56 protein-coding genes (2 of these 56 running past the window's edge) are annotated in these 56,910 nt (G+C 48.6%); 24 read left to right on the top strand and 32 right to left on the bottom strand.

Translation table 11 applies throughout. The annotated features are described in order from the left end of the window. On the bottom strand, window positions 1-8 hold the 5' end (the start) of the coding sequence (locus IFO68_RS00200; RefSeq protein ID WP_192013612.1) for a LysR family transcriptional regulator. The gene continues 892 nt to the left of window position 1, outside the view; 8 of the gene's 900 nt are visible here — the first part of the coding sequence; the start codon lies at window positions 6-8; the stop codon falls past the left edge of the window. A gap of 108 nt (window positions 9-116) precedes the next feature. Here IFO68_RS00200 and IFO68_RS00205 point away from each other — a divergent pair, with 108 nt between their 5' ends. Both IFO68_RS00205 and IFO68_RS00210 read left to right on the top strand, forming a co-directional pair. Then, window positions 117-974, top strand: coding sequence for a TauD/TfdA dioxygenase family protein (locus tag IFO68_RS00205; protein ID WP_192013615.1), 858 nt, complete (start codon window positions 117-119; stop codon window positions 972-974). An 88-nt stretch (window positions 975-1,062) separates the two neighbouring features. After that, the gene (locus IFO68_RS00210; protein ID WP_192013617.1) at window positions 1,063-1,872 is read left to right on the top strand and encodes a TSUP family transporter; all 810 of its coding nucleotides are present in this window, start codon (window positions 1,063-1,065) and stop codon (window positions 1,870-1,872) included. A 135-nt stretch (window positions 1,873-2,007) separates the two neighbouring features. Here IFO68_RS00210 and dbpA read toward each other — a convergent pair whose 3' ends face one another. Further along, complete coding sequence (gene dbpA / locus IFO68_RS00215) at window positions 2,008-3,384, bottom strand: ATP-dependent RNA helicase DbpA (protein WP_192014514.1); 1,377 nt, start codon at window positions 3,382-3,384, stop codon at window positions 2,008-2,010. A 267-nt stretch (window positions 3,385-3,651) separates the two neighbouring features. Next, the gene (locus tag IFO68_RS00220; protein WP_192013619.1) at window positions 3,652-4,695 is read right to left on the bottom strand and encodes a hypothetical protein; all 1,044 of its coding nucleotides are present in this window, start codon (window positions 4,693-4,695) and stop codon (window positions 3,652-3,654) included. 324 nt (window positions 4,696-5,019) lie between these two features. Between IFO68_RS00220 and IFO68_RS00225 the strand changes: the two genes are divergently transcribed. Then, window positions 5,020-5,295, top strand: coding sequence for a hypothetical protein (locus tag IFO68_RS00225; protein ID WP_192013621.1), 276 nt, complete (start codon window positions 5,020-5,022; stop codon window positions 5,293-5,295). A gap of 66 nt (window positions 5,296-5,361) precedes the next feature. On the opposite strand, the gene IFO68_RS00230 is transcribed toward IFO68_RS00225, so the two are convergent. From IFO68_RS00230 to IFO68_RS00255, 6 genes are all read right to left on the bottom strand, one after another. Next, window positions 5,362-6,294, bottom strand: coding sequence for a hydroxymethylglutaryl-CoA lyase (locus tag IFO68_RS00230; protein WP_192013623.1), 933 nt, complete (start codon window positions 6,292-6,294; stop codon window positions 5,362-5,364). Between the two features lie 18 nt (window positions 6,295-6,312). Continuing rightward, window positions 6,313-8,508 carry an acetyl/propionyl/methylcrotonyl-CoA carboxylase subunit alpha gene (locus IFO68_RS00235; RefSeq protein ID WP_336510237.1) on the bottom strand — a complete coding sequence of 732 codons (2,196 nt, stop codon included), beginning with the start codon at window positions 8,506-8,508 and terminating at the stop codon, window positions 6,313-6,315. Further along, window positions 8,501-9,430 carry an enoyl-CoA hydratase-related protein gene (locus IFO68_RS00240; RefSeq protein WP_192013625.1) on the bottom strand — a complete coding sequence of 310 codons (930 nt, stop codon included), beginning with the start codon at window positions 9,428-9,430 and terminating at the stop codon, window positions 8,501-8,503. The genes IFO68_RS00235 and IFO68_RS00240 overlap by 8 nt, the downstream gene beginning before the upstream one ends. 25 nt (window positions 9,431-9,455) lie before the next feature. Next, entirely contained in the window at window positions 9,456-11,063 is a 1,608-nt protein-coding gene (locus IFO68_RS00245) for a carboxyl transferase domain-containing protein (RefSeq protein ID WP_192013628.1), read from the bottom strand. Window positions 11,064-11,141: 78 nt separating this feature from the next. Next, window positions 11,142-12,311, bottom strand: coding sequence for an isovaleryl-CoA dehydrogenase (locus IFO68_RS00250; protein WP_192013630.1), 1,170 nt, complete (start codon window positions 12,309-12,311; stop codon window positions 11,142-11,144). Between the two features lie 94 nt (window positions 12,312-12,405). Then, complete coding sequence (locus IFO68_RS00255; RefSeq protein ID WP_192014516.1) at window positions 12,406-12,786, bottom strand: MerR family DNA-binding protein; 381 nt, start codon at window positions 12,784-12,786, stop codon at window positions 12,406-12,408. 212 nt (window positions 12,787-12,998) lie between these two features. Here IFO68_RS00255 and IFO68_RS00260 point away from each other — a divergent pair, with 212 nt between their 5' ends. From IFO68_RS00260 to IFO68_RS00290, 7 genes are all read left to right on the top strand, one after another. Further along, the gene (locus IFO68_RS00260) at window positions 12,999-14,279 is read left to right on the top strand and encodes a thiolase family protein (protein WP_192013632.1); all 1,281 of its coding nucleotides are present in this window, start codon (window positions 12,999-13,001) and stop codon (window positions 14,277-14,279) included. Window positions 14,280-14,338: 59 nt separating this feature from the next. Then, window positions 14,339-15,835 carry a CoA-acylating methylmalonate-semialdehyde dehydrogenase gene (locus IFO68_RS00265; protein ID WP_192013634.1) on the top strand — a complete coding sequence of 499 codons (1,497 nt, stop codon included), beginning with the start codon at window positions 14,339-14,341 and terminating at the stop codon, window positions 15,833-15,835. A gap of 24 nt (window positions 15,836-15,859) precedes the next feature. Next, window positions 15,860-17,014, top strand: a complete 1,155-nt coding sequence (locus tag IFO68_RS00270) for an acyl-CoA dehydrogenase family protein (RefSeq protein WP_192013636.1) — start codon at window positions 15,860-15,862, stop codon at window positions 17,012-17,014. 84 nt (window positions 17,015-17,098) lie between these two features. Then, window positions 17,099-17,893, top strand: coding sequence for an enoyl-CoA hydratase (locus tag IFO68_RS00275; RefSeq protein WP_192014517.1), 795 nt, complete (start codon window positions 17,099-17,101; stop codon window positions 17,891-17,893). Window positions 17,894-17,987: 94 nt separating this feature from the next. Beyond that, a complete protein-coding gene (locus IFO68_RS00280; protein WP_192014518.1) occupies window positions 17,988-19,139 on the top strand; it encodes an enoyl-CoA hydratase/isomerase family protein in 1,152 nt (383 codons plus the stop codon). A gap of 54 nt (window positions 19,140-19,193) precedes the next feature. Beyond that, a complete protein-coding gene (gene mmsB / locus IFO68_RS00285; protein WP_192013638.1) occupies window positions 19,194-20,108 on the top strand; it encodes a 3-hydroxyisobutyrate dehydrogenase in 915 nt (304 codons plus the stop codon). 17 nt (window positions 20,109-20,125) lie between these two features. Beyond that, complete coding sequence (locus IFO68_RS00290) at window positions 20,126-20,884, top strand: SDR family oxidoreductase (protein ID WP_192013640.1); 759 nt, start codon at window positions 20,126-20,128, stop codon at window positions 20,882-20,884. Between the two features lie 86 nt (window positions 20,885-20,970). On the opposite strand, the gene IFO68_RS00295 is transcribed toward IFO68_RS00290, so the two are convergent. From IFO68_RS00295 to IFO68_RS00320, 6 genes are all read right to left on the bottom strand, one after another. Next, window positions 20,971-21,090: a 3-ketoacyl-ACP reductase gene (locus IFO68_RS00295; RefSeq protein WP_225444986.1), complete on the bottom strand. Its 120-nt coding sequence runs from the start codon at window positions 21,088-21,090 to the stop codon at window positions 20,971-20,973. 80 nt (window positions 21,091-21,170) lie between these two features. Next, entirely contained in the window at window positions 21,171-22,094 is a 924-nt protein-coding gene (locus IFO68_RS00300; RefSeq protein WP_192013642.1) for a LysR family transcriptional regulator, read from the bottom strand. Window positions 22,095-22,251: 157 nt separating this feature from the next. Beyond that, window positions 22,252-22,719, bottom strand: a complete 468-nt coding sequence (yiaA, locus tag IFO68_RS00305) for an inner membrane protein YiaA (RefSeq protein WP_192013644.1) — start codon at window positions 22,717-22,719, stop codon at window positions 22,252-22,254. A gap of 133 nt (window positions 22,720-22,852) precedes the next feature. Then, on the bottom strand, window positions 22,853-23,446 hold the full coding sequence (locus tag IFO68_RS00310) for a hypothetical protein (protein ID WP_192013646.1): 594 nt from the start codon (window positions 23,444-23,446) through the stop codon (window positions 22,853-22,855). Continuing rightward, entirely contained in the window at window positions 23,443-24,069 is a 627-nt protein-coding gene (locus IFO68_RS00315; protein WP_192013648.1) for a hypothetical protein, read from the bottom strand. Before IFO68_RS00315 ends, IFO68_RS00310 begins: the two co-directional genes overlap by 4 nt. After that, a complete protein-coding gene (locus IFO68_RS00320) occupies window positions 24,032-26,641 on the bottom strand; it encodes a phospholipase effector Tle1 domain-containing protein (protein WP_192013650.1) in 2,610 nt (869 codons plus the stop codon). Before IFO68_RS00320 ends, IFO68_RS00315 begins: the two co-directional genes overlap by 38 nt. A gap of 368 nt (window positions 26,642-27,009) precedes the next feature. Here IFO68_RS00320 and IFO68_RS00325 point away from each other — a divergent pair, with 368 nt between their 5' ends. Together IFO68_RS00325 and IFO68_RS00330 are read left to right on the top strand one after the other, a co-directional pair. Beyond that, the gene (locus IFO68_RS00325) at window positions 27,010-27,675 is read left to right on the top strand and encodes a glutathione S-transferase family protein (RefSeq protein WP_192013652.1); all 666 of its coding nucleotides are present in this window, start codon (window positions 27,010-27,012) and stop codon (window positions 27,673-27,675) included. A 146-nt stretch (window positions 27,676-27,821) separates the two neighbouring features. Next, the gene (locus IFO68_RS00330) at window positions 27,822-29,015 is read left to right on the top strand and encodes a DEAD/DEAH box helicase (protein ID WP_192013654.1); all 1,194 of its coding nucleotides are present in this window, start codon (window positions 27,822-27,824) and stop codon (window positions 29,013-29,015) included. 89 nt (window positions 29,016-29,104) lie between these two features. Here the strand turns inward: IFO68_RS00330 and IFO68_RS00335 are convergent, their stop codons facing one another. Further along, window positions 29,105-29,974, bottom strand: a complete 870-nt coding sequence (locus tag IFO68_RS00335; RefSeq protein WP_192013656.1) for a lipase secretion chaperone — start codon at window positions 29,972-29,974, stop codon at window positions 29,105-29,107. Window positions 29,975-29,977: 3 nt separating this feature from the next. Further along, window positions 29,978-30,919, bottom strand: a complete 942-nt coding sequence (locus IFO68_RS00340) for a lipase family alpha/beta hydrolase (RefSeq protein WP_192013658.1) — start codon at window positions 30,917-30,919, stop codon at window positions 29,978-29,980. Between the two features lie 213 nt (window positions 30,920-31,132). Between IFO68_RS00340 and IFO68_RS00345 the strand changes: the two genes are divergently transcribed. After that, window positions 31,133-32,476, top strand: a complete 1,344-nt coding sequence (locus IFO68_RS00345; protein WP_192013660.1) for a D-serine ammonia-lyase — start codon at window positions 31,133-31,135, stop codon at window positions 32,474-32,476. On the opposite strand, the gene IFO68_RS00350 is transcribed toward IFO68_RS00345, so the two are convergent. From IFO68_RS00350 to IFO68_RS00385, 8 genes are all read right to left on the bottom strand, one after another. Next, a complete protein-coding gene (locus IFO68_RS00350) occupies window positions 32,473-33,054 on the bottom strand; it encodes a hypothetical protein (protein ID WP_192013662.1) in 582 nt (193 codons plus the stop codon). The genes IFO68_RS00345 and IFO68_RS00350 overlap by 4 nt on opposite strands. 32 nt (window positions 33,055-33,086) lie before the next feature. Further along, entirely contained in the window at window positions 33,087-33,662 is a 576-nt protein-coding gene (locus IFO68_RS00355) for a hypothetical protein (protein ID WP_192013664.1), read from the bottom strand. A 75-nt stretch (window positions 33,663-33,737) separates the two neighbouring features. Further along, window positions 33,738-34,364 (bottom strand): hypothetical protein, encoded by a 627-nt coding sequence (locus tag IFO68_RS00360; RefSeq protein WP_120513075.1) that lies wholly within the window; start codon window positions 34,362-34,364, stop codon window positions 33,738-33,740. A 223-nt stretch (window positions 34,365-34,587) separates the two neighbouring features. After that, window positions 34,588-34,986, bottom strand: coding sequence for a hypothetical protein (locus IFO68_RS00365; RefSeq protein ID WP_192013665.1), 399 nt, complete (start codon window positions 34,984-34,986; stop codon window positions 34,588-34,590). A gap of 171 nt (window positions 34,987-35,157) precedes the next feature. After that, entirely contained in the window at window positions 35,158-35,937 is a 780-nt protein-coding gene (locus IFO68_RS00370; RefSeq protein ID WP_192013667.1) for a helix-turn-helix domain-containing protein, read from the bottom strand. 428 nt (window positions 35,938-36,365) lie between these two features. Beyond that, complete coding sequence (locus IFO68_RS00375; RefSeq protein ID WP_192013669.1) at window positions 36,366-37,577, bottom strand: type II toxin-antitoxin system HipA family toxin; 1,212 nt, start codon at window positions 37,575-37,577, stop codon at window positions 36,366-36,368. 2 nt (window positions 37,578-37,579) lie between these two features. Beyond that, a complete protein-coding gene (locus IFO68_RS00380; protein WP_192013671.1) occupies window positions 37,580-37,834 on the bottom strand; it encodes a helix-turn-helix domain-containing protein in 255 nt (84 codons plus the stop codon). Between the two features lie 140 nt (window positions 37,835-37,974). Then, window positions 37,975-38,490 carry an NUDIX hydrolase gene (locus IFO68_RS00385; RefSeq protein ID WP_192013673.1) on the bottom strand — a complete coding sequence of 172 codons (516 nt, stop codon included), beginning with the start codon at window positions 38,488-38,490 and terminating at the stop codon, window positions 37,975-37,977. A gap of 225 nt (window positions 38,491-38,715) precedes the next feature. On the opposite strand from IFO68_RS00385, the gene galE reads away from it, so the two are divergent. The 3 genes from galE (at window position 38,716) to IFO68_RS00400 (ending at window position 43,463) form a co-directional block, all read left to right on the top strand. After that, on the top strand, window positions 38,716-39,735 hold the full coding sequence (galE, locus tag IFO68_RS00390; protein WP_192013675.1) for a UDP-glucose 4-epimerase GalE: 1,020 nt from the start codon (window positions 38,716-38,718) through the stop codon (window positions 39,733-39,735). Window positions 39,736-39,963: 228 nt separating this feature from the next. After that, entirely contained in the window at window positions 39,964-41,838 is a 1,875-nt protein-coding gene (locus IFO68_RS00395) for a PhoX family protein (RefSeq protein WP_192013677.1), read from the top strand. A 335-nt stretch (window positions 41,839-42,173) separates the two neighbouring features. After that, complete coding sequence (locus IFO68_RS00400; RefSeq protein ID WP_192014519.1) at window positions 42,174-43,463, top strand: DEAD/DEAH box helicase; 1,290 nt, start codon at window positions 42,174-42,176, stop codon at window positions 43,461-43,463. 45 nt (window positions 43,464-43,508) lie between these two features. Here IFO68_RS00400 and IFO68_RS00405 read toward each other — a convergent pair whose 3' ends face one another. From IFO68_RS00405 to pdhA, 3 genes are read right to left on the bottom strand one after another with little or no spacing between them, the layout of a single operon-like run. Then, window positions 43,509-44,666 (bottom strand): dihydrolipoamide acetyltransferase family protein, encoded by a 1,158-nt coding sequence (locus tag IFO68_RS00405; RefSeq protein ID WP_192013679.1) that lies wholly within the window; start codon window positions 44,664-44,666, stop codon window positions 43,509-43,511. Further along, complete coding sequence (locus IFO68_RS00410) at window positions 44,663-45,646, bottom strand: alpha-ketoacid dehydrogenase subunit beta (RefSeq protein WP_192013681.1); 984 nt, start codon at window positions 45,644-45,646, stop codon at window positions 44,663-44,665. Before IFO68_RS00410 ends, IFO68_RS00405 begins: the two co-directional genes overlap by 4 nt. Beyond that, window positions 45,639-46,727: a pyruvate dehydrogenase (acetyl-transferring) E1 component subunit alpha gene (gene pdhA, locus IFO68_RS00415; protein ID WP_192013683.1), complete on the bottom strand. Its 1,089-nt coding sequence runs from the start codon at window positions 46,725-46,727 to the stop codon at window positions 45,639-45,641. Before pdhA ends, IFO68_RS00410 begins: the two co-directional genes overlap by 8 nt. Window positions 46,728-47,028: 301 nt before the next feature. Between pdhA and IFO68_RS00420 the strand changes: the two genes are divergently transcribed. The 5 genes from IFO68_RS00420 (at window position 47,029) to IFO68_RS00440 (ending at window position 51,163) form a co-directional block, all read left to right on the top strand. Continuing rightward, entirely contained in the window at window positions 47,029-47,478 is a 450-nt protein-coding gene (locus tag IFO68_RS00420) for an MOSC domain-containing protein (RefSeq protein ID WP_192013685.1), read from the top strand. 162 nt (window positions 47,479-47,640) lie between these two features. Beyond that, window positions 47,641-48,105: a hypothetical protein gene (locus IFO68_RS00425; RefSeq protein WP_192013687.1), complete on the top strand. Its 465-nt coding sequence runs from the start codon at window positions 47,641-47,643 to the stop codon at window positions 48,103-48,105. A gap of 169 nt (window positions 48,106-48,274) precedes the next feature. Further along, complete coding sequence (gene trxC / locus IFO68_RS00430; RefSeq protein WP_192013688.1) at window positions 48,275-48,703, top strand: thioredoxin TrxC; 429 nt, start codon at window positions 48,275-48,277, stop codon at window positions 48,701-48,703. A 127-nt stretch (window positions 48,704-48,830) separates the two neighbouring features. Next, window positions 48,831-49,745, top strand: coding sequence for a cation diffusion facilitator family transporter (locus tag IFO68_RS00435; protein ID WP_192013690.1), 915 nt, complete (start codon window positions 48,831-48,833; stop codon window positions 49,743-49,745). A gap of 770 nt (window positions 49,746-50,515) precedes the next feature. Further along, complete coding sequence (locus IFO68_RS00440) at window positions 50,516-51,163, top strand: TetR/AcrR family transcriptional regulator (protein ID WP_192013692.1); 648 nt, start codon at window positions 50,516-50,518, stop codon at window positions 51,161-51,163. Here IFO68_RS00440 and IFO68_RS00445 read toward each other — a convergent pair. Beyond that, window positions 51,153-51,314 (bottom strand): hypothetical protein, encoded by a 162-nt coding sequence (locus tag IFO68_RS00445; RefSeq protein WP_192013694.1) that lies wholly within the window; start codon window positions 51,312-51,314, stop codon window positions 51,153-51,155. The two genes, IFO68_RS00440 and IFO68_RS00445, sit on opposite strands and share 11 nt — an antisense overlap. Window positions 51,315-51,645: 331 nt before the next feature. On the opposite strand from IFO68_RS00445, the gene IFO68_RS00450 reads away from it, so the two are divergent. Beyond that, the gene (locus IFO68_RS00450; RefSeq protein ID WP_192013696.1) at window positions 51,646-52,743 is read left to right on the top strand and encodes an outer membrane protein transport protein; all 1,098 of its coding nucleotides are present in this window, start codon (window positions 51,646-51,648) and stop codon (window positions 52,741-52,743) included. Window positions 52,744-52,838: 95 nt separating this feature from the next. Here IFO68_RS00450 and nagZ read toward each other — a convergent pair whose 3' ends face one another. Next, window positions 52,839-53,843: a beta-N-acetylhexosaminidase gene (gene nagZ / locus IFO68_RS00455; protein ID WP_192013698.1), complete on the bottom strand. Its 1,005-nt coding sequence runs from the start codon at window positions 53,841-53,843 to the stop codon at window positions 52,839-52,841. Between the two features lie 273 nt (window positions 53,844-54,116). On the opposite strand from nagZ, the gene IFO68_RS00460 reads away from it, so the two are divergent. Further along, window positions 54,117-54,626, top strand: a complete 510-nt coding sequence (locus IFO68_RS00460; protein ID WP_192013700.1) for a DUF1097 domain-containing protein — start codon at window positions 54,117-54,119, stop codon at window positions 54,624-54,626. 4 nt (window positions 54,627-54,630) lie between these two features. Here the strand turns inward: IFO68_RS00460 and IFO68_RS00465 are convergent, their stop codons facing one another. Beyond that, entirely contained in the window at window positions 54,631-55,569 is a 939-nt protein-coding gene (locus IFO68_RS00465) for a precorrin-2 dehydrogenase/sirohydrochlorin ferrochelatase family protein (protein WP_192013702.1), read from the bottom strand. A 258-nt stretch (window positions 55,570-55,827) separates the two neighbouring features. Here IFO68_RS00465 and sseA point away from each other — a divergent pair, with 258 nt between their 5' ends. Then, complete coding sequence (sseA, locus tag IFO68_RS00470; protein WP_192013704.1) at window positions 55,828-56,682, top strand: 3-mercaptopyruvate sulfurtransferase; 855 nt, start codon at window positions 55,828-55,830, stop codon at window positions 56,680-56,682. A gap of 51 nt (window positions 56,683-56,733) precedes the next feature. On the opposite strand, the gene IFO68_RS00475 is transcribed toward sseA, so the two are convergent. Continuing rightward, window positions 56,734-56,910: the end of a phosphate ABC transporter substrate-binding protein gene (locus IFO68_RS00475; RefSeq protein WP_192013706.1), read on the bottom strand. 642 nt of this gene lie beyond the right edge of the window; 177 of the gene's 819 nt are visible here — the last part of the coding sequence; the start codon falls outside the window, past its right edge — the gene reads right to left on this strand; the stop codon is at window positions 56,734-56,736.

Here is a 56,910-nt window from a genome sequence, read left to right on the forward strand (position 1 = left end):
TTTATCATTAATCTCTATCTTAATATGGCAATAAATAATGATTAATTTAACTTAATATGCAACCTTGTTACAACTATGTCCGCTCCTTCTAACTGATTAAGAGTGGAATAATTACAATGACTCGTCTTGACGCAACAATTGCTTCATTGGCTAGTGAAGCGAAGCCCCTGGCTCCAAGCTTTGGTTTGGAGTTTACCAACAAGCAACTCGCTACTTTAGTATCAGAGCAGTTCGACGAACTGTACTCGACATTGGTCCGGCATAAGTTACTCATTTTTCGCAAGCAGGACACATCGTCTCAGCAGCTGATGCAGATTGCGGAGCAGCTCGGTAACGTGCAACGCTATCCATTTTCGAGCGGCATTGAAGGCTTCCCGGAAATTGTCGAAATCCGTAAAGAGCCGGATCAGAAAAATGTGTTCAGTGGTGTGTGGCATATCGACTCCACTTATCTGGAATCTCCGCCCGATTTCACTCTGCTGGCGGCTAAACAGACACCGGAAGTTGGCGGAGATACGGTATTTTCAGATTCTCAGAAAGCGTTTGCCGCTTTGTCGGAAGGGATGCAGAAATTTCTGCTGTCGGAAAAAGCGGAATTCATTTCAAATAAAATTCAGGAAGCCGGTAATAAAGCCCCGCATCTGGTGAATTTTACAGATATCGCAATGGCTAATACCTTCTTTAGTGCCTCACATTTTGCTGCCAAGCGACATGAAGAATCAGGGATCCCTGGGATCTACGTGAACGCTGAGCACACCAGTCGCTTTACCTCTATGTCAGCAGAAGAGAGTGCGCCTATCCTGGAATATCTCTTTAGCCATATTACCCGTGATGAGTTCACGGCCAGAGTGCGGTGGGAAAACGATACGATTGTATTGTGGGATAACCGTGGCCTTCAGCACCATGCCGTAAACGACTATTACGGCCAGTTGCGTGTGATGCACCGTATTATTGTCCGTTCGGCAATGCGTTAAACAACATACATGTACAGCGCCCGACAATTTGTTGCAGCGCTGTACATGTGGTTGATGAATGAAGTAGTTGAAAAAGAAAGGAAAAAATATGTTGGAATCCATAACCTTTGTTCCCTCAGACAGTGTATTAATTATGCTGTTCTGTGCGGCATTTATTGCCGGTATTGTCGATGCTATTGCTGGTGGTGGCGGTTTAATTACGGTTCCGAGTCTCTTGCTGGCAGGTGTGCCGCCGCTGACGGCTCTCGGTACTAACCGCTTACAGGCCGTTATTGGTGAACTGACGTCTTTTGTGACCTATTTGTGGCACAGAGAAGTGAACCTCTCCGGCCTGTTGCTTGGCATGATAGCGACGGCAATAGGAGCAACGGCGGGTTCTTTTGCCGTCAGCTTGTTCCCGGCTGATATTCTGAGGGCGCTGCTGCCCATACTGATGGTGGCTATCACTGTTTATTCCATTTTGTCTAAACGTCTGAAAAATGTCGTTGCTGAACAGGCGAAGGTGTCTTCCCGAACTTTCATGCTGTCTATGGGGCTGATCATTGGTTTCTATAATGGTTTCTTCGGGCCGGGCACAGGTGCGATCTGGATGATCGCGTTTGCAATCTTGCTGGGATACACGATCAAACAGGCCAGTATTGCCACTAAACCATTAAATCTGATGGGTAATCTGGTTTCGCTGATTTTCTTTATCTCAATCAGCAGCGTGAATTATCAGATCGGACTGGTCATGGGCGTCGCTCAGGTGCTGGGGGCTGTGCTGGGCAGCAAAGTGGTGATTCGCAATGGCGACAGAGTCGTGCGGCCGATATTCATCACGGTCACTTTATTGATGACGGTTAAACTGATTTACGAAACAGGTACAGGGCCAGTGCTTGCTTTCGTTGCCGGACACTGAGCGTCTAACGGCAATATGTCCTGAAAAAAACGGACCGTCATAGTTAATGACGGTCCGTTTTTCTTGTCTACGGTCTGATGGCTAAGCCAACAGCCAACAGCCAACAGCCAACAGCCAACAGTCAGCAATCAACAATCAGCGTAAAGCTCTGGCCCGGTAAGAGCGGCTTTTGATTTTATCGCTGGTGATTTTAGCGAGCGCTTTTTTCATGACTTTTCTGTCAACGGCAACATAAGCACGAAAATCGGTAATGTGAATTTTTCCGACTTGCGTACCTTCAATACCGTTATTGCTTGTGAGTGCGCCCAGAATGTCACCAGGACGCAGTTTTTGCTTCTTGCCGCCATCAATCTGGATAGTGACCATGGCAGGCGCCGTAGGTGTATTATTCAGTAACGTCGTTGGCGGCAAGGGATCGCTGGTGATCTCGCGCTCGAAATGATCAGCAAGCAATGCCATTTTGTAGCCATCTTTTTCGCCATAGAAGGTATACGCGTTACCCTGGCTGCCGGCACGGCCTGTTCGGCCGATACGGTGAATATACACTTCGGTATCGTGGGCCATGTGGTAGTTAAAGACAGCGTCCAGAGCATCAATATCCAGTCCGCGGGCGGCAACGTCTGTAGCAACCAAAATACAGGCACTTTTGTTGGCAAATTGCAGCAGCGTCTGATCTCTGTCTCTTTGTTCCAGATCGCCGTGCAGCGCTAACACACTGAAGCCTGAATCGGCCAGCTCATCTGCGACTTGCTGTGTTTCGCGCTTGGTATTACAGAACACCACGGCACTTTCCGGTTGTTTATCCAGCAGCAGCAGACGCAGCGCCTGCATGCGTTCTTTGTTGTCTTCCAGACGGAAAAAGGACTGGGCAATGGTGCTTTTTTCATGCGTCGAGGCGACTTTCACCATCACAGGTTTGTGAAGGATTTGTTCCGCGACAGACTGGATCTGTTTGGGAAACGTTGCACTGAACAGCAGGGTTTGTCGCTGTTGCGGGGCCTGTTCAATGATGGCATCCAGTGCGGGCTGGAAACCCATTTCCAGCATGCGATCGGCTTCATCAAGCACCAGCATATTCAGATGGCTTAAGCTTAAACGGCCGCGCTCTAAGTGATCGAGCACGCGGCCAGGCGTGCCGACGATAATATGGGCACCGTGTTCAAGAGAGCCGATTTGACGGCCCATAGGCACACCGCCGCACAATGTCAGCACCTTGATATTGTGAATACCACGAGCCAGAGTACGGATGTCCTGCGCGACCTGATCGGCCAGTTCGCGGGTAGGGCACAGCACCAGCGACTGCACTCGAAAACGTTTTACATCCAGTTTGTTCAGCAGACCCAATCCAAAAGCGGCGGTCTTACCTGAACCGGTTTTACCCTGGCCGATAACATCGCTACCGTTCAGAATTGACGGCAGGCTTTGTGCCTGAATCGGCGTCATAGAAGTAAAACCTATAGTGGCGAGGTTTTCCAACAGTTCAGGCTTCAATGACAGTGCTGAAAAAAGCAGCGGGTTATCGTTCGACGGAGTCGAAGCAATGTCGGCATGGCTCAAGGTATGTGTCCTGTAATAGGTGGTTAATATGACTAACCACGAAGAAATAGGGGGTTAGCACGATCTGCCATTAAAGTTAGCTGTGTTCATGATAAACGCCGAACCGTGCTTATAGGCATAATGGCCGCTATTGTACCAACCCAGACTGTGCTTCGCCTTAACTATTCGTTCTGGTACTGATTTGTTACACACTGGCTTTGTGTGGTTTACCCTGCCGTAACATCAGGGTCGGGGAATGCTGCGGTAAAGCTGATTAAATTGCCGGTTTTTGGTGAAATACAGTTCTATTTCGGCCAGAAGGCCAGGGTTGGCTTTATAGTCGAACTCTTCCTGGAAGTTGATAGTTGGTGTTAATTTCATATACAGCCAGTTTTTATGCAGCCGTCGTTGCCAGCTGAAAGCAAGCCAGGCGTTTTCAACCGCGAGATCAGGCCGGCTGTTGGCACTTACGCCTATGGTGTAAGTGAACAGATTACGGCTGCTGACTCTGTCATAAATCTCTGCAAGGTTAACGAATTGCCAGTTATTGTCATCATCGAGAAATTGTGCGCTGGTGCCGGCTCTGAGAATGGTCAGCTCTGTGGGATCGACAGTGTAATAGAAGTCAGCAGAAGTGACGCTGCCGGGGCCTCGGCTGTGGAAATAAAAAAACTCCTGCTGCAGTAAGGCTGTCCAGCCTTCGCCCAGTTTGTCTACGCGCCGGAAATGTGCCCGGGTAAAAGGATCTAACGGTAAACGCAGTTTCAGACCGATATCAAAATCGGCATACCACTCGCCAATCTGACGGCTTTCAAGCCGCACGCCGCCAATGGCACCCCGATTGCCGGTTCGGGTTGTTTCCACCAGTCCCCGCTCTTTGTCTTCGAGACTTTCGAAGTCTTCAGGATCCGTTTCAAAGATCAGTTTCCAGTTTTTTTCGGTGTGGGGAAGATCCATCCGCAGCGATATGCTTGAATCAAATTCAAAGTATTCCCTGTGCGAGTAGTTAGGCTGAATGCGAATCCGCAGGTAGCTTTCATTGATCATAGGCTCTTCATCGTCTTCCAGACTGAGGAAGTGGTCAATATTTGAGCTCATGTCGATAATGGTTTCTGACAGCGATGTTTGAGTTTCTTCCAGCCAGCCTGAAAAAATAATGTCTTCCGGACCGTCTTCAGGAAGCAGCCGGGGATCTGTCTCTGGCGGATCATCTGCCAGGCATACCACAGGCAATGCAAGCCAGATGGCAGGTATCAGTAGGGTGCTGAAAAGTAGCAGACATCTCATGTAAGCCCTCGAAACCGAATGCTAACAAATTGAAACTCAAGCCAATTGAGTATAGCTATCAGGGATAGGGTGTAGCCATTTAATATTGAGAATAAAAAATTCGAAGGTGATCTAAGTTTTGTAAGCAACAAATGAAATTAACTAGTGGGCACGTAATCAGGATGTGCGGAAAACGCTTTTGCCGCGGTGAGTTATCGCAAATAGGAATGATTTACGAATATTTTGCCCTTCAATCGGCAACTTTATTGTCACAGAACTGGGCTACACTAATCTGGATTAGAAAATCTATACATGCCTGTATGGGTTATTGTGGTGAGGTGTAAGATGGATATGTCAGATTTTGATGGAATCAAACGTGATATCTCACTAAAAGTAGAACATATTTTCGAAGTCTACGAAAAAGAACATTATTGCATGCCGACAATGGAAGAATTTCGGACCATGTTTAATGAACATATTGATCAGTATGTCGGGCCTGATGATTCGCTGAAAGGCGCCGGGTTGAACATATCATCTGATACCAAGCAACGACGTGAGCAGAAGGTATGGCGAGTGGTGAATGAGCTGGAAGCAGAACAGCGATTTTTGCGTTCTGACTGACGTTTTCACCGGAGTAGAAAACATGACCAGTAATAAGGCTGGTCATGTTTTTTTATAAGCTATCTGTTATCTGTCTGAGTCGCCTGTTAAAAGTGCCAATGCTGTATTTGAAGCAGGGGGTTTGCCCAATTGCTTGCAAATGAACTCACCCGCCTGAGCCAGCTTCATGAGATCGATCCCCGTCGATATTCCGGATTGCTCACAAAGGTAAACCACATCTTCGGTGGCTACATTACCGCTTGCGCCCGGAGCATAAGGGCAACCACCGAGACCGGCGACACTGGCATCCACAGTGCTGATCCCCATCAAAAGCGCCTGATAAATATTCGTCAATGCCTGTCCCCAGGTGTTATGACAATGCACCGCCAGTGCATCGGCAGGGATATGGGAGAGGCAGGCGTCCAGCATACGTGCAAAGCGCAGCGGCGTGGCTTTGCCGACCGTATCACCCAGTGACACTTCATAACAGCCCATCTGGTACAGCAGTCTGGCGACATTGGCAACTTGCTCAGGCGTTGTCTGCCCGTCGTAAGGGCAATCGGTGACGCAGGACAGATAACCACGTACACGAAGTTGATGCTCTCTGGCTCTCAGTAACACAGGCTCGAACCGAACCAGGCTTTGGGCAATACTGCAGTTGATATTCTTCTGGCTGAAGCCTTCCGACGCTGAAGCAAAAATGGCAATTTCGTCAGCGCCGGCCGCAATGGCGAGATCAACACCTCTGGCATTGGGGGTCAGGGCTGAATAAACAATTCCCGGCGCTCTGTGAATGCGCTGGAACACTTCGCTTGAGTCGGCCATCTGTGGCACCCATTTCGGTGAGACGAAAGAGCCGGACTCAATGTGCGTCAGCCCAGTTGCTGACAGCATATCAATTAGCTGAATTTTATCGCTGAGGCTGACATTGGCTTCATTCTGAAGGCCGTCTCGCGGGCCGACCTCGACGATTTTTACCCGACTCGGCAGATCGCTGGTGGCAGGAAAAAAAGCTGTCATTATTTACACACTCTGGTTTCAATCGGCTGAATCGGTGGCCGGGCTGAGCTGAACCAGCTCCTGGCCATGCTGTACCTGATCACCTGTGCTCGCCAATACGGACAACACCTGGCCTTGATGGGGGGCGCGCACTGTGTATTCCATCTTCATGGCTTCAATCACAATCAGTCCCTGATCTTTGTTTACCTTGTCTCCCGGCTGGCACAGCACGTCAACCACTATGCCATTTAACGGCGCCGTCGGACTGTCTTTAGCGCCGGACTCATGCGGGCCAAAGGTCGGCCGAAGCTGATAAGCGTACTGTTCCTGTCCGGTGAAGGTCAATACAGTCTGTGCAGCACTATCGAATACCAGACGGACATGTTCGCGCTTTCCATCGATCTCAAGCGTGACGTCCGTGACATGCTGAACGGATCTTGTCGACAGCAAACGCAGGGACAGCGGGGATAACACCAGTTCTTCACTGTCAGTATGCTGCGTTCGGGCCACTGAACAGCGGGTAAGTAATACATGATGGTGATCGTCTTTGTCTGTGACGAAGCTGAAAGTGTTGGCCGCCATTTCTGTATCATACAGAGTGATCAGCTGTTGTGCTGCTTGGTTTAGCCGCCAGCCGGACTGGTGGTCCGTATCGTTCTGAATCACGCACAGACTGGCGGCACTGAGCACCAGATTCCGGGGTAACTGATATTCAGCGCCGTCCGGTGTTTGTACATTGATAACGCTGGCAGCCGCTGTCTGCAGGGAATCCTGATAATGCTCGATGAAATGTGTGGTCAGTTGGCCCTGAGTGAAAGAAGGGTGGGCCAGAATCCGCTGCAGATACTGGATATTGGTGGCAACACCGCCAATCTGGTACTGAGACAAGACCGACTGTAACTGATGGATAGCAGAAGCCCTGTCTTCACCCCAGGCGATGACTTTTGCCAGCATAGGATCGTAATAGGTAGTGACGGTGTCACCTTGCGCGATACCACTGTCGATACGTGAGCGGATCGCTTGCGCTTTACCGACAGAAAACGCGCCTGATTCCGGCTCGCTGAGAAAGTGAACCTGACCTGAGGCCGGCAGAAAGTCTTGCTGCGTGTCTTCAGCATACAGCCTGGCTTCCACGGCATGACCCTGATGACGGATCTCAGACTGGGTAAGCGGCAAAGGCCTGCCTTCGGCTACCCGGATCTGCCATTGCACCAAATCCTGCCCTGTGATCATCTCAGTAACCGGATGCTCAACCTGCAGCCGGGTGTTCATCTCCATGAAGAAATAGGTTTGCTGTCGGGCGTCATACAGAAATTCGACAGTACCGGCTCCGACATAGTCGATGGCTTGTGCGGCCTGAACCGCTGCTTCGCCCATCTGCTGGCGCAGTGAGTCGCTGAGGCCGGGTGCTGGGGCTTCCTCAATAATTTTCTGGTGGCGTCGCTGGACAGAGCAGTCACGATCTGAGAGATAAACACAGTGGCCATGCTGATCGGCAAAAATCTGGACTTCGATATGACGGGGCTCGGTCAGGTATTTTTCTAACAGTAATCTGTCATCGCCAAAAGCGGATTTTGCCTCCCGTTGCGCTGACAGCACAGCCTCGGCGAGATCGCTCTGCTGGCGCACGATTTTCATCCCTTTACCACCACCGCCCAGCGCCGGTTTGAGGATGACAGGAAAACCTATGCGTGCTGCCTCGGTGGTTAAATTTTCAAGGCTGTCGTCATCGCCATGGTATCCGGGTAACAGGGGGACGCCAGCCGTTTCCATGATGGCTTTAGCATCTGATTTTGAGCTCATGGCCGCCATAGCATCCGGGCCTGGCCCGACAAAGATAATGCCATGCTGCTGGCAGGCCTTGGCAAACGCCACATTTTCCGAGAGAAAGCCGTAGCCCGGATGAACAGCGTCAGCCTGAGTGGCTGAAGCGGCTTTGATCAGTTTATCAATGGCCAGATAGGAATCCAGCGCAGGGGATGGGCCGAGATATATCGCCTCGTCCGCCATATTGACATGTTTGGCATGGCGATCGGCATCAGAATATACCGCGATAGTGGTTATCCCCATTAACTTGGCGGAGTGAATTACCCGACAGGCAATTTCTCCCCGATTGGCAATCAGCAAGCGACGAATGGGGGTCTGCGCGCTGTCCATTTCGCTTACAGCAGTGTGCTGGGCGTGTAGAGCCGGATGCTCGGAAACGGGGTGCAGCAAATCGCCTAGTTTACTCATTGTGCTCTCCTTGCCCTGAGGTGTTGTGTTTCACCCAGGCTGGGCGACGTTTATCAAAAAAAGCGTTCAGTCCTTCCTGTCCCTGAGAGGAAACGCGAATATCGGCGATCATTTCGCTGGTTTGCCGGATAAGGGCTGCATCAATTGGTCGCTGTTCGCAAAGCTTGCACAGGGTCTTGACCTGAGTCATCGCCGCCGGACTGTTTGCCAGCAAGCGGTTGAGGGTCAGTTGCAGCAGGTTTTCCAAGGTTCCAGAGCCGGTAGAGTTATCCGTGTCTGCGCCACTGTCATTGGCACTGACATTACGACTGACCTCATGAAGTATGCCAAGCTGATGCGCCATGTCAGCATTCATGGTTTCAGCGGTCAGCATCAGCCGTCTGGCATGCCGTTGTCCTATGGTGCGGCAGACATAGGGAGCAATGGTTGCCGGGATGAGTCCGAGTTTTACTTCGCTGAGGGAAAAGCGCGCATCCTGACTGCCCAGGGCAATGTCGCAACAGCAGATCAGGCCCAGAGCGCCGCCAAACGCTGAGCCCTGCACCAGAGCAATGGTCGGATGGGGAAAGGTATCCAGCTCATGCATCAAAAAGGCCAGTGCCTGCGCGTCGTTCAGGTTGTCATGGCGTTTTTTCCGGGCCATGGCTTTCATCCAGCGCAAATCAGCACCGGCCGAGAAATGTTTGCCCGCTGCGCGCAACACCAGCACGGAGACCTCTGAATGACTCGCCAATTGCTGAATATAATGCCGGATTGCCGCAATCAGCTGATCATCAAAGGCGTTCGCTTTATCCGGGCGATTCAGTGTGAGTGTGGCAATCCCCTGACGGCTGATAGTACAGAGCACAGGGTCACTGGCTGTCGCATGGAGAATTTCTGCGGTATCGCTGTATTGAAATACCGGGGTAATTTTAGAGGTCATGATCCATCCTCACAGTCGTCGGCTGTTACATTCGGAATATGCCAAATTTCGTGCTTTCAACAGGCGCATTGGCTGCCGCTTGCAATGCCATACCGAGTACATCCCGGGTTTGCGCGGGATCGATAATGCCGTCATCCCACAGGCGTGCACTGGCAAAATACGGTGATCCTTCTGTTTCATACCGTGCTTTAATCGGGGCTTTGAAGGCTTCTTCCTCTTCAGCCGACCATGTCTCGCCATGACGCTGTTTGCTGTCCCGCGTGACCTGAGCCAGTACACCGGCTGCCTGCTCACCGCCCATCACGGATATCCGGGCGTTTGGCCACATCCAAATCATAGTGGGATCATAAGCACGGCCGCACATGCCATAGTTACCTGCGCCGTATGACCCTCCGATGATGACAGTGAATTTCGGCACATTGGCACAGGCAACCGCCATCACCATTTTGGCACCATGCTTGGCGATTCCCTCAGCTTCATATTTTTTTCCGACCATAAATCCAGTGATGTTTTGCAGAAATAACAAAGGGATGTTGCGCTGGCTACAAAGCTGAATGAAGTGCGCCCCTTTTTGCGCGGATTCAGAAAACAGAATGCCGTTGTTGGCAACAATGCCGATGGGGTATCCGTGTAATCGTGCAAAACCGCAGACCAGTGTTTCGCCGTACAGGGCTTTGAACTCATCAAAATCTGACCCATCAACCAGTCGGGCGATGACTTCTCGGACATCAATTTGTTTGCGCAGATCGGTGCCGACAATGCCGTAGAGTTCGCTGGCAGGATATCGGGGAGGCAGAACAGAGGTTGGTTGCTCAGCCACTGACGCAGGGCGGTGACAACTGGCGACAGCCTGTCTGGCTAATGCCAGAGCGTGGCGCTCATCATCGGCGTAATAATCAGCAACGCCGGATGTTTTACAGTGAACATCGGCCCCACCCAGTTCTTCCGCGCTGACATCTTCACCGGTGGCTGCTTTTACCAATGGCGGACCTGCCAGAAAAATGGTGCCCTGATTTTTTACCATAATGGCGACATCGGCCATGGCAGGCACATAAGCACCGCCTGCGGTACATAAGCCAAGGACGATGGCAATCTGGGGAATTCCTTTGGCCGACATTCTGGCCTGATTAAAGAAGATCCGCCCGAAGTGTTCTTTGTCCGGAAAGACCTCAGCCTGATGGGGAAGGTTAGCGCCGCCCGAGTCCACCAGATATAGACAGGGCAAGTGGCAGCGTTCGGCAATTTCCTGTGCCCGTAAATGCTTTTTCACGGTAATCGGGTAATAGGTGCCCCCTTTAACGCTCGGGTCGTTGGCAATGATCATCACATCTGCGCCGGACACGCGACCAATACCAGCGACAACGCCCGCGCAGGGTATGGCCTCATCATAGACTTCCCAGGCCGCAAACTGGCCGATTTCAAGAAAGGGGCTGCCTGAATCCAGCAAATTGTCGATACGTTCTCTGACGGGGAGTTTGCCTTTTTTGCGTTGTCTGGCCTGCGCGTTCTGGCCGCCGCCCTGCAACTGAAGAGCAAGGCGAGTGTGAAGCTCATCAACCAGCTCAGCCATGGCTTGCTGGTTGTTCTGGAATTGTGAGTCATGTGTCTGGATATGACTGTCTATGATTGCCATGATGCCGTGTCCCTGTTAACTGTCTTATGGTGACTGTGTTCTGGCGGCTGTCTTCTGCAATAGTCGTTAAAATCCTGTTTAACGGCTTTGCTCAAATAACTCCCGGCCGATCAGCATGCGACGAATTTCCGATGTACCTGCACCAATTTCATACAGCTTGGCGTCCCGCAGCAGGCGACCAGCAGGAAACTCGTTGATATAGCCGTTTCCGCCCAGCAGTTGTATCGCATCCAGCGCCATCTGAGTGGCCAGTTCAGCGCAGTAAAGAATGACGCCCGCGGCATCCTGGCGAGTGGTTTCTCCGCGATCACAGGCCGCAGCCACAGTGTAAACATAGGCACGGGCTGCGTTCATACGCGTGTACATATCCGCGATTTTGGCTTGTACCAGCTGGAATTCCCCGATGGATTTTCCGAATTGTTTTCTGTCGTGGATATAGGGCAGGCAGACATCCAGACAGGCTCGCATAATACCCAGCGGCCCGGCAGCCAGCACCACGCGTTCGTAGTCCAGGCCGCTCATCAGCACTTCGACGCCTTTATTGAGCGGGCCCAGCAGGTTCTCCGCCGGTACTTCGCAGTCGGTAAACACCAGCTCACAGGTGTTGGAGCCGCGCATGCCTAATTTGTCGAGCTTCTGGGCGCGGGTGAAACCGGGAAAGTCACGTTCAATGATAAAGGCGCTGATACCTTTCGACCCTGCCTTGGGATCGGTTTTTGCGTACACGACAAAGGTATGGGCATCCGGTCCATTGGTGATCCACATTTTGTTGCCGTTCAGAATGTAGCGATCGTCTTTTTGGTCTGCCCTGAGCTGCATGCTGACCACATCGGAACCCGCGTTGGCTTCACTCATAGCCAGCGCGCCGACCTGCTCACCACTGATGAGGCCAGGCAGATATTTTTCTTTCTGCGTCTGGGTGCCATTGCGGAAAATCTGATTCACACACAGGTTGGAATGTGCGCCGTAACTGAGCCCGACCGAGGCCGAAGCCCGGCTGATTTCCTCCATGGCGACCACATGCGCCAGATAGCCCATACCAGCCCCGCCAAATTCTTCACTGACAGTCACCCCCAGCAAACCCATTTCACCCAGCGCAGCCCATAAGTGGGAGGGAAACTGGTTGTCTTTGTCAATTTGTCCGGCAATGGGAGCAATGGCATCGGCGGCGAAGTGGTTGACGTGATCGCGTAGCATATCCAGTGTTTCACCGAGGCCAAAGTTGAGCGGGGTAAACAGGTCTTTCATAGGATCTCCTTTATCCGGTAACCGGACTGGTCCTGAGAAACGGCTGTATTCTCAACAAGATGTCGTGATACTCAGTTGGCGATTAGCCAACGGGCTATTTTTCTTTCGCTTTACCGTTCAGTGCCAGTTTACATCGGCTTTTGGCGGCGTTCAGTTCTTCCATGACAACCCTAATGTCGTCTAACTGGCGTTGAAGTTTGTGCTGTTTTTCGTCGATCATTGTGATCATTTGCCGCAATTGCCCGTCACTTTGGTTGGTATCGTACAGGTCAAACAGCTCGCGGATTTCGGCCAGCGAAAAACCCAGTCGCTTTCCGCGTAGAATTAATTTCAGCCGTGTTTTGTCCCGCCGCTGATAGATGCGTATGGCACCTTCTCTGTCTGGCTGGAGCAGCCCCACATCTTCATAAAAACGAATGCTGCGGGTGGTGATACCAAACTCTTTGGCAAGTTCACTGATCTTAAAGGTGTTCACCACGCTGCTGTCCTCTCGTTGCGGATTAAGCGGGACTGAATAACCGACTGTCACAGAGTGGAGTCAGAACGCTGGCCAGGCCGGCATCATGGCAACAATTCTGTACGCCTATCAACCAAATAGAAGTGATACTGTTGTTGTTTTGTTTCTTAACGTTTACGTAAATGTTAGTGCTATGCTTACGTAAACGTCAAGAAAAGTGGAGCCGGGTAATGGAAACCACCACCAAGACAGCCGCACCCCAACGCGGCGAGTCTCAGCAACCGGAAAAGGAAGTCTGGATAGTGTCTGCCAAGCGAACTCCTCTGGGCAGTTTTCAGGGGCAGTTTTCTTCTTTGTCGGCAACAACACTGGGGGCGTATGCGATAAAAGGCGCACTGGAAAGCATTGGTATTTTCGCCGATGAATTAGCCCCCGATCAGCCCGATGGTCTGAACATTGACGAAGTGCTGATGGGCTGTGTACTGCCGGCCGGCTGTGGTCAGGCGCCGGCCCGTCAGGCGGCACTGAATGCCGGTTTACCCATTTCTACAGGCTGCGTGACAGTAAATAAAGTGTGCGGATCCGGGATGAAAACCGTGATGCTGGCTGCGGATATGATCCGTGCCGGCAGTATTCACACTGCGGTGGCCGGAGGCATGGAAAGCATGACCAATGCACCGTATCTTCTTCGGCAGGCAAGGGGCGGTTTTCGCCTCGGGCATCAGACAACGGAAGACCACATTTTTCTGGATGGTTTACAGGATGCTTACGAAGGCGAACTGATGGGCGTGTATGCACAGCAGATTGCCGATGCGATGCAATTCAGCCGCGAAGACATGGATGACTGGGCTGCAATGTCAGTAGAGCGGGCGCGTCTGGCGATAGAGCATGGCTGGTTTGATCAGGAAACCTGCCCGGTGGTGGTGGCGGATCGTCGCGGGGAGCATCTGGTGAAAACCGATGAGCACCCCAATGAAGTCGATCCGGCAAAGATCCCGCAGCTTAAGCCGGTATTTGCCAAAGACGGCACAGTGACTGCCGCTAATTCCAGCTCCATTGCCGATGGCGCAGCCGCGTTGCTGATGATGGACAGTGAAACTGCCCGCCATCATGGTTTATCGCCCATAGCGATCATTCGCGGTCAGACAACCCATGCACGCCTGCCGTCTGAATTTACCCTGGCACCGGTAGACGCCATCCGTCAGTTGCTGGATCGTCTGAACTGGTCAGTCGATGAGGTGGATCTGTGGGAAATCAATGAAGCGTTTGCGGTCGTTACGCAAATTGCGGTGCGTGAACTGCATTTAAATGCCGACAAGGTCAATATTCATGGTGGCGCCTGCGCCCTGGGGCATCCGATAGGGGCCAGTGGCGCACGAATCATCGTCAGCCTGATACATGCCCTTCGTCGACAACAGCAGGAAGACGGCGCCGTCTGCAAAGGTATTGCCTCGTTATGTATTGGTGGCGGGGAAGCCACAGCAATCGCTATCGAATTACCGGCTCAGTAATTATTCGTGCCTGGCAGCGGTGACGCCAGCTATGGAAAGACAGGTGAGAGGACGTGAAAATGATTGAGAAAGTACCTCTGTTTATTGAAGGAAAATTTTGCCAGTCGCAGTCAGATGAATGGATTGATGTGACTAACCCCGCGACCAACGAGGTCATCGCCCATCTGCCTTGCGCGCTGACATCCGAGATCGATAAAGCCATCGCCAGTGCCAAAGCCACCTTTGAGAAATGGAAAACTGTGCCCGTGCCTGAACGGGCCAGACTGATGCTGAGTTACCAGCAACTGCTCAAAGCACACCATGATGAATTGGCCTGTTTGCTCTCCAGTGAAACCGGCAAAATTCTGGCCGACGCCAAAGGGGATGTCTGGCGCGGAATTGAAGTGGTTGAACAGGCGGCAAACATTGCCAGCCTGATGATGGGTGAAACCACTGAAAATGTCGCCACTAACATCGATACTTACTCGCTGATTCAGCCACTGGGTGTTTGCAGCGGTATTACGCCGTTCAACTTCCCGGCCATGATCCCGCTTTGGATGTTCCCTTTGGCTATCGCTGCCGGTAATACCTTCATACTTAAACCTTCCGATCAGGTGCCTCTGACATCAGTCAGGCTGGCTGAATTGTTCGAACAAGCCGGTGCGCCTCCCGGTGTGCTGCAGGTCGTACATGGCCGCAAAGCCCAGGTTGATCATCTGCTGGAACATCCGGATATCCGTACTGTGTCTTTTGTCGGCTCAGTGCCGGTCGCACGCTATATCTATCAAACCGGTACACACAATCTGAAACGTGTTCAGGCGTTCGCGGGTGCGAAGAACCATCTGGTTGTCATGCCTGATGCGAACAAAGAACAGGTGATCAACAATCTGGTGGGGGCGTCCGTCGGGGCGGCTGGTCAACGTTGTATGGCAATTTCGGTTGCCGTGTTTGTTGACGGTGCAAAAGCCTGGATTCCCGAACTGAAAGAAGCCATGGCAGCCATGAAGCCCGGCGGCTGGGATGAGGAAGATGCCGCTTACGGTCCTCTGATCAGCGCGGAGGCCAAAACGCGGGTACTGCGACTGATTCAGGAAGGCAAAGCGCAAGGGGCGGTGTGCGAGCTGGATGGTACTGAATGCACAGTGAAAGATTACCCGAATGGTAACTGGGTCGGGCCGACGTTATTCAGTGGCGTCACCCCGGAAATGAGCATTTACCGCGAGGAAATTTTTGGTCCTGTGCTGGTCTGTGTCGAAGCGGCTTCGCTTGAAGAAGCGATTGCACTCATCAATAACAACCCTTACGGAAACGGGACGTCTATTTTCACCGCCAACGGCGCGGCGGCGCGCAAGTTTCAGCATGAGATTCAGGTTGGTCAGGTGGGTATCAATGTGCCGATTCCTGTGCCATTGCCTTTCTTTTCATTCACGGGCTGGCGCGGCAGTTTCTATGGTGACTTACATGCTTATGGCAAGCAGGCCGTCCGTTTTTACACCGAGACCAAAACGGTGACAGCGCGGTGGTTTGATGACGACATCCCGAAAGGCCCTAACCTGACCATAAATATGGATCATTGATGATTACCTGTGCCGGAGTAAGCGATGGATTTTGAACTCAATGAAGATCAGCGTGCCTTTGAAGAAGCAGCACGTCAGTTTGCCAGGGAGCAGTTATTACCTATGGCTGCCAGCTGGGACGAAACCTCTACTTTCCCCAAGGATGTGTTGCGTCAGGCCGGTGAAATGGGATTTCTCAGCCTGTATACACCGCCGGAGCAAGGTGGCATGGGGCTGAATCGGCTGGATGCCTCCGTCATCTTTGAACAATTGGCGATGGGCTGCACCTCAACCACAGCGTTTATGACGATACACAATATGGTGAGCTGGATGGTTGCCAGTTTCGCGACCGATCAGGCCAGAACTGAATGCTGCCCGAAACTGAGCTGCGGTGAATGGCTCGGATCTTATTGTCTGACTGAAGCTAACGCAGGTTCTGATGCGGCATCGCTGACGACCAAGGCGGTGCGTATAGGGGATCATTATGAGATCTCTGGCGCTAAAGCCTTTATTTCCGGTGCCGGAGATACGGACTTGCTGATTGTGATGGCCCGAACCGGTGAAGCCGGGCCTGACGGCATCTCGGCGTTCATAGTGCCGGCCGGTGCTGAGGGCATCAGCTATGGCCGCAAAGAGCCTAAGCTGGGCTGGCACAGCCAGCCAACACGCGCGGTGACATTCGATAAAGTCCGGATTCCGGCTTATTACCTGTTAGGTGAAGAAGGCCAGGGATTCAGATTCGCCATGAAAGGCCTGGATGGCGGCCGGATCAACATAGCAACCTGCTCCGTGGGTACCGCGCAGCAGGCGCTGAATCTGGCCCGCCAGTACATGACAGAGCGCAAACAGTTTGGCAAACCGCTGGCTCACTTTCAGGCCCTGCAATTCAAACTGGCCGATATGGCGACTGAACTGGTGGCGGCCCGTCAGTTGGTGCGATATGCCGCCAGCAAGCTGGATCGCGGCGATCCGGAAGCGACGGCGTATTGCGCTATGGCAAAACGCTTTGCAACCGATGTGGGTTTTGCGGTCTGTGATCAGGCGTTGCAGCTCTATGGCGGCTATGGCTATATCCAGGAATATCCGATTGAACGCCATTTCCGCGATGTGCGGGTACATCAGATTCTGGAAGGAACCAATGAAATCATGCGCTTGATCATCGCGCGCCGGTTATTGAACGACGATACTGCACTGCTTTGAATCGTTGTGCTCAGTCCACAGGCAAGAAGTTACCCAAACTACGTAATCACAGAGTACGCAATTAAAGATAAAGAGGGCGGGATGATGCACCCACTGACACAAACAAACGGCCCGATTGAAGTGACGATTGATGGCCATGTTGCAGTACTGACCATGAATAATCCGCCAGCTAACACCTGGACGGCAGACAGTCTTCATCAGCTGAAATCTCTGGTCGAAGCACTGAATGCAGACAAATCCATTTATGCCTTGGTGCTGACGGGAAAAGGTGAGAAATTCTTTTCTGCCGGTGCCGATCTCAAACTCTTTGCCAGCGGCGATAAAGGCGTGGCAACTGACATGGCGTATTGCTTCGGTCAGGCCTTTGAAACATTGTCGTCGTACCGGGGTGTCTCGATTGCTGCGATTAACGGTTATGCAATGGGCGGTGGCCTTGAAGTGGCGTTAGCCTGCGACATCCGCATTGCTGAGGCCCATGCGGTGATGGCATTGCCGGAAGCCAGTGTTGGCCTGCTTCCTTGCGCTGGTGGTACGCAGAATCTGGCCTGGCTGGTGGGTGAAGGCTGGGCAAAACGTATGATTTTGTGTGGTGAGCGGGTGGGCGCCTCGCAGGCGCTGGACATCCGTCTGGTTGAAGAAGTGGTGGCGTCAGGGCAAGGGCTGGAGACGGCAATGAAACTGGCGGCGGAAGTGGCTAACCAGTCCCCGACAGCGGTCACAGCCTGTAAGGCATTGATACAGCAAGCAAGGTTTGCGCCTTTACATCAGGGGCTCATTCAGGAAAGGGAGCGTTTTGTCCGCCTGTTTGATACAGCCGATCAACAAGAAGGCGTGAATGCGTTTCTGGAGAAACGTGCACCTGTCTGGAAAAACGAATAATACAGAAAGACTGGATGTCGTGTCCGCCACAATGGTTCTGGCAGACACGCAGGATGGAAAGATCATGAATGGAGAATTCATGAATGGAGAGATCATGACAGGAACAATGAAATTTAACGAGCTGGAATGTGCAGACGGCTCCCGTATTGGTGTCGCGGCACTGGAAAACCCCGCAGCACTGAATGCACTGACACTGCCAATGCTCAAGCAGTTAAGCACTCAACTGGCTGACTGGGAAAATGACAGCAATATCGCGTGTGTTTTTCTTCACAGCGAGCACAGCAAAGCCTTTTGCGCCGGCGGTGACGTGCGCGCCATGTACCATGCCATGATTGAAGCCGATGCCCACAAGCAGGCCGGCGAAAGCGGCGCATCGCCTGAAGCTTTTCTGACTGAGTATTTCAGTGTTGAGTATCGCTGTGATTATCAGATTCATCAGTACAAAAAACCGCTCATCGTATGGGGTGAAGGCATTGTGATGGGCGGCGGAATCGGCCTGTATATGGGGGCGAGCCACAGGGTAGTGACGCCGACCAGCCTACTGGCGATGCCGGAAGTCACGATTGGCTTGTATCCGGATGTTGGTGGCACCTGGTTTCTGAATCAGTTACCTCCCGGCATTGGCCTGTTTTTGGGGCTGACGGGGGCACGTGTGAATGCCAGCGATGCCCTCGATCTGAAAATGGCGGATTACATTTTATTGTCTGAGCACAAACAGGCCGTGCTTTCCGGTTTGCAGGCGATTGACTGGCAGCAGGCTGGGGAATCAGACCTGGCGGTCACAGCGTGTTTGGGCCAATTAGCGGAAGCCGCGAAACCAGCATGGCCGCCCAGCCAGATGATCCCGTACTTTCCTCAGATTCAGGCTGCCAGCGTAGGGCGAGACCTGAACGAAATCTGTCAGCAAATTCAGGCCATTGACGGCTTAGGTACCTGGCTGGAAACCGCGAAATCAACCCTGAAACAGGGCAGTCCGGTTACGGCGCATATTTGCTACCGGCAAATGACGGACTACAAAGCCCTTTCTCTGGCTGATTGTTTCCGCCTTGAGCTTGGTTTATCTGTTCGCTGCGGCATGCTGGGCGAGTTTCAGGAAGGCGTCCGGGCACGATTGATTGATAAGTGCGGCGAACCGAAATGGATTTTCTCCAATGTGTCGGCAGTAGATAGCAGCGTGATTGATGATCTCTTTGCACCCATGTGGAGTGATGATGATCACCCGCTGCGCAACTTAGGCGCAGAGTAATACCTGCACCCAACGCATAGAGCCGTGCTTACAGAGTCTGAACAGGAGTGTGTTATGGCAGCAATAGCATTTATTGGATTAGGCAACATGGGCAGCCCGATGGCGAGGAATTTACTCAGCGCGGGTTATCACGTCAATGTTTACGATATCAATACTGATGCGGCTCGTAAGCTGGAAAAAGAGGGGGCTAAGGTGGCGTCCTCTTTAAAAGAAGCAGTGGCCGGAGCGGATACCGTGATCACCATGCTGCCGGCAGGTCAGCATGTCCATGATGTCTATCTGGGGCCAAAAGGACAGCCTGAAGCCGGCCTGTTCAATCTGGTTTCATCCGGCACTTTTCTGATTGACTCTTCCACTATTGATCCCGCAACGGCAAAAGAAGTGGCCAGCCATGCCCAGCAGCATCAGCTGGAGTTTGTTGATGCTCCTGTCTCTGGCGGTGTTGCCGGTGCAGAAGCCGGTACGCTGACATTCATCGTCGGTGGAACGGATTCAGCTTTTCATCGCGCCGAAGCGGTTCTGCAGCATGTGGGAAAAAATATTTTCCATGCGGGACCGGCCGGTGCCGGGCAGATGGCAAAAATCTGTAATAACCTGATGCTGGCCGTTCAAATGGCGGGTGCCTGTGAAGCGATTAATCTGGGCATGGAAAACGGATTGGATCCCAAGGTGCTGTCGGACATCATGCTGCAAAGCTCCGGCCGTAACTGGGTACTGGAGCTTTACAACCCTTGTCCTGGGGTGATGGACAAGGCACCTGCCAGTAAAGGTTATCAGCCTGGGTTTATGAGTAAACTGATGCTCAAAGATTTGGGATTAGGCATGGATGCTGCACTGCAAAGTCAGACGTCGGTGCCAATGGGAGCACTGGCTCGCAATCTGTATGCGTTTCATAATGCGAACGGCAATGAACAGCGCGATTTTTCCAGCCTGTTTGAGTTTTATCACGGTGAAGTAAAACAACATTAAAGTGAAAGGAGATCAGTATGGATCTACGAAATGCTGTGATTGCAATCACCGGTGCTGGTCAGGGATTAGGGCAAATGATGGCCGTGACGCTGGCTCAGGCCGGTGCTGACCTGGCCTTGATAGATCTCAATCAGGAAGGCCTCGCGCAGACGCGAACTCAATGCCAGATGTTAAGCAGCAAAGCGTTGACCTATGCAGCGGATGTCACTCAGGAAAGCCAGGTTGAGCGGGCATTCGATCAGATCATTGACGATTTTGGTCAGTTGGACGGCTTAGTGAACAATGCCGGTATTCTGCGTGACGGCTTGCTGGTAAAAGTGAAAGAGGGCGAAGTAACAAAAATGTCCCTTGAGCAGTTCAATGCCGTGATGACAGTCAACAGTACAGGGACTTTTCTCTGTGGGCGTGAAGCTGCTGCCCGTATGATCCAGACGCAACGGCCTGGGGTGATTATTAATATTTCCAGTGTCGCCAGAGCCGGAAATTTTGGTCAGTCCAACTATGCTGCTTCCAAAGCCGCAGTAGCTACTATGGCTGTTTGCTGGGCAAAAGAGTTGGGACGTTATGGCATTCGCGCCGCGGCTATCGCGCCGGGAGTCGTCAGAACGGCAATGGCTGATCAAATGCCGCAGGAAGCGATAGACAGGCTTGAGAAAATGATCCCGTTAAAGCGTGTTGGTCAGGCCAAAGAAATTGCTCATGCGGTGAAATTTATTCTGGAAAATGACTATTTTACCGGGCGGGTGCTGGAAGTGGATGGCGGCATGAGAATGTAGTCAGCGTTGCTCTGTTTGATCAGAATTCAGGTAATACGGGCCAGTTATGGCCCGTCAATTATTGGTCCGTAAAGTATGTCGATAAACTAGGGGCCGTACACGATGGCGTACAAGGCGAGCCCGCCACCAATGACCAGCATCAGCAGCGACAGGTAGACAGTGATTTTAGTCAGTAGTGACATCCATTTAGGCTGGGTATCGGGCATAGTTTTAATATCTTCGGGTTAGTGCGTATGACATTTTTCTGTCGCGGGACAATGCCACAAAATAAACCGGCAGGCGAGTGCTATTCACATTTGATTGCAGTTTTCATCATTGTGATTCCGTGAGGTTTGTCCATCGGCTGTGAATCACATGGAATCACGGGCGGATTGCGTTGAAACGCATGGCTGATCGACTTTGCATACTGGGCCGTCAGCCGGGACTGTGACCGGGATGCCAGTGCCAGCACGATATCAATATTCGGCAGCGATGGCAGCCAATCGGCATGCAGAACCCGTAAATCTGGCGACATACTGCTTCGTGCCATTGCCCCGATGGCCAGTCCGGCCCGCACCATACCGCGTTGTGCTGTTGCACTGCTGCTGCAACTGATCAGATCAAAGCTGATTTCCTGTTTCATCAAACCATCCAGCGCCGCCGCATGAAATTTACAATCTGCCTGGAAAAGAGCAATGGGCAGTGGACGACGATGAAGTAAATCGGTTTGCGATGTGCCGTACCACACTCCCTGATCATGCATCAGAAAGTGGCCTTCTTCCGAGTCTGGATGGCGTGTCAGCATGGCGGCATCTAATTCGCCTTTATCCATCAGTTGCCTTAAACGCACGCTGGATGCACAGGTGACATGTATCTGAACCGGACCAAGTTGTTCGCGAATCAGGAAAACAAGGTGCGGCAGCAAGGTTTCAGCATAATCATCCGGGCAACCGATCAGCAAAGGTTGGGTGTCTGTATTCGATTTCAGGCTGGATACTGCCTCGTCATGCAGGCTTAACAAGCGGCGGGCATAGCTTGCTAATTGTTGCCCCTCGTGAGTCAGCACCAATTGACGACCTTCACGCTGAAACAGGCATTTATCTAGTTCCTGTTCCAGTTTTTTCATCTGCATACTGATAGCAGACTGTGTTCTGAAAGTCTGTTTTGCTGCCCGGGTGAAGCTCCCAGTATCGATAAAAGCGAGAAAGCTGCGCAGCGCATCAATATCCATAAGCGTCCCTGACGAAAATCCATCTACATGTAAGAGTCAGGCAAGCATACAGCGAGTGTGGCCAGAATGTCACTAAGCCAAAAGCAGCAAAAACACAGGCAGCCATGAGGGCTGCCTGTGATCGTGACAGGGAGGGATAGAGTTGAGAGACAGACTATTACAGCTTTTCGGATGCAGTATCGGCAGTTTCCGTTGAAGGTGAACTTGCAATGTTATGAGGCGTTTCTTGTTCAAAATAAGAGAGATCACGGACATTTTTCTGAGTCACAATTGCACTGAACAGCGCGAGAACAAATGCAATGGCAAAAAAGCCTTTTTCATTCAGGGCCAGTGTATCGGCGTTCCACAGACCAATGACCATTAACGCACAGGCGATAGCCACACAGGCAATCACCAGCATTTTATATGCGCTGGTGACTTTAATGCCTTCCATTTCATCCCGTACCGTCTTTTGTAAAGTGATCACACTGAACAGGCCAAAGAGCATGACAACAAGATAGTAGCCTTTTTCATTGAGCTGAAGACCGGCATTCAGTAATCCGATGGCATAGGCACATAGTGCAATCGCGAGTGCCGCCCACGATGTGAACACGAACGCTTTGGTTGGCTTTAAAGATGAGTTCATTTTGTACCTTTAAGTAAGAAAACAAGATCGTGACGAAACGGTTAATACTGTAATCAGCTCTTTCAGATAGGCGACTGCATAATGGATGAATGTTTAATGGAATTTTTATCTATTATAAGCGCTATGTAAGCTTTTATTTGTCATACGGCGAACCAGGAAACGGAGTATCGGAGGCTTCGCCAGTGCCGTCGAAGAGTAATACGATCTGAGTGGCATCATTTGACTGATGAATAACCCATCCATTGGGGTCAGCATTTTCTTTCGGGCTGCAGTCCATACGATAAGAAAAGCAATTCATAGTGTAATACAGTCTAACGCGTGGGCCGTCTACAATTAAGTGTAGTGTTGTATTAAATGTCTTATGGTTTTTGTAGTAATTACGCAGTGCTTCAATTTTTTGCTTGGCCAGATTGCTGTCAATGGGTGAAGAGATGCGATAAAAATTAATCAATTCATCTTCGTCAGCATGATATTTGGCCCAATACCCGTCAATGTATTTAGGAATTCCAATACTGCCGATATCTGCACTAGCTCCCGAATAGCTACTTACTGCACCATGAGCAAAACTGGCTCCCCCACCTTGTGTATCTTTTATGTACATCCTTTTGATGCTGTGATCGCCGGATGTACTGCCTGCCGTGCCAATCGAGGCAATTGGTGCTGAGGTATTTGAACAGCCTGTAAACAGGCTGCAAATAATGGGTATGATGAAGCGTTTGCTATTCATTTATCGTAAGGTGAGCCAGGAAACGGAGTATCGGAGGCTTCGCCAGTGCCGTCGAAGAGTAATACGAGCTGAGTGGCATCATTTGACTGATGAATAACCCAGCCATTGGGGTCAGCATTTTCTTTCGGGCTGCAGTCCATACGATAAGAAAAGCAATTCATTGTGTAATACAGTCTAACACGTGGACCATCAACAATCAGATGCATACTGGTGTTAAAAGTTTTATGGTTTTTGTAGTAATTACGCAGTGTTTCAATTTTTTGCTTTGCCAGATTACTGTCAATAGTTTTACTAATACGATAAAAAGCCGCAAAACCATCTTTATCCGCATTATATTTAGCCCAATAACCGTCTACATACATAGGTATACCAATGCTTCCGATATCTGCACTTTTACCTGGATAACTGCTTACTGCACCATATCCAAAGCCAGCATTTGCACCTGTCGTATCTTTTACATTCATTACTCTAATACTGTGGTAACCAGTGGTGCTGCCTGCATTACCAATTTTGGCTATTGTTGTCGTTGCTTCAGAATATGAGCAACCGAATAAAGTAGCTACAAAGGTATATGTAATCAAGAGTTTAAGCATTGTCAAAAACCTGTCTTTCAATTTCGTCATCGTCATTCCTGCTGGGTCGATTCACCAGCCATTCATAGCTTGAATTCCAGCCCGGGTTGATCATCGTATCGTGTGGACGATGGATTAAAACATGTCCATTTTGTTCAATTTCATGTAGCCAATCAGCAGGTTGAATTGTACCTAAAGGTTTTAGCCGTAATTTATTCCAAAGCTTCTTCACATTGTTATCAGTTTGAAAATCAGCAGGCTGAATATAATCAAGCTCTTCCCATTGAATTCCGGAAAGTGCTGCTTGCTGTTTCATTCTTTCTTGAGTCAAACCAGACAGTGCATTGTTTACTGGTTGTAGCCGATAGTAATACAGTACGGCCTTATCTCTTTTAATAGCTCCATACTGTCCATATTTCGTCATACAATGTGTTTTCCAGTCCTTTTCCCTTTGTGTTCTGACATATTCAATGTGAGCGACCATGCTGGCATCAGGATGTTTTCGGATCTCGGTATAACCCTTATTGGTATGAATATATTTTCCTTCAAATGATTCTGATTTTACAAGCTCACGATTAAATGTGGTATCGACAGGCAGACCATAGCGTTCATGTAACCCTTGCTTTCCATACTGTTCAATCGATGAGTAGCCTCCGCCAACATCAGAATGCGCACCAGGGAAGACTTCCTCATAAAAGTTATCTGGTAGTGTACCGCTGGTTTTCAGTGTCGTTAATGGAAAATTCACTCTGTATTCATGATGTGCGCACAACTGCACAACCCGCTGTGCAGAGTCAAGTGTTAGCCGGAGTTGAAATTCGCCTTCATCTTCATTACCTGGCCAGTAAAAGGAGCCGACGGTGTCAAACAGTCCAAGAAAACGAACGCTTACACTACGTGAAAGATCGATTTCATATCCTGTGTTTTCGTCGAATTTTTCTGCTTTTTCTGTTCCTAACAAATTAGGGGTGATGGTAACTGGATTACCGTTAACTCTTTTACGTGAGTAGTCTGGGAAGCCTGCTTTTAATGCATTAACGAAATGACGTGATAAAGCGGCCCCTCTACTGAAACCAAAGACGTCAAACTCTAAGTGTGTAATATCAACATAGATGTTTTTAGTGTTTAACTGGTCAACTATAGATGCTAATTGAGATATCATGCTTTGCCACTTGCTTAGTGCGCCTGTTTTATGCCAGACCCCTAATCCCATGCCGATACCTGATTCGTCGTCACCAGTATCAATTAGAGTTGGATCTTGATGCGCACCATCGACCGTTCCCACACCTGAGACATAAATAGCATAAGATTTACCTTCTTCTTGCGGATAAGCCTCATACAACCGCCCAATATTCGAACGGGACTTGTTGCCATAGGTCTCTTTATACAAGTCATTGTCTTTGTTCTGGCCGGTGCCGTCGAAGAATACGCCGATTCGCAGGATGCGCTGTTTTACCTGCGTAGTATTGACGACAGGTGTATGGGCGAGAATTTTACTGTTCGCCTGAATATGCAGCAGGTCCGGCATCATGTAGCGCTGGTTGTAGGTGCCCCACACATTACCAAAAGGATAAGCTTTTCCTGTTTCTATGTCGGTGAGTGGAGAGGGGGCATCGGGTTGTTTGGGCTGCGTGTTACTGCTCAGCTCGGTGATTTGTAAAGTATCGCCGATTTGTAATTTAAGGGGATCATCGTTGTACTGAGGGTTCAGATCCAGTAATTGCTTGGCAGTAAGACCGTATTGTTCTGCAATATCCGGCCAGCTTTCACGTTGTCGGGTATCAGACCGCATTTTGACTGTGTGATGTGTTTTCGCGGCGGCGTTTTCTGACGGTGCGGTTTCCTGAGTGCTGCGCTCAAGTAGTGGCTGCGTGCGGCTGGCGACAATACTCTGCATATCCAGCGCAACGGCATGCTCTTGCAGCCAGGCCGGTGAGAGTTTGGCAAACTCGTCGTCAGAGAGCTTTTGTTTGCGAAACAGTATGTACTGGTCTGAGACGGGCTGCCCTTCGATTTTATAAGGCAGCAGCAGGCTGCTGTAATGATGATCAGACAATAATTCGTCGGTCAGTGTTGTGGCGTCAGAGCGGGTAAATTGAAAGCTCCACCTGTCATCACCGGTCAGTTTACATTCTTTAGCCAGCTTGCTGTCGCAAAAATAATAGAAGTAGCCAAGGGTGGGCCAACCAAGCCATTTTTCCAATTGCACGGCTAACTTTACCGGTACAAATTCTGCGTTAATGTGGCCGGTGTTTATTGGCTGAGGCTGAATGGTATAAGAGGAGGCTAAGCCCGCCTGCTGGAAAACCTCGTGCAAAAGGTGTTTTTCTTCCTGTTCAATACAGTAAGCAGTCAGTACGCTGTGTCCACTCTTTCCCGGTGACTTTTCCCAGCTCGTCACCGCCTTTTCTGTGGCGGTACGTTTCAGGAGCCAGCAGCCAACCTGCAAGCTGCTGAGTTCATCGAGAGAACAATAAATCAGCAGGTTACATGCGTACTCAGCGACAGGTTGCTGAGTCTTATTAGATGCAGTGACTGATGGTTTGTTCGACGAGCTATAATCTTCCAGTGGTTTATAACCCGCTTTTACAAACCTTTTGGGTTTATTGTTAATAAGCGACATAGTGTTTTTATCGAAGAGACCAAAGAATGTCTGGCGATTGTACAGGTGTAACTTATTGATGTGAATGGCTTATTTTTAGGTTAAGTGTCGTTTTCCCCTGTCATTTTCACTCTTTTTGCAGGTATTTTTTAAACTGCAGAGCGGTTCGCAAAAAGATTAAATGTTAAGTGTGAAAATGCGCTCAAGGTCATAAACATTCTGGTATACGAGGTATGAGTTGAGTGTATGCGTTCATAACGGCATAAAAATGGATGAATATACATTCTGAATCCTGATATGTGCTATCAGAATTATGCGTTAGTCACTATGCCAAGAAAGGCGTAGGGTGTACTGAAATGTTTAGACGCTATTCAGTATGAGGGCAAGATATGCAATTGATTATCGGCAATAAAAACTATTCAAGCTGGTCTTTTCGTGGCTGGCTGATGCTGGTTCAGAATGGTATACCTTTTAATGAAAATAAGCTCACGCTGTTTACCGACAATTTTTACCGAACGCTGGAAGTTTACTCGCCGGCCGCGAAAGTACCTGTGCTAATTGATGGTGATGTCACGGTTTGGGATTCGCTGGCGATATGTGAATACGTAAATGAAACTTATTGTCAGGGACGTGCCTGGCCGCAGGGTAACGCAGAACGAGCGAAAGCGCGGGCAATCAGTTGTGAGATGCACTCAGGCTTTACTGCACTGCGCAATGAAATGCCGATGAACTGCCGTGCCCGACGGCATGTTGAGTTGTCTGAGGCGGCGCAGAATGATGTCGCCCGGATTGATCAGATCTGGCGTGAACAGATGCTGAAATACAGTGACAATGGTGGCTGGCTGTTTGGTGAGTGGAGTATCGCTGATTGTATGTTTGCGCCTGTCGTACTTCGCTTTAAAACCTATGGCATTGAAGTGTCCGATCTCAGCAAGCTCTATATGGATAAAGTGTTGCAGTCGGCATCGGTGAAAGCCTGGCTGAAAGAAGCATTGCTGGAAACCGATATTGTGCCGGAAGATGAAGCGGGTACAGACGTTGCACAGAGGGTTTGATTTAGCCTCGGTTTCCCTCTCAATGTTTAGAGAGGGAGATCGGAAGATAATTCTTCTCACTGGTAAGCAGACTCCGTGGTAAACTCCCGCGCTTGATGTAGGGGCAGCTCTACTTTTACCGCGTTCAGATCAACCAGGGGCGATACATGCCATTTTCTACTCTCGGACTTAGTGCACCACTGAATAAAGCAGTGGCCGAACTGGGTTACACAAAACCGACAACGATTCAGGCGAAAGCCATTCCTGTGATACTGGAAGGGCAGAATCTTATTGCTGCCGCCCAGACAGGTACAGGTAAAACAGCCAGTTTTGTGTTGCCAATACTGGAAAGACTGAGTCAAGGTCAGACCCAGCGTAAAAAGCGCGTTCGTGCCCTAATTCTGGTGCCAACCCGCGAGCTGGCGATGCAGGTGGAAGAAAAGGTCACCCATTACGGTAAGCACCTTGGTTTAACGTCGCTGGCGATGTACGGCGGTGTCGATGAGCAGCAGCAAAAGCAACGTCTGATCGACGGTGTGGATGTGCTGGTAGCCACTCCGGGCCGTTTAATTGATATGTATGGTCAGCGTGCCGTGTATTTCGAAGAAATCGAGATGGTGGTGCTGGATGAAGCGGACCGGATGCTGGATATGGGCTTTATTGAAGCCATCAACAAGATCCTGGATCGTCTGCCAGACAATAGTCAGTTTTTGCTGTTTTCTGCCACCTTGTCGAACAAGGTGCGGGATCTGGCAAAATCGGTTGTCAATAACCCGTATGAAATAAGCATCGCGGCCAATCAGGCATCAAAAGCGAATATTTCACAATGGTTAATAACGGTTGATAAAGACAAAAAATCTGCGCTCCTGAGTCATTTGATTCAGGAGAATCAGTGGGATCAGGCATTGATCTTCATAGAAACCAAGCACGGCGCAGCGAAACTGGCCTCTCAACTGGAAAAGCGCGGTATTGAAGCCGAAGCGTTTCACAGTGGCCGCAGCCAGGCTATACGTGCTCAATTGCTGGCGGATTTTAAAGCAGGCAAGATCAAATACCTGATAGCGACTGGCGTCGGCGCCCGTGGTATCGACATTGAAGAATTATCACGTGTGGTCAATTACGATTTGCCATTCCCGGCAGATGAGTATGTACACCGTATTGGCCGAACCGGCCGTGTAGATGCGACAGGTGAAGCGATCTCTTTTGTGTCAAAAGATAACTTCAAAAACCTGTGCATGATCGAAAGTCGTCTTGGACATTTGATTGAGCGTCGGGAAGTCGAAGGTTTTGCGCCGAAAAAACCTGTGCCGGTGACTGTGCTCAATTACGTCCCGAAAAACAAACGCCCCCAAAAAGACTGATGCAAGGCTGATATTGTTGTCACTTCTTATTTATTAGCGATACGCCCTGGCCGGACAGTCAGGGCGTATTGCTATTCACTCTCGCTGGGTTACTGAACTGGCGTGACTGATTGAGTCTCCCGGATAGATTCCAGAGCTTGAACACGGCGGATCTGGCTGGCAGTAAATGTGGTCTGCCTGAGGTCATTCAGCGCCTGCTGCTCTTCCTCCTTCGCCAGGTTGTTATCCGCTAAAATTGCATCCCGCTGCTGAAAATAGTGCTCCAGCTTGGTTTGAAATGCTTCCCGTGCTTTGCGCAAAGTTACCAGTCTGTCAGCGGCTTCAGGCCCCACTAATGCTTGCTGTTTCAGGTATCTGTCCTGTTCCTCTAGCGAGTTTGTAGCTTGCAGCTGCGACAACACGGCGGCATTTCGGTAGCTCTGCTGCATGACAGGTGGAAGGGTATTGATTTCCTGCTCCCAGGCATTGTAGTAATCGTCCTGATTGATTATGTGATCTTTTAATTCAAGCTGCCGTAAGGCGAGTTGGCGCTGCATATTTTCTTCGCCAAACAGCCTTTGCTGTTCTTCGATACTGAAAAATGCAGACTGGATTTGCATCACCTGCTCGTTCAATCGCTGCAGGCTTTCAGTATTTAATGGATGCCTGTTGTCAGGGTTAAGATTGCTCAGTGCCGCCCGATATTGAATGAATCGCTCGAACAAGTCGTTGTCCAGCTGATAAGCCTCCGGCTGTCCGGTATTGTAAGTGTTGAAATGTGTCTTTAGTGTTTCTAGATCTGCCTCGCCAAGTCCCGACAGAAAATAATCAAAAGTATCGCGAGATGAATAAGTGTCTACCTTTGTGTCTTGCTGGGAAGGCACTTGCATAACGGGTGTATCGGAGGTCGTTGGGTAGTAGAAACAGACCGCACTCGCTGCTGCAACTACACCTATGAGTGAAAGTACGGTCTTTTTCATTATTTATAAGCCTTGTAGCTGTAAACGGTTCGCATGCTGGCGGTAAAGTGTGGTGGGCGCGGTTTCGAACAAATGCGTAATGCCCAGCAAACCGTTGATTTCATCGAGATGATTCATCTTATAATCATCACGTATCACTTTGCCCAGGTGCGAACTGCAACGGCCTACCAGACCATCATTCGGTTCGTCAAATGCCAGACCTAATACAGCCATTGCGGCATCGGTCGGGTCCAGCGCATTGGTGAAGTTACCTGTACCGCTCCACGAGAAGTAATACACGCCATTGTCAGCGATATAGTCTCCTTCACCGCATCGGGTGGTGGGGATACCTTCCGGATACTTCTGGTTAAATGCCAGCGAGCCTTCAGTGGTGAGAGCAGCCAGTGATTCAAGCGGATCTTGCGGTAATTCACTGCCGCCGGATAGAAGGTTGATCAAGGTGACCAGTCCCTGTGCCAGTTTAACGGCGATGCCTTCCGGCAGGGAGTTTTCCGGTATCGTGCCCCGGACAATATCAGCAATGCGCGAACCTTTATTCACACCGCCGATACTGGTTACAGAAGCAACCAGTTCAGGTGCAACTGAAGCGACGTAGCGGGCGGTCGGGCCCCCGTGGCTGTGTCCGATCAGGTTCACTTTTTCAGCGCCGCTGATGGCCAGCACGTCTTCCACTTGCGCCAATAGCTGCTCACCGCGTAATTCGCTACTGTTTGTGGCAGAGACCTGGGCAACATAGACGGTCGCGCCGTCTTTATTGAGCGCATGTGGAATACCGTAGAAATAATCAATTCCAGCCAGGGAATCAAAACCAAACAAACCATGAACCAGTACGATGGGGTATTGGGTTTCTGTGTAGCCTTTTTCTGACACACCAGCAGTACTGGTACCTGCCTGACTGGTAAAGGTTGCGATACAGCAGATGAATAAGCTGATTAACTGTTTCATTGTCACACTCCTTGTTAGACCTCCGATGAGTTGGAATCATAGTGGCAAATTTCAGCCCCGCCTCATGGGTGTTTCTCATTTGTGATCATTGTTTTATTTTTGTTGCATATTTGTGTCTTTGTAAGAGGCTGCTTTTCATCTGTCATCACTCCACTTAGAATCACTTTGCTCAGTAAACTCTTCGTTGTCTTTAGTTACCAAAAGGAAGCCGCAATGACTCCCAATGATGTGGAAAAGCTTAAGGCTGATTACCCATTGCTTAATCAATTGATCGCTTTGGAGGAAGTGTGCTGGTTTAATCCGGCTGTCACCAGTGTGAGTGAAGCCTTACCTTACGTAGGCTTAGATGCTCAGGATATTCAGGATGCCAGTGACAGGTTGGCGAGATTTGCGCCATTTCTGGCAACTGTATTTCCTGAAACGGCAAAGACAAACGGTTTGATTGAGTCTGAGTTGGTTGATATTCCTGCGATGAAGCAGTGTCTTGAGGCTTGTTACGGCACTGAGATTACGGGTCGTTTGATGCTGAAAAAAGACAGCCATCTGCCTATTTCCGGCTCGATCAAAGCGCGGGGCGGTATTTATGAAGTCCTGACACACGCTGAAAAACTGGCGACACAAGCCGGGCTGCTGTCTGTGTCGGATGATTACAGTAAATTGCATTCGGATGCTTTCAGGGATTTTTTCAGCCAGTACAGTATTGCGGTCGGCTCGACAGGTAATCTGGGGATGTCGATTGGCATTATGAGTGCCAAACTGGGCTTCTCTGTGTCGGTTCACATGTCAGCGGATGCCAGGGAGTGGAAAAAGCAGAAGCTCAGAGACCATGGCGTGAATGTGGTGGAGTATGAACAGGATTATGGCGTTGCGGTAGAAAAAGGGCGCAAAGAATCAGAGAAAGATCCGCGCTGCTTTTTTATTGATGATGAAAATTCCCGTACCTTGTTTCTTGGTTATTCAGTGGCCGGTGAACGTCTGAAAAAGCAATTCGAAGAGCAGGGGATTGTTGTTGATCATGCACACCCGCTGTTTGTTTATCTGCCATGCGGCGTCGGGGGCGGGCCGGGTGGCGTTGCCTTTGGATTAAAAATGGCGTTTGGCGATCACGTTCACTGTATTTTTGCTGAACCCACTCATTCACCCTGCATGTTACTGGGGGTGCATACAGGTTTGCATGATGCGATCTCTGTACAGGATATTGGCCTGGATAATTTAACGGCAGCCGATGGGCTTGCAGTGGGCCGGGCGTCTGGTTTTGTCGGTCGGGCTATGGAGAGAATGCTGGACGGGTATTTCACGCTGTCGGATGAGCACATGTACCGTTTGTTGGGGCAGTTAGCCCAAAGCGAGGGCATTGAACTGGAGCCGTCTGCCTTGGCGGGTATGCCCGGTCCCGTGCATGTCAGCCGGGATCATGACTATGTCGCTAGCATGCTGTTAGATCACCAGAAAATGAAAAATGCGACTCATCTTGTCTGGGCAACGGGCGGTGGCATGGTACCACCGGAAGAAATGGCGTCATACTTAGCTAAATCTGGTGTTGATACTGTGTCTTAAGTGGATGAAATCTGAAACGTCAGGGGGCTGGACTCAGCCCCCGGTTGACCACCCGTCATAGTAATATCAATGCTGGTCTTATCGTGAATATCGAAGCTTGTCAGACTCACGTTCATATTGATGGGGTGTATGAGGTTACCTTGTGATGTCCGCAGATCTGCTGCGATAAAAAACTTGTCACTCAGCAGAAACGAAGTCTGAAAGCCATTACTCAATGCGTTATTCGCAATGACGCGATTGTTCTTCAGTAACTGAATACCTGTATATTTATTATCAGTGGTTTTCATCGCACTGAGAATATTACTGTCTTGAGTAATGAGCAGGCCATGTTCATCGTGGTGGGGGAGTTTCTCCAGGGATACATTTCTGGCAACACTGTAATTACCATGGTTATCACAGAGCCGGTAACTGTAACTTGTCTCTACTCTGAACGGGTGACGCCATCGGAATTGGCAATACGGAATGACTTTCCATGCGATGCATCTTGTTTCTTCATCCAGATGATTGTGCTGAAAGATGGTGACACTCGGTAAATGAGTGTTCAATGATAAATTGCGAAAGCAGATATCCGTTTGCATACTTCCCCCACTTAATTGAACGATTGAATATCTCAGTCGGCACTTTGTAATAAAGCACTGAAGCCCATAATGTAACCGAGTTCTTCTTTCTGAAAGGGGTCGAGACCGTACATAAAATGCACCCTCAGAAAAATATCCATGGTATTACTTTCCAGAGCAATCCATCCTTTAACGGTAAAATCGTTGCGTTTGTTACCACTTGAATCCAATTGTACATCCTGGCTATTTTCCGGCTCAGCGCTGGTTTGGTCTGACGTGGCCTCTACCGTTGTTGTATTGCTGCTATCAGGCGCAGTAGCTGATTCTGGATCTGAATGTGTCGTTTCATTGCTTTTGCCAGAGTCAGCGGAATCTGTCGGAGCTTCAGGTACAGGAATGTCCATTTGTCCTTGAGCGATCGTTAATGCCTGAATGTCACTGCTGATGCCAGCCGGATCATTCGTATAATCTGTAATGGTAATGGCCGCTGAAATAAATGTGCCATTATCACTATATTGCGGATTGCCGGTGATCTGAATGCCATTGTACGGAGCCTGAATGTTGGCTTTTTCTTTCCAGTCGCCAGACTGCCAGGTATGTGGAGCCGGGCTTGTTTGATTATCAGTCATAATAGTGTCTCTTCGCAGAAAAATGGATTGAAGCAGGTGTTACAGGCACAGCTGTAACACCTGGGTTATTCAGTCTTATTTGTTGATGTTTTCCAGATGGAATTCAAAAGGTGAGGCGGTTGGCCCTGAACCACCACCGGTCATAACAAGATCGGCACTTTGAATACCGAACAGGTTAATTTCAGTGTTGACTTGCTGGATAATCGCTGAATTCATCACTTCGCCTTCAACCACCTGTGAAACAACCCCGACGAAAATGCTTGGATGGAATTGGAAGACCCCTTTCTGACCCGGTGAAACATTGGTTTTAGCAGCCAGTAGCTTTCCGTCACGATAGATATTGGCATTAATCGAACCACTGCTCAGGTTATTACGTACTTCAACTTCTTGTTGAGATACGGCGGGTGTACTGGCAAGCCGCAGTACATCACCGGATGTATCTTTTACCATTTCATAGGCCTGCCCGTCGTAAGCTGTCATCTGTGGTGTGTAGTTACCGAAGGAATCACTTGCACAGACTTCGAATTTCAAAGGATAAACGAAAGGATGGTTATCATTACGCCCGCAGTTTTGGATAACACGCCAGGCAATGGCTATTTCGTCAAAACTCTCGGCGACATTTTTCTGGAAAATAACCACTTCGCTGTTGTTGACATCATTAGAGCGGTTAATGAAGTTTAAGTTGATTTGTGACTGTGACATGTTCTTTTCCTCATAGATTAACTGACGTTTGTGTTCGTTGATTTTGGTGCTTGAGTTGTTCAGGCACAGGTTAAAGATAACGGTATTTTCTACTATTAACCTTTGTTTAATACCTTAATTTCTTTCCGATATCATTATTTTTGATTTTTAATGTGATGAACTTTATTTTTAAAATAAGAAAGCCCATAAAATGGGCTTTCTGTTTGTGCGGGAGACGGATTGATTATGGCGCTGTACCTGTAACCTGATAGCTTGCAGCATTATCAAAGCTTTGATTCAGTGCTGATTGCACTTTTCTTAATACCCCCTGCTGGTTGGGCTGATCGTTAGTCATTGTTTCTTCAGAAACATTGACGTGAGCAACAGTGCTGTTACCATTCACACCATTGACCTGAACCTGAAGGTTATGAAAACGATAGTTACCTTGCATAAAGGTTCCCTGCATATCCAGACGCATGGTTTGGTTTTGGACAATCGTTCCTGCGTTGTTACGGTAGATATCTGCATAGGTCAGTTGTCCTATAACATTATAAACTGCTTCTTTCTGATTGTTATTAAACACATTAGGTGAGCCAGGGTATATATTGTTGATAGCTCCTGTTTGTTGTACGTTAACTGTCATGATAAAGCTCCTTCTCTGACGTTGTAGTAGATAGTTCTATATATTGTTCTTTGGTCCGGCCTTTACTTGGTCAAGAACAACTTAATGTTATGTCATGCTGATTTATTTTCCTTTCATGAAATCATCTATAACTTTGAGTTAAGCATGATTCATGGCCGTTTGAGCCAGAATTTAACTTTGCATAGAGGATTTAAATTGTTTTCTAAACTGGCTAGGGCAGTTATGGTAAATACGCTTAAATGCCGTTGAAAAATTATTTGAGTCCATGTATCCCACTTTTTCTGCGATCTGAACAATGTTGAGAGAGGATGTTTCCAGTAATTCTGCTGCTTTATGCATTCTCTGTTTTCTTAACCATTCAAAGACAGTCATACCTAAGTGATCCTTAAATACTTGATTGAGCTTGTTTCTGTTTGTTCCAAGTATCCGGCAAAGCGTTTCTAGCCTGACATCTTCTGATATCGCACCATTGAGGTGTTTTATGCATTTCTCAATTAAAATAAGTTGTGAATCCATGGAATCCCGGTTGTTGTTTATTTGTTCAGGTAGGGATTCATTACTTTGGTGTGTGTTGTTTGTTTTTTCATTGGAATGCAGTATATGCATTATTCTGTAGTTAATTTCTTTGCTAATGAATGGGCAGCTAATGTAATCAGTGATACCTATGTCAAATAATTGCTTCTTGTGATTGTATTCACTGTTAATGATTGCAATGAAGTCAGGTGGTGTTGTTTGTTGCAGTAGAAAGCGAATTGTTAGCGCATTTTTTGTGATCTTTATGAGTTCGAAATCATTGTTGATAGCATCAATGATGATCAAGTCAGGTGTGTCTCTAAATTGTAACTGTGATATGTTTTTTATGTTTTTATGAGAGAAAATAATATTTCCTTTAAATAAGTTCTCTTGCAATTCTATGGAGTAAGTTGGTTTTACACTCAGTACCCATGCCAATGAAAAGTATTTTTTTTACAGTTTGTTATATTCATTTTGATATTCCTTTATTAACTTTCTTATATTGGCGTACTGTTAAGTAACGCTCTGACGTTGTATGTGTTAGTAATTTAATTACTGTCACAGTCGTAACTGTAAGAGAGTTCTCTCTATATTGCCTTTGAAAAAATCACTAACAGCTTTGTATTATGCACTAGGATTCTGTTGTCTATAAGTTTGAGAGATTTATAAACATTGCGATTGGTATTTTCTTGTCTAATGATGGCTTATGGCAAGGCTGAGATAGATTTAATTGATGGCTGCTAACACCGATTAACGTGTCTGCTATAGAGGTAAGTAGGAGTTTATTTAACATTTTAAATTGAAATATACAGCGTGATATCCTGCTTAAAAATGGTATGTTAACACATGTTATTGTTTCAGGTGAATTACTCGAACTTACGTTTTTTTTCGTGCCGATACGACTTTGCACTATAGCTGGATACCATGGTTTCAGAAACTGACTTACCTATGGAGGTTTTTAGCCCTTCCATTAACAATATTTCATCTGATCGATCTAAATAGTCTGTGATGCCTTGTGCCAGCTCTTCAATGATCTTATCGGCCTGCCGAATTCTGAAACTTGTGGACTCTGCCAGTTTTAACAGATGGTGTTTATCCGGGAAGACTTTGCTGTTCGCCATTTTGAGTGCCATTTTATTGTCAATGGTGTCGTAAATCAGAGTGTGGGTGATATCAAAAGGCGGGGAGACAAATATGTGTTGCATGTCTTGTGTGTATTGCAATGCGAAGTTTTTCAGATGTGCATCACCGTTGCCGATCAGGCAGTTAAAGACAATGTACTTATACATTTTCTCCACCTCAGCCAAATTATTGGTGTACAGGTGGGTTGCTTTGAGCAGAGTTTCGTAGCTGCCGGTATATTTGGCGTCCGGGTTGTTGGGTTTTTTCAATAAGGTGGTGAAGTCCTCATATCCCAGTAACTGGTCATCTGGTTTGTCAAAACGTTCGACAATAAAGGTTTCCATATTGCCGGACAGATAGGTGGCTGGCGGCGCTAAGCCGCAATGGCGTGCCGCTTCCATACAGACATATTCATTGACCGTCAGTAACGGAAACTCCGTATCGAAAGATTTAACGATCAGATCTTTTTGTTCAACCGTTCGGTCTGTTTTGGGAATGCTGACCTTAGGCTGCACACCGGCCAGCGCATTGTGCAGGTAATATTTCTCGAGCAGTTGCGGAAACAAAGGCGTGCTACCCTGATAAGTCAGAATGTCAGTCAGGGATACCGAGTCGGCTTCCGGAAGCTGCAATTCGCTCTGGTAGCTGAGCATACCTATGCTGTGTTTGCCCTGCAGTGCGAGCAGATACATGTCATTGACTCGGGCATATCTTGCCAGTTTTTCAGCAATGAACCGGCGATTGAAGCCTTCGGGCAGATTCTGCGCGAAAATAGGGTGTAATGCACCGGAGGAATAGCCATCCAGATTAGGCTTTGTCATGGTAAGAGAGACATGGCGCGGAGTTTGTATCGGCTGATAATGATGAACGAAACCATGTGTTAACACGCCTAATTCGTCTTCATCCAGGCACACCGTTATCTTTTCTATTTTGGCGGGCAGGTGATCAAGAGCCATGCTCAGCCCTCATCAAACAGTGTGTCGATATCATCCCAGTCTGGCAACTGATGTTGCTTGGGTGATACTTGCAATTGCAAGTCAACGGCATCCAGGTAGCGCTCGAAAATGTCCAGGGAACCGGTAAAGCGACCGTTTTCAATTTCTGACAAGGTGGTTTTGTTAATGCCTGTCTGTTCTGCCATGGCTTTCTGTGTCGCACCTCTGGCTTTTCTTGCTGCGGCTATTGCTTTACCTATGCTCTCTCTGTTGGCCATGTTGAAATCCTATTAGCTATATAGCAAACAGTGTAGTTGATTGTTTGTAAGTTATCTATATAGCTAACTTACAGGTGAATTGTAAAGTTAGCTATATGGCTAATATTGATGATGTGAAATACAAAAATTGTGGCTTGTTGTCAGATCAGGCCCATGACCTGTAATTTCAGAAAGACCGCCAGTGTTTTGGCATCCTGAATCTCATTGCTGGCCACCTTTTGGATGAAAGTATCAACAGTCATAGTCACGACCTCGAGGATTTCATCTGCATCAAGATCACCTTCAGCCGGTGAAAGTTCTTTAGCCAGAAATACATGCTGAACCTCATCACAAAAACCGGGAACCGGCAGGAGTTCACCCAGAGCCAGCCACTCACTGGCGGCGAGTTGTGTTTCCTCCGCCAGCTCTCGCTTCGCGCAATATGCTATCTCTTCACCTTTTTCCAGAGTGCCTGCGGGGAATTCCAGAATCCAGCGTCCGATTGCTGGACGGTATTGTCGTAACAGAACCAGTTCCCCATGCGTCGTGACAGGCACAATGACCACCGCGCCCGGATGGCGGACTGTGGTAAAAGTGATGTCGCGTCCATCCGGCAATTGGTGTGTCCCTTGTTCTACGGAAAAGCCTTTCCATTGACACAGGGTCTGTGATTTCATATTGCCTCTATGTGTTTTCATAACTTAATGTGTCAGCCAGTGTAACACTGAAGGCTGGGCAGAGTGTTTATCGCTGCAATAATGCCGGGTATGGATTATAAAGAAATTCTCGATTTGTGGGCCACGAGCGAAGCGCCACAAGCCATGCGTCAGATGACGGTTGAAGATTCTCTGATATACTCAGCATCTGCAGCATAATGAAGAACTAAAAAACAAGGAGATTGTATGCGCGTACTGGTCACGGGCGGTATGGGGTATATTGGCAGTCATACCTGCGTACAAATGATAGAAGCGGGAATGACTCCAATCATTGTCGACAACCTGTATAACAGCAAGAAGACTGTGTTGGAGCGAATTGAAAAACTGACCGGCGTCAGACCGGCGTTTTTTGAAGGTGATATTCGTGATCGCGTATTTCTGGATAAAGTATTTCGTGAGAATGATGTTGAATCAGTGATTCACTTTGCAGGTCTGAAAGCTGTGGGTGAATCGGTTGCCAAGCCACTGGAATACTATGACAACAATGTTCACGGAACGCTTGTGTTGGTTGAAGCAATGCGTGAAGCCGGTGTGAACAGCATCATCTTCAGCTCTTCGGCCACAGTATACGGCGATCCGGCGAGTGTGCCTATTCTTGAATCCTTCCCGACCAGCGCGACCAACCCTTACGGCCGCAGTAAGCTGATGGTAGAAGAGTGCCTGACGGATATTCAGCATGCTCATCCTCAAATGAGCATCACACTGCTGCGATACTTTAACCCGGTAGGGGCGCATGAGTCTGGAGAAATGGGAGAAGATCCTCAGGGGATTCCCAACAACCTCATGCCTTTCATTGCTCAGGTCGCTGTGGGTCGTCGAGAGTTTTTGTCTGTGTTCGGCGATGATTACCCAACGGTTGATGGTACGGGTGTACGCGATTATATCCATGTTGTCGATCTGGCGGATGGCCATGTGGCAGCACTGACGCACAAAGGGAAAGAAGCCGGTCTGCATATTTATAATCTGGGGACTGGCAATGGTCTGAGCGTCTTACAAATGGTTGAAGCCTTTGCAAAAGCCTCAGAGAAAGCGGTGCCTTACCAGATTGCACCACGACGTCCCGGTGATATAGCAGAATGCTGGGCAGATCCAGGCAAAGCAAAGAAAGAATTGCATTGGGCAGCATCCCGTACTGTCGATCAAATGACGCAGGACACCTGGCGCTGGCAGTCGCAGAACCCGCAAGGCTACCCGGACAGCCACTGACAGTAGCGATATGTATTGCAAAAGCGGCCCGACACAGGCCGTTTTTTTATTGTCACCCCTAAACCACCGCCGAAGGCGGCTTTTGACTTGCGCAATACGATTAACTCACTGCTTTTCAATGCCTTTTCATCGTTAAGACACATAATCTTCATGAGTTTGTAAGATTTAGTGCATATGCTCCGCTCGTTAAACCTATTTGGATATGCGAAGAATAATAAGGAGCATACAATGTGGAAGCGTGATGAGCAGGACTCGCAACTAACTAACATGATTGAGGCGAGATTATCGCGCCGTCATTTCCTGACTGGAACCGCTGCTGCAGGTGCAGGGGCATTTCTGGCATTAAACCCGGTAGCCAACGCAGTGGCTGCTTCACCTACATCCTCCCTGCTGAATTTTGAAGCCGTACCCGCTTCTACCGCAGATACCGTAGTGGTACCAAAAGGTTACAAGGCAAGCCCGCTGATGTCATGGGGCGATCCTATCTTTCCCGGTGCGCCTGAATTTGACCAAAGCGGAAAACAGGATTCACATGCACAAGAGCGTCAGTTCGGTGATAACACAGATGGCATGAGCTTTTTTGCAATCAGTGAAGATCGCGGCGTTCTGGCTATCAATAATGAATACACCAACTACGAGTATTTATTTGATCACCAGGGCGACAACATGACGGCGGATGATGTGCGTAAGGCACAGGCAGCCATCGGTGTGACTATCGTTGAAGTCGTGCGCAAAAACGGACAGTGGGTTGTTGATCAGAGCGGTAAACGAAATCGCCGTATTACTGCGAATACGCCTATGATGCTCACAGGGCCGGCCGCGGGTCATGAACTGATGAAAACCAAGGCGGATCCGGCAGGAATTAAACCATTGGGTACATTCAATAACTGTGCAAACGGCCTAACGCCCTGGGGAACGTATCTGACTTGTGAAGAAAACTTTGACGACTTCTTCGGCAGTGATGCAAAGGGGGATGTTAACGCGAATCAGGCCCGTTATGGCATTTCAGCGTCACCCAGTGATTACAAATGGCATCAGCATGATGAACGTTTTGATGTACTGAAAAATCCGAATGAAGCCAACCGCTTTGGTTGGATCGTCGAGATCGATCCAAATGATCCACAGTCAACGCCAATGAAGCGTACGGCATTAGGCCGTTTTAAACACGAAAATGCCGAATTGACGCTGAATAAAGATGGTCATGTTGTGGTGTATCTGGGCGATGATGAACGCGGTGAGCACCTGTACAAATTTGTTTCTAAGCACCGTTTTCAGCAAGGTAACGATGCCGCTAACCGCAAATTGCTGGAAGAAGGCACTTTGTATGTTGCCCAGTTCGGTATGAATGACGATCAGCTGAAAGGTCAGGGGAAGTGGCTCGAACTGACGTTCGGTAAGCATGGTTTAACACCGGAAAATGGGTTTAATGATCAGGCTGAAGTGCTGATTTTTGCTCGTCGGGCTGCCACTCAGGTAGGTGCAACAACTATGGATCGTCCTGAGTGGGTGGCTGTGCATCCGGACAATAAGCATGTGTTTTGTACACTGACAAATAATAAGAACCGTGGAAAAGAAGGGCAGCCCGTTGGTGGGCCGAATCCACGGGCTAAGAACAACTATGGTCAGATTTTGCGCTGGATGCCATTAAATGGCGATCACACCAGTGAAGGTTTTGTCTGGGATTTGTATCTGATTGCGGGCAATCCTTCGATTCATAATGGTGACTTGTACGCCGGCAGCGACAATATCAATGCCGGTAACATGTTTAACAGCCCGGATGGCATCGGGTTCGACAGCGCAGGCCGCTTGTGGATTCAGACTGACGGTAACTATTCGAACAAAGGCGATTTTGCCGGGCAGGGCAATAATCAGATGCTGTGCGGTGACCCTATGACGGGTGAAGTGCGCCGTTTCATGACCGGGCCGGTCGCTTGTGAAATTACGGGGCTGGCATTCTCGCCGGATAACAAAACCATGTTCGTGGGCGTTCAGCACCCAGGCGAAGAAGACGCGCCATCGCATTTCCCTTACGGTGGTAACACCAAACCGCGTTCGACTATCATGATGATTACCCGGGAGGACGGGGGCGTGATTGGTGCATGATGGCGCGTGATAGCGAAACATTAACAGCGTACTACTAACCAAAACGAAAATGGCCTCAGTGATGACTGGGGCCATTTTGTTTCAGGCTTTACTGTCTCTGATTACGGTTTAACACAGTAGCGATGATCAGAATATGTTGTACGGTGCTCTGTTATCTTGTCGTGGTTAATCAGGATAACTATGGTATAATCCGCCGCTAAATTTTCTTCCGGCTGTGAGCCAGGTCACAAGCAATCAGCGGGAAATTTTCTTGTTTTAGAGCGTTTTACCGGAGCAATACTTTGCACTTTAAAGATCTTGGTCTTGATCAGCGACTGTTGAAAAAATTGAATCATATGGCCTTCTCGCAGGCGACAGAAATCCAGCAGCAAGCCATTCCTGTTGCTATTGCTGGAAAAGATTTGCTGGCTTCCTCGAAAACCGGTTCCGGTAAAACTCTGGCATTTTTGCTGCCGGCCATGCAGCGCATGTACCGCGGTAAACCTTTTACCAAACGTGACCCGCGAGTGGTCATTCTGACACCGACCCGTGAGCTGGCAAAGCAGGTTTATGCACAGCTACGCACCCTGAATGCCGGTACACCTTATGACAGCACGCTGATCGTAGGTGGTGAAAACTTTAATGATCAGGTAAAAGCGCTGCGCAATGACCCAATGTTTGTGGTGGCAACACCTGGCCGCTTAGCGGACCATCTGGAGCACCGCAGCACGCATCTGAACGGTCTGGAAATGCTGATCATGGATGAAGCGGATCGCATGCTGGATCTGGGGTTTGCGCCGGAGTTGCGTAAAATTCACCAGGCCGCTGATCACAGACGCCGTCAGACCCTGATGTTTTCCGCCACGCTAGATGATCCGGAAGTCATTGATATCGCATCTGAAATGCTGAATGAACCTAAGCGTATTGCTGTTGGTCATGCGGCACAGGATCATGGTGATATTGAGCAACGTTTTATCTTGTGCGATCACCTGGATCATAAGCAGGCTATTTTGGATCGCTTGCTGGAGCAGGAAAATTATGACCAGGTCATTATTTTTACCGCGACACGAGAAGACACGAACCGCCTGACTGAATTGCTCAATGAACGCAAACTCAAAGCGGTGGCCCTGAGTGGTAATCTGAATCAAACGCAACGTAATAACATCATGAGCCAGTTTGAGCGTAATGTTCACAAGATTCTGGTGACGACGGATATTGCATCGCGTGGTTTGGATATCAGTAAAGTCTCACACGTTATTAACTTTGACATGCCCAAGCACGCTGAAGAATATGTTCACCGTATCGGACGAACTGGCCGGGCCGGTAACAAAGGTGATGCAGTGTCGCTGGTGGGGCCGAAAGACTGGAAAAGCTTTAAGAATGTGGAAGTTTTCCTGCAGAAACAAATCAGTTTCACCGCTCTGGAAGGGCTGGAAGGCAAGTTTAAAGGGCTGAAACCTGCACCTAAGAAAACCTATCAACCGAAGAAAAATACCAAGGCGAAACCTCAACAGGATAAAGCCAAAACGGCGTCTAAACCGAAGAAGAAGCTGGATAAACGCTTCTACGACAACATGGCCGTTGGGGATAATGTCTTTATGCCGAAGAAGAGAAAACCGGCAGAGCCGTCAGCAGATGACGAATAACTGAAGAAAAACAGGCCAGCTTTGCACTGGCCTGTTTTTTATGCGTTAACCATGCGGTTTTGACAGGTGTTGAACAAGGGCTCTCACAAACCGAGCGGCTTCGCCCCCTGTACAGGCCCTGTGATCAAAGGTCACTGACAATGGCATGGCTTTTACAGAAAGCGGTTTGTTATCTTTCATCACGAGTTTATCAATGAGCCGGCCAGCTCCCACTATGGCCACCTGTGGCGGAGTGACTACCGGCGTTGCATAAATGCCCGCAATCGCACCGAAGTTAGACAGTGTGATAGTGGCATGCTGAAATTCTTCCCGGCCAATTTTTCTGGCCCTGATACCTTCTGCTGTTTCGTTTATCCAGCGTCGGATGGCTTTGGGATTCAGACTGCCCGCATCCCTGAGTACCGGAACATACAGACCATGCGGACTGTCTACCGCGATACCGATGTTGACTTTATGGTGTACGCAGCGCGTCATGGTTTCGGCATCAAACCAGGCATTCAAAGCTGATTCCTGTTCACAGGCAGAGACAATGGCCTGAATAATACGGGTGGTGATGTCTTCGTCTTTCGGCCATTTGTCCAACAGTGCTTCTTCTGTGATGGTAACAGCGGCGACCTGCTGATGGGCTTCTGTCATGCTGCCGACCATAGTGCGGCGAGCACCTTTTAGCACTTCAGTGCCCGGCAGTTGCTGATCGCAGGCCCGGTAGACATCGGCTTCGACAATGACGCCATTGGGCCCGCTTCCGTTGATCTGCTTAAGGTTAACCCCCAGTTTCTGAGCCAACAGCCGGGCGGCAGGTAAGGCGCTGATATGTTCAGAGGATGGTTTTACCTGACTACCAACCCAGAACTCATCAACGCTGACGCTCTGTGCATGGTGGGAGACGTTGCCTACCACTGTGGCTGCATCGGCACGTTGTTTTTTTTCCGATTGGCTGGCTTCTTTGACATCGGTATCGGTAGAATTTGTTTCGTCGATCTCCAGCAGCAGACTGCCGATAGAGATGACATCACCTTCACTTCCGTGACGGCTTACAATGGTGCCACTGTATGGCGCAGGCACTTCAACAGTGGCTTTTGCAGTTTCAACGGTTAGCACGACCTGGTCAACTTCCACGGTATCACCGACACTGACATGCCATTCAATAATTTCAGATTCGGCGAGTCCTTCGCCCAGATCCGGCAAGGAAAACGTCTTCATTTCCACCCCTCCACAAGTTGTTTGGCCGCAATGACAATGTCGTCTTTATTAATCATGAAATACTCTTCATTGCGGTAATAAGGCATGACAGTATCCATACCTGTTACCCGAATTGGTGGCGCTTTTAACAGGCACATTGCTTTCTCAGAGACTTGCGCCAGTAATTCGGCACCGACACCGCAGGTTTTACTGGCTTCATGTACCACCAGTAATCGGCCGGTTTTTTCCAGCGAGGCAATAATGGTGTTGATGTCGATGGGTTTTATTGAGGCCAGATCAATGACTTCTGCTTCAATGCCCATTTTGGATAATTCGTTCACAGCGTCCAGGCTTTCGACAACGCAGGCTCCCCAGGTAACTAATGTCAAATCTCGTCCTTTTCGCAGTGTGAAGCAGGTATCCAGCGGAAGGGCTTCACCGTTGTCGATGACATCAGATTTCACCGTCCGGTAGATGCGTTTGGGTTCGAAGAACATAACAGGGTCATTGCTGCGGATAGCCGCGAGCAACAGGCCATAGGCACGTTTCGGCGATGAAGGGATAACCACTTTCAAACCCGGAGTATGGGCAAAGATCGCTTCAACACTTTCGGAGTGGTGCTCCGGGGCATGAATTCCCCCTCCGAAGGGAGCGCGGAAAACGGCAGGGCAGGTGAGTCGCCCCCGGGTGCGGTTACGCCAGCGAGCCGCATGACAGATCAGATGCTCAAGTGCAGGGAAGACAAAACCCTGAAATTGAAATTCAGCGACCGGGCGAAGCCCCTGGCTTGCCATTCCTATGGTGACACCGCCAATCAGAGATTCAGCTAACGGTGTGTCTATCACACGCTTCAAACCGAATTCTTGCTTCAGGCCAACAGTGGCACGAAATACACCGCCGTTATCACCCACATCTTCACCCAGTATGACCACATTAGGATCTCTGGCCATTTCGTGATGCAGAGCGAGGTTGACGGCTTCCAGCATGGTAATCTCAGCCATGGCGGCCTCCCTGCATGCGCATTGCTTTATTGATAATGGCATCCCGTTGGGGATGCATGTCATCAGTTGGTTGTTCATACAGATAATCGAAAGCTGCCTCTGGGGGCTGAGGAGCAATGGCAAGATAGCGCTCTACTGCTTCTTCCACGACTTTACGGCAGTGAGCCAGCCAGTGTTTTTCATCGTCTTCAGACCAGGCGCTTTGCGACATGAGAAACGCTTTCAGGCGTTTTACTGGTTCATACTGCCAGGCTTGCTGCAGCTCATCTTCACTCCGGTAACGGCTGGCATCATCAGCAGTTGTGTGATCACCTAAGCGATAACTGACGGCTTCAATTAAGGTGGCACCTTTGCCTTTTCGCGCTCGGTCCAGACTTTTCATAATGATGTCATACATGGCAATGATGTCATTACCGTCGACGGTTATGCCGGGCATGCCTGCGCCTTTGGCTTTATCGGACAAAAATTCGGCGCCGCACTGCAACTTGCGGGGCACAGAGATCGCCCACTGGTTATTGTTAATGACAAAAACTAACGGGATGTTCCAGGCGCCCGCGCAATTGATGGATTCCAAGAAATCACCTTTAGAGGTTGCGCCATCACCACAGGTGACGAGCGCAGCATGATGGCCTCCCTGGATTTTCAGTGCAGCTGCAACGCCAACGGCATGCGTGCATTGCGTGGCAATCGGCACACAAAAAGGAAGATCACGACAGGGTTGATCGTTAAACGCAAAATCGCTGCCTCGCTCGTCACCGCCCCAGTATTGGAGATTTTTTTCCATTGCTATTCCGCGCGCCCACATTGCAGGCATGTCGCGGTAGTAAGGCACAAAGACATCGTCTTGCCTGAGGGCGCGACCAACAGCAATACCTATGGCCTCGGATCCTAAATGGGATGGGTAGGTCCCAAGTTTACCTGTACGCTGAAGCGCGACAGCTTTGTTGTCATAAACTCTGGTTAGCACCATGTCACGGTAAAAGCCTTGCAGCGTTTGGATATCCGCCCATGCTGGCAGAGGCGAGAGTAACTGCCCCTGATAATCCAAGTAGCGGTGCATGCTTGTGGCTTGAACATTCATATCAAGCTCCTTCTGTCACTGCCCGAAACCATTAGGGCAGAAAAGTCACTATTGTTAATTGTGTATTGCTAACCCTGGCTATCCCCTTCATCCTTGGTGTTGCAATTAGTTTCGCTTCAACCTGGCATTTTTGGGTATAGTAGGTGCTTTACATACATGGAGTGGTGAACACTTCTAATTGTAATCAAAGTGTTAAAAAATGCGCTGGTAGCACATTGCTAACTTAGTAAAGAATTCGGTACAGCAGGTGATTTACCAGTGTTAAATGCTGTATTTTGATGAGTGTTAGGGAGATGTTTGGATGAAGTTGATTGGAATTGCCAGACGCAAAGCGTCACGTGCTGTTATGGAAGAATTAAATCAAGTCAATGTAACCTGTGAAAGCGGTGTAGAAGATGACTTTCGTGGTAAACCCGGTAAGCGACAGGTGACAGTATTGTCCCTTGATTCCTGGCAAGATGCCTGTGATGAAGTGGGGGAGACATTGCCCTGGACCATTCGTCGAGCCAATCTGCTGGTGGAAGGGGTACGTTTTTCTGAGCGCAATGTCGGCGACATCATCGCGATTGGCAGCTTGCAGCTTCAGATTACAAGAGAAACCGATCCCTGCCCCCGTATGGATGAGCAATTTCAGGGAATGACTCAGGCACTCAGGTCGGAATGGCGTGGCGGAGTATGCTGCCGTGTGTTGTCTGACGGAGATATTCAACTGGGAAACAGTGTTCAGCTTGTCACACAGGTTGAGTCCTAAGTTTCTCAGTCCAGTTTTCTCAATAGATAACCAGGTGTCTCAGTGCTAAGAAATCGCGGTCTTTGCACATGTTGAAAAAGGTATTTCACGCATACTTTTCTATATATTGAAGGGCAGCATTCTGCTGACGCTGCCCGGATTCAGGAACGGGAAGTGTGTAAAATGAAGTTGTATTTTATTGTCTTTATTGCCTGCTTTACTGCATCTGCCTGCTCTTCTCAACGTGGCAGCGATAATGTCTATGCCCAGCAAGAGAGATATGTGCAGCAGGCATGTTACAGCCATTCAGCAATAGACAGCTATGCTGAGAACTTCAACATATTTCTGACTGAGCGCAAAAAGGAATTGAAAGTTCTTCGCCCAGAGTTGAGTTCGGAGAATTATCAGCAGTTGGATACAGCGTTGAATCATTTTGCCGACTATTGGAAAACGCTGAACGATGAGAGGGATCTTGCGTGTGAAGAGCAGGCTGCCTGCGAGTTCATGCAGCTGAAATCGCCCCAGATAAAAATAGTCGATTCTGAAATGTGTGATGGTTCAGAGTTCATGTACAGTGTCAGCCGGGCCAAGATCATCTCATTTTTTAGTGATATTGAACGGCTCCAGTTACAGCGCACTGATTTTTGAATTTGACGGCAGAAGCAGCGACTTGTCCCACTCTGTGATATCGAGTTAAGTTAACGGGGCTGGGACTTGCCGTTATCCTGGTTTTTTATAAGTTGTGGTATACTGGCGAAAATTTGTATCAGACGGCCTGTCTGAATAACAAAGAACAGGCTGGGGAAATAGGGAAAACATGCCAAGTTTTACTGTGAGCTGTCCGCATTGTCACAAGGCAGTGTCTCTGCAGACCACGTCATTATCCAATACCGTTTCTTGTGTACATTGTTCTAAAGCCGTATTGGATGGCAGCCCGGTTGAGGCAGACAGTAAGAACTTTGCTATGCTGATTCAAAGTCCCAAACCTGTGATAGTGACGTTTTGGGGTAATAATTGTGCTCCCTGTCAGGCTTTTAAGCCAGTGGTTGAGCAAGTTGCTAAACAGAAAAAGCAATACCGTTTTGTCAGGGTGAATGTTAATCAGCATCCGGATCTGGCAAAGCGCTACAGAGTAAGAGGTGTTCCGACTGTTCTGGTTTTCAGAAAAGGGCGCCAACAGGCGACCTTGAACACCGCATTACGAAAACCTGCGTTTTTGCAATGGCTTGAAGATACACTCGACTGAGTGCCGGCCACCAAAGCGAGTTTCGCAGGTTCATTAAATCGTCATGCTTCAATGGTTGACTGGCTATAGGTCAACAGTTTAAAGCTGATACTAATATCAACACTTTGGGAAAAATGAGGAGGAATTTATGGCTATCAGCCGTAAAATTAGTAAGGAACGTCTGGCACTGAAAATGTCTCTTGCCGGTACGGTCCTGCTTGCCACTATGGGTATAGGTTATGGGCTGTATGTGGGATCTAGTGCGATTCTGCTCGACGGTATGTTCTCTTTTCTGAGTATGGGTATGACAGGCCTGAGTCTGTATACCGCCTACCTGGTCTCAAGACCGGACGATAACCACTTTCAGTTTGGTTACGCCCACATCGAACCTTTGATCAATGTCGTCAATGGCTTGCTCATCTTGGTAACCTGTCTGTTTGCATTCGCTAGTGGTGTGCAAACCATTGTCAACGGTGGCCATGAAGTTGTGCTGGAGCATGCAATGGTATACGCAGTGTTGTCTACCATCAGCTGTTTTGGCATCTATTTCACGGAAACTCACATTGCCCGTAAGGTAGACTCGGAACTTGTTCGGGTCGACTCACAGGAATGGTTGGTCGATGGCATCTTGAGTGCTGCAATTTTAGTTGGTTTCATGCTGGTAATGGTGTTCGACAAAATAGGCTATTCGCATTGGAATGCTTATGTCGATCCCATTCTAGTGTCTGCAATGGCGATTGCTGCGTCGGTTCTGCCGATTAAGGTATTACGCCGTAACTTGCGTGAGGTGCTATTGGTCGCTCCTCATGACCAGGTGCAGAACCGGGTGGATAGTGTGATTGAAGATCTGTCTAAACAGTACAACTTCGATGACTATACTCACCATTTCGCTAAAACAGGCCGTCAGTACGATCTGGAAATCAACATCCTTGTAAAAGACGATAAATACTGGACTACAAAACGTCAGGATAAGATTCGTCAATTATTGTGGGATAAATTGAAAGGCGAGCTGGGTGATACATGGCTGTCTGTCACATTTACCGGTCAAAAACGCTGGCTGTAATGCGTCAGGCAGAGAGCTGAATGAAATGCGGCCCGTTCGGGCCGCATTTTTTATTAGTTAAACTTATATCAAGTTCAAAGAATCGTAAGGCAAATTTTGCTGGAAATTTGTGCAAATAAAGCGCAGAATACGCGTGGCTAAAAACTAGTCGCCGGGATGTTATAGCAAACTTTCAGTTGGAAAGCCGGATTTGAACCTTTTTCTCAGTATGCTATTGATACTGAGTCCCTTTCGGATATGCTGCCTGAACTGATAACCGCCAAACCGGAGACGGAAAAACTACTTTTATGTAGATTTTAGCTGCTCTGTTTATTTTTTCTTGGCTGGTCGTTTAAGACTGCAGTGATTATCTGAATTTGGGGAAAGTTATGTTCGAGACACTACTGGTAATGGCGTTTATTGTTGGCGGGATTGTGGTTGTATTAAAAGAAAAGAAAACCTGCAAGAACATTAACTACTCCAGTAAATCACTGTAAGTTAGCACAAAGATTCACTCGCGCATGGCGGCTTAAGCACGCCTACTTACACATCAATCCCTGAGCACTGCTCGGGGATTTTTTTTACACATTATAAGGCATTAAAGCAGGCAATTAACTGTACGAAAATTCATCTGTCTGGTTACAAATGTTTGTCAGTGAGAAGCTCTGGGCTGGTAAGTGTGGGCATGCAGACCAAAAGTGAAACACTGGAGTTTATGTAATGAAGTGTTTTCGATATTATTGCCATGAATGCAAACTTTTACTTTTCATAAACATCAAGGATAAGTCGAGATGGCAGCTAGTTCTCGAAAAACAACAAAGGGAGAGCTTACCCGACAAAAAATCATTGAAGCAACATTGGATTTGATTGCGACGACAGGCTTAAACAGTTTGTCACACCGGAATATTGCCAATGCTGCTCAGGTTCGGTTATCACTTACCAGTTATTACTTTGAAAGCATGGATCATTTGATTCTGAGCGCATTTGAAGAGTTTGCCCAGCGAGAAGTGAAACAGATTGAATGGATTCAGGAACAGGTGGACACGATACTCAGGGAATACCTGATAAAGGGAGCTTCCGGGGATCGTGAGTCATGTGTTCTGCAGCTAACCGAATTGTTAACACAGTACATTTCGACGGAGTTGACAGATGAGACGCGCAGAAAGCAGCTGACAATTCGCTGCCATTTCCTGTTTGCTCTCGGGCAGTCTGAGATGCTGGTCAAGCGAGTCAGTGAGTATAAATTACAAGTGCTGAGCCTGATCAAAAAGACGGCTGAACTGATAGGCAGTCCGTATCCGGAAATTGATGCCAATCTGGTCATTTTTACCTTCAGGGAGTTTGAGTTTGCTTTGGTCAGTGGTGATCAAAACTTCAATCAGGAAATTGTTTCTAAAACCCTAAAGCGATTATTGTCGACACTTATTGCTACTGAATAACTCTAACTTTTGAACTGATTTTTTTCATTTCCTTTACCTTCTTCTTTTTCGTAGCTTGACCTATAACAGCCGCTGTGTGTGACAACACAGCGGCTTCTTCGCTGAACTCCGCATTGTTACTGGCTTCATCAATCTGAATTGTTTGAATCATAGTCACATCTCGTTGAGATGATTTTGTGATCAATCAGTACTTATTTAAAATAATCGGACGTATGACCTATTTTGTGTGGACGTTCAGCTTTGATTCAGATAACCTCGTTTCGAAACAAAATAATAACGAAGTGTTAACAATGTTGTTGAGAACTTCGAAGATGAAACGACAACGGATGTCTCGTCTCACCGGAAATAGATAGCAGGGTTGTTGCTAACCGTTTTTGCTCATGACTGCCTTAAGAGCAGTTCAAGCAGGTTAGCAATAGGGGGAATAACCCTTGTTATCACACTGTGGTGAGCACGGGTTCACATGTAGAGGTATTCGAACAATGAAGCTGAAGTATCAATCAATACTCATCGCAATTTTGTCAGCAACGAGCTTTTATTCTCATGGTGCGGCCTATGAGTTTGGACGCTATAGCTACAGTAATTTGTACAGCCCCGATGATAAGGTGGCGGCGTCGTATTCCTATTTTAACTATGACATTCAGGGTAACCACCCTACCTTTGGTAGCACTGGTGATATCTTCAACGATACTCACTATGTCCAGGGTGCAGTAAATTACTTTTTTACTGATAACTTTTCAGGAAATGCGCAGTATTATCTTTCAAATAATATTGATACTCAGCACACGAGCGGTTTTTGGCAAGGCTCTAGCGCTAATGTAAAAACCCGGACCGTAGCCTTAACGGGCAAGTACCAAATTACCCCTTCATTTTCAGCTTTCGCTGGCCCTACCATCAATCAAACTGAAATTAATGCGAAGTTTAACACCAACATGAATGGTGGTTTTGGTGGTTTAGATTTGGATCTGGGTGATGACATAGGTTTCGGTTATACAGTGGGTGCGTCTTACCACATCCCTAAAATCGCGTTACGCGCTACTGTAGCGTATCAGTCAGCGGTTGAGCACTCGTTTGATACGACCGAATCCGGTGCCTTAATTGTGAATAAAACAGGGGGTAAGGCAAGCTCAGTATCAAGCCAGGCGGAAATTGAACTACCAGAAACCATAGATTTTGATTTCCAGACGGGGGTTGCCGAGAATACATTACTGACTTTTTCTACTCACTGGCGCAGATGGAGCGAGCATGTGATAAAAACTCAGGTGCGCGGAGAAGTCGTTACCTTTGATCGCGACAGTGTCACTTATGCGCTGGGACTGGCTCGCCAATTTACGCCATCCTTTGGTGGTGGTATCGAACTGAATTATGCCGAAGGAGCCGGTGAGGGTAATCTGAATCCTCTGGCGCCAGGAAACGGTGCAAAGGGTGTGCAGGTAGGAGGCAAGTATTCCTTTGGCAACACCTCGCTGTTTGGGGCTGCTCAGTACAAAATGGTCAAAGACGGTAAAGATATTTCCGGCACTATCTATCAAGATAACAGCCTTTATGGCCTGACAGTCGGGGTTGAACACAAGTTTTAACTCAGCGGCATGTCCTGTCGCGATAACAACGCCCGGTCTTCCGGGCGTTTGTGTTCAGGTAAGCGGAATGGGACGCCAGACAGTTAAAAAAACCACTAGTGCGATTTTTCCTGCCATTCTTGTTGCAGTCGACGAATGGCTTCAGAGCGCTGCTTCCATTCAGCCGTTCTTACCATCTCTGCATACTGTGCAAATGGCTTTTTGAGTAAGTTATTAAGCACGGGAGCCTGGGTTTGCGGCAATGCTTCAAGTGCCTCGATTGCTCCGCTGCGGTTATTACATAACATCACCATATCGCAGCCAGCTTGCAGAGAAGCAACAGCACGATCGCCGTAGGAGCCCAGTACATCAGCACCTTTCATGTTCAGATCATCTGAAAAGACAACCCCTTTAAAATTAAGCTGTTGCCGAAGCACCTTCTTTAACCAGTATTCAGAGCCGCTGGCGGGTTTATCGTCGTAGGAAGGATAAATCACATGGGCTGGCATCATGGCATCCAGTAATTGTTCCTCGATTAATGCTTTGAATACCGACATATCACGAACGGCAATATCATGGCGCTGATCAACAGGGGTTTCATGATGCGAATCTGCGATAACGCCACCGTGTCCGGGGAAATGTTTACCTGTTGCCGCCATTCCCGCCTCTTTCATACCGCGTATAAACTCACTGGCAAATTGAATGATTTGTTCGGGCTGATCTGAAAACGCACGGTCTCCAATGGCTTTACAGTCAAAGCCGATATCCAATACAGGTGCCAGGCTGAGATCGATATCCATAGCCAGTAATTCTGCAGCCATCAACCAACCCCCCTGACGGGCAAGGTTGACGCCATTGTCGGCCGCTGCAAATGCCCGGGCAGGAGGCAGTAAAGTAAAACCCTCACGAAAGCGTTGGACTCGTCCGCCTTCCTGATCCACCGCAATGATCAAAGGACGTTTTGCTGCCTGACGAATGGATTGTGTCAGAGCAAACAGTTGCTCTCTGTCGTGGTAGTTGCGGGCGAAAAAAATGACTCCGCCTACTGTGGGGTGTTGAAGAATTTCACGCTCTTCGGCATCAAGTTCGAAACCTGACACATCTAGCATTAAAGGCCCCATGGTGGCACTCCGTTTTGACTGCATCTCAGAAGAAACATAGGTTTTAGAAAGCATTAAGTTATCACAAGCTGATCAGAGTCAAAACCGCATTTTGCTGATTGAATCTGGCGTCAGTTAGCTGATTACTGTGTCATTGTTCACTGTGCAAAACATTGTGTTTCATTTATTTCATTTAATGTGTGATTTTCGTCAATTTATTGAACGAGCAGAGTGATTAGACTTCTTCCTTCATTGCATCGAAGATATCACGTTAGCGTTTTCAGAGGTCTTAACATGTCAGCATTAATCGCTATAGCAATAACAACCGGTTTGTTATCTGGTCTGTGGGGCTGGGTAGCTGTTTCACTTGGATTGTTGAGCTGGGGCGGATTTCTGGGGTGTACCACTTATTTTGCGGCACCTCAGGATGGCTTAAAGGGCATGGGCATCAGTATGGCGACCAATTTGAGTGGTGTCGCCTGGGCAATGCTGATCATTCACGGCTCAACATGGATAGGAATGGAGCTGTTCGGCTATATTGCAACCGGTATTGTTTCATTTCTGATGTGTGTGCAGGCAAAGCGCGAGTGGCTGAGCTTTATTCCGGGGACATTTATCGGCTGTTGTGCGACATTTGCTGCGGCGGGTAACTGGCAACTGGTCATCCCTTCGCTGATGCTCGGGGTAGTGTTTGGTTATGCGATGAAAACATCCGGTTTGTGGTTGAAGGCGCAAAGTGAAAAACGCGCGCAGAAGGCAGCGTTTAAGTCTGAACTTACACCCGCCGCTGCCTCTACAAAATAAATGGTTACAGTGAGGGAAGTACCTCCCCCTTGTGCTGCTGACAAAAAGCAGAAAGTGATGCAGAAGTCCTTCCTTTTCTGACCAGAATACAGACGCGCACAGCCTGGCTGAGCAGGGCATCCGCTTTTTGTAACAGATTCTCCTCACTGCAAGCTTCGCGATCAGCATCTCTGCGGCAAAGATCAATGAAACCAGCCTGACTCGCTTCATCGGTGTAAAGCACCATTTCGGCCTGCTGCATCAGTCGCAACGCTTTCAATGTCAGCATTTCAACATCTGTGCCGGTTTCTACAACACATACCGTCCCTGTTGCCTGATTGTTTTGAGCCAGTAACTGGACAAAAGCCGCTTCAAGTACCTCAACTGACTGGGCATTTTCTACCTGAGGCAAGCGGAAAAATTGCTCCCAAAAGTGTCTTCGTTTATCGACGGTATCGTAATGTAGTTTCAGGCGGTTTCTTTGTTTTCCAGCGAAATCTGCCAGAAGAGACAAGTTTTGCGCGAGCTGGGTTTCCAGCTTTTCTCTGAGGTAACGTACGAGTACCGGTGAAGCGCCACCACTGGATATGGCCACCTGAATGGGGGAACGATCTATCATGGATGGGGTAATGAAATCGCAGTGGGCAGGATCGTCGACGGCATTGACCCAAATTTTCTTCTGTTGGGCATCACGAAAGATACGCTTATTCAGCTCGCGATCGTCTGTCGTTGTCCACACCTGATAATAGCCCCCCAGACTTCCCGGCTGGTAAGACTCTGCCAGCCAGCGCAGTTTTTGCTGGCTGGCCAGTTTTTGTAAGGCAGGATGCAGGCGTGGTGATATCAGTGTGATTGCCGCTCCGGCCCGTAATAAAAGATCGACTTTACGGCAGGCAACTTCTCCGCCACCTATGACCAGTACTGGTTTGTTATGTAATTGGGTGAAGACCGGGAAATAGTCCATATTCGCGTCCTTGCAATAAATCAGAAAAGTGCTGGCACCGAGTTCAGGGACATTAACCCGATGAACAATCGGATTCAAGATCAGCCTGCTTGTGTTTGCTGTGGCAAGTGGCTGGATTACAGAGAAAAAGGTTTAGTCTGGCCGTATAACCTGCTATCACTATCACAATATAAAGTTGATAACCGAAATGACTGTGATGAATATGGTTATCTGGTTTAACACAAACAGCTGAATTTCATAGGGATAGGTGATTAGGGTATGACAAAGAATTCATTACCGTCGTCTGTTGTCAGTGCTGACTGGTTGCTGGAACATGCCGATGCGGGAAATATCGTGATACTGGATGCGAGCTGGTTCATGCCGGGCAGTGGCCGTGATGCCAGGGCTGAGTGGGAGAGTGAACGCATTCCAGGTGCTGTTTTTTTCGATTTCGATAAAGAGATATGCGATAAGGCATCCAGCCTGCCGCATATGTTACCCGGTGCAGAGCAGTTTGCCAGCCAAGTGTCGGAATTAGGCATCAGCAACAAAGACACTCTCGTTGTTTATGATTCTCACGGACTGTTCTCATCTCCGCGCGTATGGTGGATGTTTAAAGTGATGGGGCATGACAAGGTCGCGGTGCTGGATGGCGGATTACCCGCCTGGAAATCGGTTGGAGGCTCGTTAGAATCGGGTGTTGTAACTGAAGTGCCTGAAAAAGGGCAATTTTTTGCCAATCTCAGATCTGAATGGGTGATTGATGCCCAGGCATTGATGGAAAAATTAGCCGACCCTCAGGTTGTGGTGCTGGATGCACGCCCGGCAGCGCGTTTTTATGCCCAGCAGCCAGAGCCGAGAGAAGGCATACGCAGTGGTCATATGCCAAATGCTAAAAGCCTCCCGTTTGGTCAGTTGGTGAAAGACGGTAGGTTAGCGTCGCAATCAATACTGAAACAACGTTTTGATGCATTCTCAGAACAAGATCAACAACTGATTTTCAGTTGTGGGTCTGGGGTTACGGCATGCATTCTTGCTCTTGCAGCTGATGTAGCAGGCCGGAAAAATCTGACTGTCTATGACGGTTCCTGGACGGAATGGGGCGCAGGCATGAAATACCCGGTGGTGTCCTGATCGAGCTTTGGCTTACCTGAGTGATCAGGTAAGCCAGAGAGTGTGTATTGTTTAATGCACAACGGGAATGTAACCGCGATCATGCAGTAATTTCTGGCTGTTTTCAGACAGGAGATAATTGAGGAAGTCACGACCATCTGATGTGAGCTTTTTGCTTTTATAAAGCATGATGAAAGGTCGGGAGATTTGATACTGTCCAGACTCCAGGTTTGTCAGGCTGGGTGATAC

This window comes from Photobacterium arenosum (genome assembly GCF_014841115.1).
Lineage (GTDB): Bacteria > Pseudomonadota > Gammaproteobacteria > Enterobacterales > Vibrionaceae > Photobacterium > Photobacterium arenosum.

Excerpts from the sequence above, each read along its gene's own strand:
- IFO68_RS00265 (WP_192013634.1), top strand. The coding sequence starts at position 14,339 with ATGATTGAGAAAGTACCTCTGTTTATTGAAGGAAAATTTTGCCAGTCG.
- IFO68_RS00400 (WP_192014519.1), top strand. The coding sequence starts at position 42,174 with ATGGCCTTCTCGCAGGCGACAGAAATCCAGCAGCAAGCCATTCCTGTT.
- pdhA (WP_192013683.1), bottom strand. The coding sequence starts at position 46,727 with ATGAATGTTCAAGCCACAAGCATGCACCGCTACTTGGATTATCAGGGG.
- trxC (WP_192013688.1), top strand. The coding sequence starts at position 48,275 with ATGCCAAGTTTTACTGTGAGCTGTCCGCATTGTCACAAGGCAGTGTCT.
- IFO68_RS00225 (WP_192013621.1), top strand. The coding sequence starts at position 5,020 with ATGGATATGTCAGATTTTGATGGAATCAAACGTGATATCTCACTAAAA.
- IFO68_RS00335 (WP_192013656.1), bottom strand. The coding sequence starts at position 29,974 with ATGAAAAAGACCGTACTTTCACTCATAGGTGTAGTTGCAGCAGCGAGT.
- yiaA (WP_192013644.1), bottom strand. The coding sequence starts at position 22,719 with ATGAACTCATCTTTAAAGCCAACCAAAGCGTTCGTGTTCACATCGTGG.
- IFO68_RS00220 (WP_192013619.1), bottom strand. The coding sequence starts at position 4,695 with ATGAGATGTCTGCTACTTTTCAGCACCCTACTGATACCTGCCATCTGG.
- IFO68_RS00245 (WP_192013628.1), bottom strand. The coding sequence starts at position 11,063 with ATGGCAATCATAGACAGTCATATCCAGACACATGACTCACAATTCCAG.
- IFO68_RS00375 (WP_192013669.1), bottom strand. The coding sequence starts at position 37,577 with ATGGCTCTTGATCACCTGCCCGCCAAAATAGAAAAGATAACGGTGTGC.
- IFO68_RS00230 (WP_192013623.1), bottom strand. The coding sequence starts at position 6,294 with ATGACAGCTTTTTTTCCTGCCACCAGCGATCTGCCGAGTCGGGTAAAA.
- IFO68_RS00250 (WP_192013630.1), bottom strand. The coding sequence starts at position 12,311 with ATGAAAGACCTGTTTACCCCGCTCAACTTTGGCCTCGGTGAAACACTG.
- IFO68_RS00435 (WP_192013690.1), top strand. The coding sequence starts at position 48,831 with ATGGCTATCAGCCGTAAAATTAGTAAGGAACGTCTGGCACTGAAAATG.
- IFO68_RS00440 (WP_192013692.1), top strand. The coding sequence starts at position 50,516 with ATGGCAGCTAGTTCTCGAAAAACAACAAAGGGAGAGCTTACCCGACAA.
- galE (WP_192013675.1), top strand. The coding sequence starts at position 38,716 with ATGCGCGTACTGGTCACGGGCGGTATGGGGTATATTGGCAGTCATACC.
- IFO68_RS00295 (WP_225444986.1), bottom strand. The coding sequence starts at position 21,090 with ATGCCCGATACCCAGCCTAAATGGATGTCACTACTGACTAAAATCACT.
- IFO68_RS00330 (WP_192013654.1), top strand. The coding sequence starts at position 27,822 with ATGCCATTTTCTACTCTCGGACTTAGTGCACCACTGAATAAAGCAGTG.
- IFO68_RS00450 (WP_192013696.1), top strand. The coding sequence starts at position 51,646 with ATGAAGCTGAAGTATCAATCAATACTCATCGCAATTTTGTCAGCAACG.
- sseA (WP_192013704.1), top strand. The coding sequence starts at position 55,828 with ATGACAAAGAATTCATTACCGTCGTCTGTTGTCAGTGCTGACTGGTTG.
- IFO68_RS00205 (WP_192013615.1), top strand. The coding sequence starts at position 117 with ATGACTCGTCTTGACGCAACAATTGCTTCATTGGCTAGTGAAGCGAAG.
- IFO68_RS00355 (WP_192013664.1), bottom strand. The coding sequence starts at position 33,662 with ATGACTGATAATCAAACAAGCCCGGCTCCACATACCTGGCAGTCTGGC.
- IFO68_RS00260 (WP_192013632.1), top strand. The coding sequence starts at position 12,999 with ATGGAAACCACCACCAAGACAGCCGCACCCCAACGCGGCGAGTCTCAG.
- IFO68_RS00460 (WP_192013700.1), top strand. The coding sequence starts at position 54,117 with ATGTCAGCATTAATCGCTATAGCAATAACAACCGGTTTGTTATCTGGT.
- IFO68_RS00280 (WP_192014518.1), top strand. The coding sequence starts at position 17,988 with ATGACAGGAACAATGAAATTTAACGAGCTGGAATGTGCAGACGGCTCC.
- IFO68_RS00465 (WP_192013702.1), bottom strand. The coding sequence starts at position 55,569 with ATGGACTATTTCCCGGTCTTCACCCAATTACATAACAAACCAGTACTG.
- IFO68_RS00240 (WP_192013625.1), bottom strand. The coding sequence starts at position 9,430 with ATGACCTCTAAAATTACCCCGGTATTTCAATACAGCGATACCGCAGAA.
- IFO68_RS00345 (WP_192013660.1), top strand. The coding sequence starts at position 31,133 with ATGACTCCCAATGATGTGGAAAAGCTTAAGGCTGATTACCCATTGCTT.
- IFO68_RS00385 (WP_192013673.1), bottom strand. The coding sequence starts at position 38,490 with ATGAAATCACAGACCCTGTGTCAATGGAAAGGCTTTTCCGTAGAACAA.
- IFO68_RS00395 (WP_192013677.1), top strand. The coding sequence starts at position 39,964 with ATGTGGAAGCGTGATGAGCAGGACTCGCAACTAACTAACATGATTGAG.
- nagZ (WP_192013698.1), bottom strand. The coding sequence starts at position 53,843 with ATGGGGCCTTTAATGCTAGATGTGTCAGGTTTCGAACTTGATGCCGAA.
- mmsB (WP_192013638.1), top strand. The coding sequence starts at position 19,194 with ATGGCAGCAATAGCATTTATTGGATTAGGCAACATGGGCAGCCCGATG.
- IFO68_RS00380 (WP_192013671.1), bottom strand. The coding sequence starts at position 37,834 with ATGGCCAACAGAGAGAGCATAGGTAAAGCAATAGCCGCAGCAAGAAAA.
- IFO68_RS00300 (WP_192013642.1), bottom strand. The coding sequence starts at position 22,094 with ATGGATATTGATGCGCTGCGCAGCTTTCTCGCTTTTATCGATACTGGG.
- IFO68_RS00325 (WP_192013652.1), top strand. The coding sequence starts at position 27,010 with ATGCAATTGATTATCGGCAATAAAAACTATTCAAGCTGGTCTTTTCGT.
- IFO68_RS00405 (WP_192013679.1), bottom strand. The coding sequence starts at position 44,666 with ATGAAGACGTTTTCCTTGCCGGATCTGGGCGAAGGACTCGCCGAATCT.
- IFO68_RS00210 (WP_192013617.1), top strand. The coding sequence starts at position 1,063 with ATGTTGGAATCCATAACCTTTGTTCCCTCAGACAGTGTATTAATTATG.
- IFO68_RS00425 (WP_192013687.1), top strand. The coding sequence starts at position 47,641 with ATGAAGTTGTATTTTATTGTCTTTATTGCCTGCTTTACTGCATCTGCC.
- IFO68_RS00310 (WP_192013646.1), bottom strand. The coding sequence starts at position 23,446 with ATGAATAGCAAACGCTTCATCATACCCATTATTTGCAGCCTGTTTACA.
- IFO68_RS00315 (WP_192013648.1), bottom strand. The coding sequence starts at position 24,069 with ATGACGAAATTGAAAGACAGGTTTTTGACAATGCTTAAACTCTTGATT.
- IFO68_RS00235 (WP_336510237.1), bottom strand. The coding sequence starts at position 8,508 with ATGAGTAAACTAGGCGATTTGCTGCACCCCGTTTCCGAGCATCCGGCT.
- IFO68_RS00350 (WP_192013662.1), bottom strand. The coding sequence starts at position 33,054 with ATGCAAACGGATATCTGCTTTCGCAATTTATCATTGAACACTCATTTA.
- IFO68_RS00275 (WP_192014517.1), top strand. The coding sequence starts at position 17,099 with ATGCACCCACTGACACAAACAAACGGCCCGATTGAAGTGACGATTGAT.
- IFO68_RS00360 (WP_120513075.1), bottom strand. The coding sequence starts at position 34,364 with ATGTCACAGTCACAAATCAACTTAAACTTCATTAACCGCTCTAATGAT.
- IFO68_RS00420 (WP_192013685.1), top strand. The coding sequence starts at position 47,029 with ATGAAGTTGATTGGAATTGCCAGACGCAAAGCGTCACGTGCTGTTATG.
- IFO68_RS00320 (WP_192013650.1), bottom strand. The coding sequence starts at position 26,641 with ATGTCGCTTATTAACAATAAACCCAAAAGGTTTGTAAAAGCGGGTTAT.
- IFO68_RS00290 (WP_192013640.1), top strand. The coding sequence starts at position 20,126 with ATGGATCTACGAAATGCTGTGATTGCAATCACCGGTGCTGGTCAGGGA.
- IFO68_RS00445 (WP_192013694.1), bottom strand. The coding sequence starts at position 51,314 with ATGATTCAAACAATTCAGATTGATGAAGCCAGTAACAATGCGGAGTTC.
- IFO68_RS00270 (WP_192013636.1), top strand. The coding sequence starts at position 15,860 with ATGGATTTTGAACTCAATGAAGATCAGCGTGCCTTTGAAGAAGCAGCA.
- IFO68_RS00410 (WP_192013681.1), bottom strand. The coding sequence starts at position 45,646 with ATGGCTGAGATTACCATGCTGGAAGCCGTCAACCTCGCTCTGCATCAC.
- IFO68_RS00365 (WP_192013665.1), bottom strand. The coding sequence starts at position 34,986 with ATGACAGTTAACGTACAACAAACAGGAGCTATCAACAATATATACCCT.
- IFO68_RS00340 (WP_192013658.1), bottom strand. The coding sequence starts at position 30,919 with ATGAAACAGTTAATCAGCTTATTCATCTGCTGTATCGCAACCTTTACC.